Origin of the sequence: Microcoleus sp. T3_D1 (assembly GCF_036700405.1) — a bacterium.
Taxonomy (GTDB): domain Bacteria; phylum Cyanobacteriota; class Cyanobacteriia; order Cyanobacteriales; family Microcoleaceae; genus Microcoleus.
In genome coordinates, this window is sequence record NZ_JAUBOV010000046.1 from 1 (window position 1) to 57,671 (window position 57,671).

The 57,671-nt window shown below is 44.6% G+C and carries 44 protein-coding genes and 1 pseudogene (1 of these 45 running past the window's edge); 20 read left to right on the forward strand and 25 right to left on the reverse strand.

Annotated elements, in window-relative coordinates; all coding sequences use genetic code 11:
• Positions 1–57: 57 nt before the first annotated feature.
• The 5 genes from QT992_RS20355 to QT992_RS20375 form a co-directional block, all read right to left on the reverse strand.
• Positions 58–3,018 carry a DUF4347 domain-containing protein gene (locus QT992_RS20355; protein ID WP_333339810.1) on the reverse strand — a complete coding sequence of 987 codons (2,961 nt, stop codon included), beginning with the start codon at positions 3,016–3,018 and terminating at the stop codon, positions 58–60.
• A 566-nt stretch (positions 3,019–3,584) separates the two neighbouring features.
• A complete protein-coding gene (locus tag QT992_RS20360; protein WP_333319698.1) occupies positions 3,585–6,239 on the reverse strand; it encodes a C39 family peptidase in 2,655 nt (884 codons plus the stop codon).
• A 533-nt stretch (positions 6,240–6,772) separates the two neighbouring features.
• Positions 6,773–7,213, reverse strand: a complete 441-nt coding sequence (locus QT992_RS20365) for a peroxiredoxin (RefSeq protein WP_172192900.1) — start codon at positions 7,211–7,213, stop codon at positions 6,773–6,775.
• Positions 7,214–7,344: 131 nt separating this feature from the next.
• Positions 7,345–7,827 carry a hypothetical protein gene (locus QT992_RS20370; RefSeq protein ID WP_333319700.1) on the reverse strand — a complete coding sequence of 161 codons (483 nt, stop codon included), beginning with the start codon at positions 7,825–7,827 and terminating at the stop codon, positions 7,345–7,347.
• A complete protein-coding gene (locus tag QT992_RS20375) occupies positions 7,820–8,053 on the reverse strand; it encodes a hypothetical protein (protein ID WP_333289398.1) in 234 nt (77 codons plus the stop codon). The genes QT992_RS20370 and QT992_RS20375 overlap by 8 nt, the downstream gene beginning before the upstream one ends.
• A gap of 149 nt (positions 8,054–8,202) precedes the next feature.
• Here QT992_RS20375 and QT992_RS20380 point away from each other — a divergent pair, with 149 nt between their 5' ends.
• The gene (locus QT992_RS20380; protein ID WP_333319702.1) at positions 8,203–8,469 is read left to right on the forward strand and encodes a hypothetical protein; all 267 of its coding nucleotides are present in this window, start codon (positions 8,203–8,205) and stop codon (positions 8,467–8,469) included.
• A 384-nt stretch (positions 8,470–8,853) separates the two neighbouring features.
• On the forward strand, positions 8,854–9,171 hold the full coding sequence (locus QT992_RS20385) for a DUF433 domain-containing protein (protein WP_333319704.1): 318 nt from the start codon (positions 8,854–8,856) through the stop codon (positions 9,169–9,171).
• Between the two features lie 10 nt (positions 9,172–9,181).
• Here QT992_RS20385 and QT992_RS20390 read toward each other — a convergent pair whose 3' ends face one another.
• Positions 9,182–10,537 carry an NB-ARC domain-containing protein gene (locus QT992_RS20390; protein ID WP_333319706.1) on the reverse strand — a complete coding sequence of 452 codons (1,356 nt, stop codon included), beginning with the start codon at positions 10,535–10,537 and terminating at the stop codon, positions 9,182–9,184.
• Positions 10,538–10,739: 202 nt separating this feature from the next.
• Here QT992_RS20390 and QT992_RS20395 point away from each other — a divergent pair, with 202 nt between their 5' ends.
• The 6 genes from QT992_RS20395 (at position 10,740) to QT992_RS20420 (ending at position 15,934) form a co-directional block, all read left to right on the forward strand.
• Positions 10,740–11,078 carry a hypothetical protein gene (locus QT992_RS20395; RefSeq protein ID WP_333319707.1) on the forward strand — a complete coding sequence of 113 codons (339 nt, stop codon included), beginning with the start codon at positions 10,740–10,742 and terminating at the stop codon, positions 11,076–11,078.
• A gap of 90 nt (positions 11,079–11,168) precedes the next feature.
• Positions 11,169–11,840 (forward strand): VWA domain-containing protein, encoded by a 672-nt coding sequence (locus QT992_RS20400; RefSeq protein WP_333319709.1) that lies wholly within the window; start codon positions 11,169–11,171, stop codon positions 11,838–11,840.
• Between the two features lie 105 nt (positions 11,841–11,945).
• Positions 11,946–13,742: a protein phosphatase 2C domain-containing protein gene (locus QT992_RS20405; RefSeq protein ID WP_333319711.1), complete on the forward strand. Its 1,797-nt coding sequence runs from the start codon at positions 11,946–11,948 to the stop codon at positions 13,740–13,742.
• Between the two features lie 6 nt (positions 13,743–13,748).
• Positions 13,749–14,744 (forward strand): protein kinase domain-containing protein, encoded by a 996-nt coding sequence (locus tag QT992_RS20410; RefSeq protein ID WP_333319712.1) that lies wholly within the window; start codon positions 13,749–13,751, stop codon positions 14,742–14,744.
• Between the two features lie 15 nt (positions 14,745–14,759).
• The gene (locus tag QT992_RS20415; RefSeq protein ID WP_333319714.1) at positions 14,760–15,338 is read left to right on the forward strand and encodes a hypothetical protein; all 579 of its coding nucleotides are present in this window, start codon (positions 14,760–14,762) and stop codon (positions 15,336–15,338) included.
• Positions 15,339–15,523: 185 nt separating this feature from the next.
• Complete coding sequence (locus QT992_RS20420) at positions 15,524–15,934, forward strand: Npun_F0494 family protein (protein ID WP_333339804.1); 411 nt, start codon at positions 15,524–15,526, stop codon at positions 15,932–15,934.
• Here the strand turns inward: QT992_RS20420 and QT992_RS20425 are convergent.
• Positions 15,931–16,161, reverse strand: a complete 231-nt coding sequence (locus QT992_RS20425; RefSeq protein WP_333319718.1) for a hypothetical protein — start codon at positions 16,159–16,161, stop codon at positions 15,931–15,933. The two genes, QT992_RS20420 and QT992_RS20425, sit on opposite strands and share 4 nt — an antisense overlap.
• 152 nt (positions 16,162–16,313) lie before the next feature.
• On the opposite strand from QT992_RS20425, the gene QT992_RS20430 reads away from it, so the two are divergent.
• Both QT992_RS20430 and ileS read left to right on the forward strand, forming a co-directional pair.
• The gene (locus QT992_RS20430; protein ID WP_333339801.1) at positions 16,314–16,478 is read left to right on the forward strand and encodes a hypothetical protein; all 165 of its coding nucleotides are present in this window, start codon (positions 16,314–16,316) and stop codon (positions 16,476–16,478) included.
• A gap of 263 nt (positions 16,479–16,741) precedes the next feature.
• Positions 16,742–20,332, forward strand: coding sequence for an isoleucine--tRNA ligase (gene ileS / locus QT992_RS20435; RefSeq protein WP_333339799.1), 3,591 nt, complete (start codon positions 16,742–16,744; stop codon positions 20,330–20,332).
• Positions 20,333–20,415: 83 nt separating this feature from the next.
• On the opposite strand, the gene QT992_RS20440 is transcribed toward ileS, so the two are convergent.
• The 9 genes from QT992_RS20440 to QT992_RS20480 form a co-directional block, all read right to left on the reverse strand.
• On the reverse strand, positions 20,416–20,712 hold the full coding sequence (locus QT992_RS20440; protein ID WP_333339797.1) for a hypothetical protein: 297 nt from the start codon (positions 20,710–20,712) through the stop codon (positions 20,416–20,418).
• A gap of 18 nt (positions 20,713–20,730) precedes the next feature.
• Positions 20,731–21,066 (reverse strand): XisI protein, encoded by a 336-nt coding sequence (locus tag QT992_RS20445; RefSeq protein ID WP_333289440.1) that lies wholly within the window; start codon positions 21,064–21,066, stop codon positions 20,731–20,733.
• Positions 21,067–21,143: 77 nt separating this feature from the next.
• Positions 21,144–21,470: a XisH family protein gene (locus QT992_RS20450; RefSeq protein WP_445305369.1), complete on the reverse strand. Its 327-nt coding sequence runs from the start codon at positions 21,468–21,470 to the stop codon at positions 21,144–21,146.
• A 31-nt stretch (positions 21,471–21,501) separates the two neighbouring features.
• Positions 21,502–21,837 carry a XisI protein gene (locus tag QT992_RS20455; RefSeq protein ID WP_333261782.1) on the reverse strand — a complete coding sequence of 112 codons (336 nt, stop codon included), beginning with the start codon at positions 21,835–21,837 and terminating at the stop codon, positions 21,502–21,504.
• A complete protein-coding gene (locus tag QT992_RS20460) occupies positions 21,825–22,244 on the reverse strand; it encodes a XisH family protein (protein ID WP_333339794.1) in 420 nt (139 codons plus the stop codon). Before QT992_RS20460 ends, QT992_RS20455 begins: the two co-directional genes overlap by 13 nt.
• A 94-nt stretch (positions 22,245–22,338) precedes the next feature.
• On the reverse strand, positions 22,339–22,851 hold the full coding sequence (locus QT992_RS20465) for a dihydrofolate reductase family protein (RefSeq protein ID WP_333339791.1): 513 nt from the start codon (positions 22,849–22,851) through the stop codon (positions 22,339–22,341).
• A 166-nt stretch (positions 22,852–23,017) separates the two neighbouring features.
• Positions 23,018–26,080: a leucine-rich repeat domain-containing protein gene (locus QT992_RS20470; protein ID WP_333377618.1), complete on the reverse strand. Its 3,063-nt coding sequence runs from the start codon at positions 26,078–26,080 to the stop codon at positions 23,018–23,020.
• A gap of 420 nt (positions 26,081–26,500) precedes the next feature.
• A complete protein-coding gene (locus tag QT992_RS20475) occupies positions 26,501–26,863 on the reverse strand; it encodes a DUF5615 family PIN-like protein (RefSeq protein WP_333339786.1) in 363 nt (120 codons plus the stop codon).
• A 3-nt stretch (positions 26,864–26,866) separates the two neighbouring features.
• Complete coding sequence (locus QT992_RS20480; protein WP_333339783.1) at positions 26,867–27,205, reverse strand: DUF433 domain-containing protein; 339 nt, start codon at positions 27,203–27,205, stop codon at positions 26,867–26,869.
• Positions 27,206–27,476: 271 nt separating this feature from the next.
• Here QT992_RS20480 and QT992_RS20485 point away from each other — a divergent pair, with 271 nt between their 5' ends.
• Positions 27,477–28,361, forward strand: a complete 885-nt coding sequence (locus tag QT992_RS20485) for an aspartoacylase (protein WP_333339780.1) — start codon at positions 27,477–27,479, stop codon at positions 28,359–28,361.
• Between the two features lie 87 nt (positions 28,362–28,448).
• Here the strand turns inward: QT992_RS20485 and QT992_RS20490 are convergent, their stop codons facing one another.
• Positions 28,449–29,174: a phosphatase PAP2 family protein gene (locus QT992_RS20490; RefSeq protein WP_333339777.1), complete on the reverse strand. Its 726-nt coding sequence runs from the start codon at positions 29,172–29,174 to the stop codon at positions 28,449–28,451.
• Between the two features lie 148 nt (positions 29,175–29,322).
• On the opposite strand from QT992_RS20490, the gene QT992_RS20495 reads away from it, so the two are divergent.
• Positions 29,323–30,402: a M23 family metallopeptidase gene (locus tag QT992_RS20495; RefSeq protein WP_333319735.1), complete on the forward strand. Its 1,080-nt coding sequence runs from the start codon at positions 29,323–29,325 to the stop codon at positions 30,400–30,402.
• 160 nt (positions 30,403–30,562) lie between these two features.
• Here the strand turns inward: QT992_RS20495 and QT992_RS20500 are convergent, their stop codons facing one another.
• Entirely contained in the window at positions 30,563–31,126 is a 564-nt protein-coding gene (locus QT992_RS20500; RefSeq protein ID WP_333319737.1) for a Uma2 family endonuclease, read from the reverse strand.
• A gap of 41 nt (positions 31,127–31,167) precedes the next feature.
• The gene (locus QT992_RS20505; RefSeq protein WP_333057703.1) at positions 31,168–31,407 is read right to left on the reverse strand and encodes a hypothetical protein; all 240 of its coding nucleotides are present in this window, start codon (positions 31,405–31,407) and stop codon (positions 31,168–31,170) included.
• Positions 31,408–31,600: 193 nt separating this feature from the next.
• Between QT992_RS20505 and QT992_RS20510 the strand changes: the two genes are divergently transcribed.
• Complete coding sequence (locus QT992_RS20510; protein ID WP_333319739.1) at positions 31,601–33,742, forward strand: flavin-dependent dehydrogenase; 2,142 nt, start codon at positions 31,601–31,603, stop codon at positions 33,740–33,742.
• 243 nt (positions 33,743–33,985) lie between these two features.
• Here the strand turns inward: QT992_RS20510 and QT992_RS20515 are convergent, their stop codons facing one another.
• The 3 genes from QT992_RS20515 to QT992_RS20525 all read right to left on the reverse strand — a co-directional run bounded on the left by QT992_RS20515 (position 33,986) and on the right by QT992_RS20525 (position 36,576).
• Positions 33,986–35,320, reverse strand: coding sequence for a hypothetical protein (locus QT992_RS20515; RefSeq protein WP_333319741.1), 1,335 nt, complete (start codon positions 35,318–35,320; stop codon positions 33,986–33,988).
• A 274-nt stretch (positions 35,321–35,594) separates the two neighbouring features.
• On the reverse strand, positions 35,595–36,257 hold the full coding sequence (locus tag QT992_RS20520) for a (2Fe-2S) ferredoxin domain-containing protein (RefSeq protein ID WP_333339772.1): 663 nt from the start codon (positions 36,255–36,257) through the stop codon (positions 35,595–35,597).
• Positions 36,258–36,330: 73 nt separating this feature from the next.
• On the reverse strand, positions 36,331–36,576 hold the full coding sequence (locus QT992_RS20525; protein ID WP_333156175.1) for an Asr1405/Asl0597 family protein: 246 nt from the start codon (positions 36,574–36,576) through the stop codon (positions 36,331–36,333).
• Between the two features lie 361 nt (positions 36,577–36,937).
• On the opposite strand from QT992_RS20525, the gene QT992_RS20530 reads away from it, so the two are divergent.
• Entirely contained in the window at positions 36,938–37,480 is a 543-nt protein-coding gene (locus tag QT992_RS20530) for a Dps family protein (RefSeq protein WP_333104406.1), read from the forward strand.
• A gap of 197 nt (positions 37,481–37,677) precedes the next feature.
• Here the strand turns inward: QT992_RS20530 and chlP are convergent, their stop codons facing one another.
• Positions 37,678–38,898: a geranylgeranyl reductase gene (gene chlP, locus QT992_RS20535; protein ID WP_333377621.1), complete on the reverse strand. Its 1,221-nt coding sequence runs from the start codon at positions 38,896–38,898 to the stop codon at positions 37,678–37,680.
• A gap of 551 nt (positions 38,899–39,449) precedes the next feature.
• Between chlP and QT992_RS20540 the strand changes: the two genes are divergently transcribed.
• Positions 39,450–39,842: a hypothetical protein gene (locus tag QT992_RS20540; protein WP_333203957.1), complete on the forward strand. Its 393-nt coding sequence runs from the start codon at positions 39,450–39,452 to the stop codon at positions 39,840–39,842.
• A 79-nt stretch (positions 39,843–39,921) separates the two neighbouring features.
• Here QT992_RS20540 and QT992_RS20545 read toward each other — a convergent pair.
• Positions 39,922–40,622: pseudogene (locus QT992_RS20545) on the reverse strand (IS1 family transposase); the annotation flags it as partial.
• A gap of 203 nt (positions 40,623–40,825) precedes the next feature.
• On the opposite strand from QT992_RS20545, the gene QT992_RS20550 reads away from it, so the two are divergent.
• From QT992_RS20550 to QT992_RS20570, 5 genes are all read left to right on the forward strand, one after another.
• Complete coding sequence (locus tag QT992_RS20550) at positions 40,826–46,222, forward strand: AAA family ATPase (RefSeq protein ID WP_333321986.1); 5,397 nt, start codon at positions 40,826–40,828, stop codon at positions 46,220–46,222.
• Between the two features lie 222 nt (positions 46,223–46,444).
• On the forward strand, positions 46,445–52,186 hold the full coding sequence (locus QT992_RS20555; RefSeq protein WP_333341822.1) for an AAA family ATPase: 5,742 nt from the start codon (positions 46,445–46,447) through the stop codon (positions 52,184–52,186).
• A 461-nt stretch (positions 52,187–52,647) separates the two neighbouring features.
• Complete coding sequence (locus tag QT992_RS20560; RefSeq protein ID WP_333341824.1) at positions 52,648–53,280, forward strand: alpha-ketoglutarate-dependent dioxygenase AlkB; 633 nt, start codon at positions 52,648–52,650, stop codon at positions 53,278–53,280.
• Positions 53,281–53,886: 606 nt separating this feature from the next.
• Positions 53,887–54,780, forward strand: a complete 894-nt coding sequence (locus QT992_RS20565) for an isoaspartyl peptidase/L-asparaginase family protein (RefSeq protein WP_333316250.1) — start codon at positions 53,887–53,889, stop codon at positions 54,778–54,780.
• A 202-nt stretch (positions 54,781–54,982) separates the two neighbouring features.
• Positions 54,983–56,251, forward strand: a complete 1,269-nt coding sequence (locus QT992_RS20570; protein ID WP_333341826.1) for a carbamoylphosphate synthase large subunit — start codon at positions 54,983–54,985, stop codon at positions 56,249–56,251.
• Positions 56,252–56,431: 180 nt separating this feature from the next.
• On the opposite strand, the gene QT992_RS20575 is transcribed toward QT992_RS20570, so the two are convergent.
• A protein-coding gene (locus QT992_RS20575; RefSeq protein ID WP_333341827.1) for an ATP-binding protein crosses the window boundary here: on the reverse strand, positions 56,432–57,671 show its 3' portion. The gene runs 884 nt beyond the window's last position; only the last 1,240 of its 2,124 coding nucleotides appear in the window; its start codon lies beyond the right edge, outside the window — the gene reads right to left on this strand; the stop codon is at positions 56,432–56,434.

Here is a 57,671-nt window from a genome sequence, read left to right on the forward strand (position 1 = left end):
TTTCGTTGAATCCCTCTGTCAAATGTCAAGCCAATCTTCTTGACAATGACATCGAAATTAAGATGCGATTACCCTGCCGTTGGTAGCTGTTCCTGCTATTGCATATTTGACGCTACTTGCCCCGCTAATGTCCTCGCTGCGAGTCACAGTGAAAGTTAGAGGTTTTTTGCCGCTATTGCCTTCGTCAATGCTGGCAGTATTGGTGGCAATGGCATAAGCAACAGCACCTCGATCGGCAATAGTTAGCGTTGTTGTTTTTGTGGGGCCGGCAATGCCACCAGTAATTGTGCCAAAGTTTAAAATTGCGGTTTCGGGGTTTTCAGAGATACTGTCAGGCTTGATTGTAAATTCAATATTCTTGGTGAGTGCGTCACCTGTTGAACCTGCGGGGAATGTAATCGAGGTAGGGGAAAAGGTGTAGTCTAAATTTTGGGTGGCTGTGCTAGTGGGGTCGAGGAGAATTGGGACAACTATATCGTTTGAGGGAGTGCCACCGCTGATCTTGACGGGAATATTAACTACTGTGTCGGTTGTTCCTTCCACGCTGCTGTAAGTGGCCGCACCGAAATTAACTGTATTCGATGTCGGCGTTGGTGTCGGTGTTGGTGGTTCTGGTGTTGGCGGTGTTGGTGGTGCTGGTGGCGGTGTTGGTGGTGCCGGTGGTGCCGGTGGTGCTGGTGGCGGTGTCGGTGCAGTGTGGTTAATAATAGTTGTGGTAGCGGTATCAGCCGTAATTATTGGTGTTACCCCTGGGACGCTTGTGGGATTTGACAGGGTGACGGTAATAGTTTCATCGGGTTCAACCGTAGTGTCGCCTAACACATCCAGAGTGATGGTTTTTGATGTTTCACCTGTCACAAAATTAATCGTGCCAGTAGCAGTTTTTGCCCCAGAAGTGCCGCCGATATTGTTATAATCGCTGCCGTTGGTAGCTGTTCCTGCGATCGCATATTTGACGCTACTTGCCCCGTTAGTGACGTTGCTGCGAGTCACAGTGAAAGTTAGAGGTTTTTTGCCGCTATTACCTTCGTCAATGCTGGCAGTATCGGTGGCAATGGCATAAGCAACAGAAACCTGGTCTGAAATAGTTAGAGTTGTTTTTTTTGTGGAGCCCGCAATCCCACCAGTAATTGTACCCAAGTTGAAAATTGCGGTTTCCGGGTTTTCAGGGAGATTGTCAGGTTTGATAGTAACTGCAATATTTTTGGTGAGTGCAGCACCTGTTGAACCAGCAGGGAAGGTAATCGAAGTAGGGGAAAAGGTGTAGTCTGAATTTTGGGTGGCTGTGCTAGTGGGGTCGAGGAGAATTGGCACAACTACATCGTTTAAGGGAGTGCCACCGGTGATGATGACGGGAATATCAACTACTGTGTCTGTTGTTCCTTCCACGCCCTTGTAAGTGGCCGCACCGAAATTAACTGTATTCGATGTATTCAGCAGAACCGAGACATTGTTAGAAGTGCCGTTCGTAGTAGCTAAATCCAACTTGGTGTCAGCATTAAAATCTGCCGCAGCTATACGATTTCCCCCCAAAGTCTCCAGGTTAGTAAAGTTGCTGAGATTAGCAAAATTACCCGTACCATCTCCTAACAAGACTGAAACCTTGTTCCCGCCGGTAGGCATGGCTAAATCGAGTTTGCCGTCGCCGTTCAAGTCGCCTGCAACCAGAGAAAAGACACGACTTGCGACAGCAAAGTTGGTAGCATTACTAAAATTACCCGTACCATCTCCCAAGAAGACTGAGACATTCTCAGAAATGTCGTTACTTGCGGCGAGATCGAGTTTGCCATCGCCATTAAAGTCCCCTGTGACGACAAAGTGATTCTGTCTCCCAACAAGATTACCCGCGCTAAGGTTAACGGGGGAGTTAAAGTTGCCATTACCATCTCCTAAGAAAACGGAGATGTTGTCAGTCACTTCATTGTTCGACGTGACTAAATCGAGTTTGCCGTCGCCGTTAAAGTCGGCTGTGGCAACAGTAAACTTTGGTTTGTTTGTATTAAGTGGAACGGGAGGACCAAAGCTACCAGTACCAGATCCGAAAAGTATTGAAATTGTTGAATCGTTGCTGCCAAACCTCGGGGCTGTGGCTAAATCTAACTTGCCATCTCCGTTGAAGTCGCCGGCTGCGATCGAGCTATGATGAATATTTAAAGCGAATTTGGTAGGATCACCAAAACTGCCAGTACCTGTGCCCAGCCGGATGGAAACGTAACCGGGGTTAGCAGCAGCAGGTATATTCCCTACAGCTAAATCGAGTTTACCGTCTACATTAAAGTCGCGCACTACAATGGACTTGACAATATCCTTTGGGTCAAACAAGGTGGTAGCAGTAACAAAGCTGCCCGTAGTACCCGTCCCCAACAATATGGAAATATTGTTGGAGTCCTGGTTGACCACGGCTAAGTCTAGGAAACCGTCGCCGTTCAAGTCGCCCGTATCCATGTCAATAGGAATCTTGCCGACATTATAGTTCCTAGCTTCACTTAAGGTGGAGAGGACGTGGCTGTATGCTGCTAGAACTTCAGGCCGAAATGCTAAAGAGGCTGCTATTTTCCCGGTTGTCACTTCTAGTTCCCAGTCGCCGCCTTTTGCTGCACTGCCGGTGAGGTTTTTGGAGGCGGCAACGTTGGTATTTGTGAGTTGGGCGATGCGCTGGATGAAGGTGAAGGATGTCAATGCGACATTGCAACCGTAAATCAGAATGTCCGCACCCCGATTTAAAGCGCTTCGCCACTGCTGAAATTGCTTGGAATAAGTTTCCAGATTGTCAGAACACAATCTGGTTTTGCCCAGTTGCAAGCTGCCGGGAGCTCCGTGAGAAATGATGTGAATGCTATCTATATTGCTGCGATCGCCCAAAACTTCGGTAATTTGGTCGATCGCATCCCTGTCCCCATCCAAAACCACTACTTCCGTACCCGGTGTTACTCCGGCAATCAAACTTTGATAATCTTCAACTTGAGAATCGATAAAGGCGATCGCACTTCTTGAAACTTGACAATTAAAATTTGGCATCCCACCACCTATTTCTGGTTTAAAAAAGACTGAAAATTTGTTGTATCAACCATAAGGCTTGATTGCATAAAACTCTGTAAAGATTTGATAAAGATGTATTGATAAATAGTCTCTCGATCGACCTTGGGAGTGCCAAGAGTGCCTCCCCCCCGCCCACGAGGGCAACCGCGGGGGGATTGCCCCTACAAAGAATGGGGGGATATGCAAATCGGGTCGATCGCACTTTCTACCGTATTTTTATTAAATCAGGTGGCTATTTGAGAACTTGAGTGAGTTCTCATCGACTTCTCATTGACTTTTGATTAGACCTCTCCCATAATTAGGTTTTTGTGCAGATGGGACAAGGCGTAACGCAATGAAAATAGTTAAAATTATTAAGTAATCTTGCGGGCGATCGAGACTGCGATACAAACGATATATCTAATAGAGGTAGGGACACGGCATTGCCGTGTCCCTACGGGGATATTGATAGTACCTATAAACCTGCAATCTGCTGTAAATTGACACAAATGCACTGCCAACCCTAGCCGGATCGACTGTCGCAATCTCGATCGCACCTAAAAAGCTTAGCGCGAGATAAAATGCGCCCAAACATTCCCATCTGGCCCAGCAACTTGATTGACGTAACTGTAGGGATACATCAACTTTCTCCCCTCAGTATCGCTGTAACCAGTGAGTGCATCTCCCCAAGGATCTTGCACGATATAACCCTGAGAATTGTAGCCAATTACAGTAAGAATGTGACCGGCCGCAGTAAAATCTCCCGCTAAAACTACTGGCCGTCGATTCAGCAATTCCGATCGCACCTGGGCCCACGTGCGAGTTGTACTAAAACTCGTCTTAAACCCGTAGGCCTGAATCAGCGCCGAAAGCACGCTGTGATCGGTTTGAGAACCCTGGCCGGCATAGTCGAAACACCACTGCAACAACTCATCCTCCAACTGTCCGCCCCACTGAGAACGAACGCCGTAGTAATAAAATACCATCGCGATCGAAGTTACGTTGCAAGTAGACCAGTCAAAACGCGGATTGTCCCGCTGCGAAAAATACGGCACGTTCAATTCCACATTGTTCGGAACCGGATCGAAAATTTTATCTCCCCGCTTGAACTGAACAAAACTAGGAAAAACATAACCTGTATTGCCCAAATTCGGCAGTTCTTCACTCAGGGAAACTTTCAGGTGAGATCCTTCCGCACCGTAGCTGTTCACGCCGTAAACTCGACCTAAAGGCAGCGTAGTTTTCTCGGTACTGCTCAGGTTAGCAGAATCTACCGGCCGTTTTTTAAAGACAGTTGCTTGCAGGATTGTCATCGTCAAAGCATCGGGGTCAAAGGGAACCTCTTTGCCGTCTTTTTTAATTTTAACGTCCTGCCAATAAATAAATCCGATATTGCCGAAGCCGGGAATTGATTCGGCGAGAGTTACTCGAAAATGCCCCAAAATGCAGGCATAACCAGTAATGGCATAGGTAGTGCCTAAAAGTAGGTCAGCAATTTGATCGGCAGGCAGTTTCGATGAATCTTCGGGTTTAGCTTTAATCTGAGTTGTTTGAGTTACCAAAAGTTGAGCGCTGACGTTGCTATTCGGTACGTCAGCCAGGTCAAATCTTAGGATTTGAGAACCTTTGGCCAACTGAACATCGGGTTCATAAAAATAGCCAAAAGTGCCGATCGGTGAAATTGCTGAATCCACAATCACCTTGAGATGCCCGTCAATAAATCCGTATTTGCTAACGGCCAAAGTCTGGCCTGCTTTGACAAAAACTTTTTGCTGATTGTTGAGCCGGGAAGAATCAAGGGGAGCTACCTTAAACAAAGTGTCAGAAAGTATCTTTAAGGTCAAACCTCGTCCGACAGTTAGCGGATCGGAAGTTACGGCAATGTAAATTATTTGGCTGCCAGTAACGTTGCCTTTGCTGTCAGTTGCCCGCAACCTGAGCCACCGAGCTCCGGCTACGCTAAATCCTTTAGACAAATTAACTTGCCAAGTGCTGGCCTCTTGGTTTAGCGTGACGGTTAGGGGAAATGTATCCTCAGCTATCACCTCAATTTTTGCTGTTTTTTCTCGGTCAAAAGTACCCCGAAGGACGATCGGCTGATTTACCAAAACTTCTGACGGCCCTTGATAAGTTAAATTCACAGCGGGATTGAAAGATTTGCCACCGCGGCTGAATTGCACAAAATCGGGATAAATGAAACCCGTATTGCCAAATTGCGGCAAATTCTCGGTCAGCGAGACTTTAATGTGGCTTTGTTCGATCGAGAATCCGGCAATTCCGTAAATCATTCCCGCCGGCAAGGTAATTTTTTCTTGAGGTGGCAGGCTAGCGGCATTTACCGGGCGCTTTTTAAACACAGTCGTTTTGATGATTGTCATCGTAACGGCATTTCTATCATACTCAATTCCCCTCCCGTCTCGCAAAATTTGGACGTGCTGCCAGTACAGAAATCCCGAAGTTCCTAAGTTAGGAACTGCCCGCTCAAAAGCGACTCGAAAATGGTTTTCCACGCAAGCGTAGCCAAGAATATTGAAAGTTTCTCCTGCGTTAAATTGTAATTTCTGAGTCGATCCTAAAGTGGCAGAATCTGCGGGGGTTAACTTTAACCATGTCTTTTTGATAATCCACAGTAACTGCATTCCACGCGGCGGGGTCGGCAACTCGGCGCGATCGAATATGAGAATTTTTGCGCCTTTGGTTATAAGTACGTGTTTTTCGTAGAAAAAGCCAGAGGTTCCCACCGGAGTAATTGGATTATTTAGTTGAACATTCAGATGCCCATCTTCTAACTCGTAGTCCCTAATTTGATAAATTTTACCTGCTGGTATTTCCGCTTTTTGCAGGTTGTTAAGATTGCTTGCCGGCAGTGTTCCGACTTTGAATGCGGTATCTCTGAGAGTAATTAACGTCAAAAATTGAGCGGGCGACCCAGAAGCAGGATTAACTTTGATGTTAATTGTTTGTTGACCGATAACTTGGCCGGTCTTATCACTTGCCCTCACCTGCAGTGTCCGAGTTCCTGCGCTAGGGAATCCTTTATCTAAACTGATGTTCCAAATGCCTCTAGAGAGATTTCTCCCGACATTCAGGGCATTTGAGCCTTCTGTTGCTGAAATCGCTGCCACTAGATTTGTGTCAAAAGTGCCAAGTAAGACAGCGGCCCTATTGACCTCAATTTCTCGCGGGCCTAAGTAACTCAAAATAATTTTGCTGCTTGTCATTATATATCCCCCTATCTACTTAATTATTCAGCTAAAGCAAGGATAACTTCTGATTTTATCAAACACAATGACTCGAACCAGGACAAAATGGCCCCTAGATTCAGCCTACGGGCGGTTAATGCCTTTTACAGTATAAGTTTTTAATTATTGGCGGGAGTTGCCCCACAAATCTAACTTTAGACGTACAATAAGCACCTTAACCAATATATGCCTGGTTAAGGGGATTTGTGGTGCAAGTCTTAAGGGAAGGAATTTAGTTCGAGTAGTTTGCTTACCCCTGTACCCTTGACCCCTCAGTGGCTGAGTCAATCGATTTTAGATTTTAGATTTTAGATTTTAGATTTTAGAATTGAAGCATTGACCCCACGGATGAATCCGGGGGCTTGTATCCTGGATGCTTGATTGTCAGGACTTACGAAAAAAACCCGGTTCCTAGGAGAATATTGCTTATAGCAACGAGGCATCTAGGAAGAAACCGGGTTTTTAGCCGTTTGGTGCGTGCAGGAGTGTTAGTGCGATCGGCTAAAATTCGACTAAACTATGGTGACGAGAATATCTTGAGCGTGAGTGTCAACTTTCATGGTTTCCCCTTCATAAACTTGAATGATTTTGCCAGTACCGTCGATGACGAAAGTAACGCGCTTGGCATAATCGCCTTTCTCGACATCATAAGCTTTGGTAATCGTGCCATCAACATCTGCTAATAGCTGGAAAGGCAAACCGTATTTCTCTGTGAACTTTTGGTGCGATTCTTCGTTGTCGCGGCTGACACCGAGAACTACTATATCTTTGCCCTTGTATTCTTCATGGGCTGCTTTGAAGCTTTGGGCTTGTCTGGTGCAGCCGGGGGTGTCATCTTTGGGGTAGAAATACAAGATTACGGTTTTACCTGCGAATTGGGACAGGGAGACGGTGTTGCCGTTGGTGTCTTTGGCGGTAAACTGAGGGGCAGCGCACCCAACTGGTAAAGTCATAGTTTTGTTTTTCTTGGGATTTATAAATGTATTTTAATTGATTTTGGGCGGGCTAGAAGACCAACCCCTACTCCCCACAAGAAAATTTATTCTTTGTGGAACAGGCCACAAAGCCTGTTCATGATATTTAATTAAACTTCAGTAGGTTGTTTTTGGGACTCTAGCCAGCGATCGTAAGCTGTTCGATCGCCTGCGAATGAATCAAGGGTGACGGGCGATCGCTCGTATTGCTGGAGTGGAGCATTTTCTATTGGTTTGTAGGCGCAATAGCAAATACAAATTGAGTCAAATTCTGCACCATAGGGAGCTGGAATTTCAGGAGTGTATTCGTGAACTTTCACAACTTCCCAGCCGCTGTCTCTGAAATGAGTTGATGCACTGGGAAACATTGGGGCGATCGCACTTTCGACAATAACGCTTTCAGTTAAACGATAGCCCGGTGCTGGGGATGGCTTGCCGCTAGAGTCATAATGCTCGGCTATTGTCCAAATCAATGACTTAACCGATCCAGCATTAGCTACTCGGTAAAAGCTTTCTCCTACTTTTGTTTCGGTGAGCGATCGGTATTTTTCCAGTTCACCTTTGTCGGCTCGGAAAATAATGTATTTACGCATCTTGTTTTCTCTCCTTCAGGTAATCACCTTGACTCAAGTCCATTGGCGAGGGCGGAAACTCGCAATTTCCCTCAAAAATGCAATCTACGCTCAAAATAGAATTGCCAGTCTCTTCTATATTTTTCAGCGGCCAACCGTATTTTTCTTCCATATTAATGCAAGCCTCTTCGCTTGTGGCTGCATGGCGCGTCTCGTTTTTTTCGTCATCATACCGAGGTTGTGACATAATTAATATGCTCCCTTGTTGGCTATTTCAACATTTGGAGTAGTCGTCATGTCCGGGTGTTACCGCAATCGGACATGACGCTTGTCCTTACTTTATAGTATACAGCCGGCGATATGTATAAGAGCCATGTTTAATTTACCCAACATAATATGATTTATTTCTACACTGTTATTCTCATAAAAAGTGCTGAGCGTTGGGTCTCTCTGTGTTTAGAAAATGGATTGGTGGGACAAGGCCATACTCCCGAACAATCTATTGATAAACTTAAACAAGCTATTGAGTCATTTTCCGAAGTATATGAATCAGAGTCTGATGTTTATCTCAGCCCTCTTTCTATTAATGAGTTACACGAGTTTCTAACTTTAGAAGATGCCGAAGCCTCAGACACTTATGAACTAAGAAAAGTTTATGCCTAAAAACCTTCCATCTTTAAAACCTAAAGCATTAATTAAGATTTTAGAATAAAACGGATGTCAGTTTTACCGAGAGGGGAAAGGATCTCATCGTTTGTATATGCGTGAAATTGAAAACCGAAAAAGGATTGTTCCGATTGATATGGGTGCTGGGGAAATGTCACCAGCTTATGTGTTGCGGATTTTTAGACAATTTGGGTTTACCGATCCAGAAATTGAGGGGATGATTAGTTAAGTCCGCATTAATATGCTGTCTGGTTGGCGGTTTCAACATTGGGAGTAGTCATCTTTGCCACTCAGAAAAGCGATCGCCTAAAATGGCTTTTACAGCCCAACTCGTCTAACCTGTCCTAAAATATAAGAGACATCCTATATTAATTCCCTACCATGTCGATCGCCGTTATTAAAGAACATATCGAAATCACCCCAGGAATCTGTGGGGGAAAACCCCGTATCGCCGGACATCGCATCCGAGTTCAGGATATAGTTGTTTGGCACGAACAAATGGGAATGTCACCAGACGAAATTCTGTATCACTATCCAAGTATTTCTTTATCTGACATCTATGCAGCTTTAGCCTATTATCACGATCGTCGAGATGAAATTCGCTCTGCAATCGAAGCAGATGCAGAATTTGCTCGCCAATTGAAAGCTCAAACCCCATCGCTATTGCAACAAAAATTAAAAAATAGTCAACATGGCTAGGCGATGGCAATTAATTTTGACAACAAATTATAACATATTCTCGAACAACAAGAGATAAATCAAACAATACTTTCTCTCCTTCTATTCTGTTGAGTAAATAACGTTGACGCAATGATTCCAACCCATTCATCAAGTCCATTGATGACAGAGATAAACTTTGTCTTAAATCTTCCCTTGACACAGGTACATCAAATTTGCTTAATTGTAAAATAATCTCTCGTTCTGTGGATGATAGCCGTTTGAATAATTCAGTCAACCGAGATTTTATATCCTTAGTGACAACTAAACTATCTTCTTTTAAAAAATCAGCAACTTTCCCCCCAAATATATTTTTAATTAAATTTGCAATATCTTTTAAATAAACGGGATTACCTCCGTATAAATCACTCAACTCTGTCCAGGCTTCATCATCTTTTAATCCCCATCTTTTTACGATTTCTGTATTGTCTAATCCTTGTAACTCTAAGCACTTGATAGGATATAACTCCTCATCCGGGCTAACCATTTCTTGACATTGTTCCTGACTAATCAAGATGAAGCTACTTTGATGTTCTATATTTGCGATCGTTGTCAATAAATCTTGGTAATTTTTAGATTCCGTTTTGAACTCTCCTGCCAATTCTCCCTTAATAAATAATTCTTGGAAATCATCAAGGACGATTAAACATCTTTGTTGACGCAAAAGATTGAAAAACTGAGTTAACTTATTATTAGTTTGAATAGAATCGCGATCGACACCTGTGATAATTTCATTAATAATGCCCTCTAAAGATTGAGATAGTTTGAGGTTTTTCCAGATTACTACATCAAAATGTTGTAAATTTAGGTCAACAAACTGTTTGACTAGGGTAGTTTTGCCAATTCCACTTAATCCTAAAACTGAGACTAGATGAACATTTTGGTCGATTAACCAGCGGGAGAGGGTTTGAAGTTCGGTTGTGCGATCGTAAAAGTTGGTAATTTTTGGGGCTAGGCTTAAATCGTGATAATTTGATGTTGGTTTACTCTTAGGTTGATTTGGTTGATTATCTTTATGAGACTGGTATAGCGTTTGGGAACAAAAATTAAACTCATGATGATTTCCCACACCGATCACTTGTGATGATTTAATATATATCCTTTCTATGGTCGAACGAAAATTGTATTTATTAACATCTTCGCCTAACTGTTTAGATAAAATTTGCCATAGCTGACGCCCAATATTTCTAACACGACTTTCACTACGCTTACAATCATCAGCAATTTCATCATACGTTTTTCCCTGGTAAACCCCTGTAATTACAGCCTTTTGAACATCATCCAAGTGTTTTCCCGTTTTGGTGAATACCAACCTATCGGCACATTGTAAAACCTCTGTAACATCCATAAAATGTATCCACAGTAAATTTGGGTAATCCTAGTATATTGTAAGACATTGTATTAAATTTTGTGAATTTTGATTTAATTATTGGAAAATATACAATATAAAATAAGACATTTTAAGCTTTTGTTCGCTTAAATAATTATGTATACTGAAATTTACAATCTTGTTTTGAGCAAAGCACTTCAATATGTCAATGCCCCAAAAAATGACTGATGCTAATCTGAGATCGATTCCATCCGGTCTCTCTGGCATTTACGCAATATACCATGATTTTGATGGAGAAATTGATACTGCTTATGTAGGAAGGGCCAAAGGGACACCCGGAAGTTGTATTAAGACAAGACTGCAAAAACATTTTAGTGGTAAAGATAAGCAGCGCATTGGAACTGTGATATCGAGCCACCCAGATGACTTTTTCTTTTCTTATGAAGTGATTGAAAGTTATGAAAAATTGAAAAGAATTGAAAAATCCGAAATTTTCAAGATCCTACCAGCGGGAAACGTCCAACGCAATTTCAAAATTGAAGATTTAGGTATAGAGTGAGCGAATTAGAAATTTCAAAAAAATTCATCTTGCTCAGACAAAGTTCAACATAAGTTAATTACAAGTTAATTACAAGAGAGGTAAAAGTTTATGAGTGATGGTCAAAGTGTTAAGTATGCAGTGGACTTGGTGATGTGTATTGATGGCACTGGTTCAATGGGTCATTTAATTGAAGAAGTGAAGTCAGCCGCTCTCAAGTTTTACGAGCAGCTAGAAGCTAAGATGAAAGAAAAGAGTAAAAAAATAGATCAACTCAGAGCTAGGGTAATTGTATTTCGGGATTATTGGGCCGATCCCGCCGATAAAGTGATGCAATGTTCAGAATTTTTTGACTTGCGATCGCAGTCCTCCGATTTTGCTAATTTTGTCTCTCCAATTAAAGCTGACGGTGGTGGGGATGAACCGGAAAATGGCTTAGAAGCGGTTGGGTTAGCACTTAAGTCAAACTGGGAAAAAGGAGACTTTAGCAAGCAGCGATATGTGGTCGTTGTTTACACCGATGCTAGCGCTCATAGTTTAGACAAAAGCCCTAAACCCAGTCACTATCCTAATGATATACCAAAAAGCTTTGATGATTTGACGGATTACTGGCACGATATACCAACATCAGCCAAGCGTTTATTACTGTTTGCACCTGATGCTGAACCCTGGACAATGATGAGTAGCTGGGAAAATACGATTCATTATGTTTCGGAAGCAGGTAATGGATTAGAAGAACTAGAAATAGATCAAATTTTAGAAGCGATATCGGGGAGCATATAAGCAGGTTTGTTAATGAGCTATCTAAGTTAACTTAATTACAAAAATATGTATTAAGTTAACTTTTTAAATGACCTACAATCTTCAAAAAAACCATCAATTATGGCTATGACTAAATTTAATTTAGTAGTAAATATAGAAGTTGCTGAAGACAAAGGCGAAGATGCCAACCTAGCTGAAGATTTTGGACAAACTTTCTTGATGGGCGTGTTTGACGGATTAGGAGGTCGATCGGCTGGTTACGGTGGTAAAACAGGGGGACGTATTGCCTCAGAAGAATCATGTCAAATCAGCAAAACATTCTTCAAACAATGGCACGGTGAAATAAAGCCAGAAAATGTCATTCAATTGCAACAGCAAATTTGCCGATCGCTGAAAATTAAAGCAGATATCGAGATGCAGCCGAGAACTTCCTCTCGGCTAAAAGGTTCTTTAGTGGAACATAAACTTTGTACAACGATCGCCCTGGCTAGCATTCCCAAGCAAAAAGGACAAGAAAGAATTTTTGAAGCTAACTTGGCTTGGATGGGAGATTCACGAATTTATTTTCTCAGTCCAACTAAAGGTTTACAACAACTGACCAAAGATGACTTAGTAACTCCCAAAGATGCCTTAGAAATGCTGAGACAAGATCCACCCATGTCTCAATATTTAACCGCCGATATAAATCCGACATGGCAAATTCATTTTCAGCATTATGATATTAAAGAACCTGGCTGTTTTTTAGCTTGTACTGATGGCTGTTTTCAGTATTTTTCGGCTCCTTGGGAATTTGAAAAGTTGTTGCTAGAGAGGCTCTATAAGTCAGAAGGGGATACAATGGATAAAAATACTTGGCAAGAATTAATTAAACAAAGATACACAGAGATTAAGCAAGATGATGTTTCTTTAATTCTCTATCCAGTAGGATTTCATGGGATAAAGCACTTAAAGAGTTCTTATCAAGAACGTTGGCAGTATCTCCAAGAAAACTTTATGGCTCCTACGGCTAATGCTCGCTATGAGGATGTACAAACTCTGTGGGAAAAGTATAGAATTGATTATGAATATTATTTTCAATTTATTCAATATCTTCAGCCAATAGCTACTCCTAAACTACCCGTATCAGAAGATTATTCCTCCAGTTCAGTCGCTTCAGTCACTTCTAGTTCTAGTACAAATCCATTTAAAGAAATTAGCCAAACATCTAGAGAAAAAGCAGCAGCAAAGGCTGAAGAAATTCAAAGTTTATTGAACCAGGCTTACTCTTATTATGAAAATAATCGCTTAAAAGAAGCTGAAAATTTGTGCATTCAAGTTTTGAATATTGAGGTTCATCACAGTAAAGCTAAATATCTTTTAGGATGGATTTACACTAAATTAGCTTTGACCGAAAGCAATTATAACAGAGGAGAGTTATTCAAAAAAGCGGCTTCCAACTTTGAGGAACTTGTTTTAAACAAGTCGGCGGTGGAAAAACTTATAGCTGTCGAAAAAATTGTGGAATTATACCAAATTTTAGGTTGTATTTACTATTATTTAAATAGCCCAAATAAGTCAGTTGATTGTTATCAAAATTTTTTTAAGAGTGAGGGTTCAGACAAATTAGACAACTGGCAGGAGCACTTGAACTTTTTTGTGATGTCTCTGAGGAACTCCACAGGCAATAAATGCGACTCTGCTAATTCAGCTATACAATTTTGTCACCGTCTAGTTCATAATAATAAACTCTTACCTTATGGTAAAAATACTGTAATTTACTACTTTATGGCACAGCTACAAGAAATAGAAGGAGAATTAAATGCAGCCTTGAATAGTCTTCAAAGAGTCTTGGAAAATTCTTTGCAACTGGATCATAAAATGCACCAAGAAGCGCAACAAATGTATAATAAAATTATGACTAAGTTGAACGGCAGGAGATATTAATAACATATGTCTTACAAAAAAGGTGATGTTATTGCGGAAAAATATGTAGTAACCCGTGATTTTGATAGTGCTAACGGTGGTCAATGTCAATGGGGTTTTGCTATGTACAATAGCAACGAATATTTTGTCAAAAAATTCCTCAGTCCAGTTTATCCAGGCAAAGATGCACCAGGAAGCGAAAAAGGAAAACAAAAGCGGCGCGATCAGTGTGAAGAATTTGCTAGAAAACAGCTAGCTATTCAAACAGCACTATCTGCTTGTGGTGCAGGGGGATCAGTAGTAGTGATGGTAGACTTTTTTAAGTACGGTGATGATTATGGCGAACATTTTTTCAAAGTCTGCCAAAAAGTCGATACCAGTTCCTTATCAAAGGAAATACATACACTAAAGCCCAAAGAGCGTTTATTTGTCATGCTAACAGCAGCAGGCGCACTGAAAATTTTACACTCAAATGGGATTGTCCATCTTGACTTAAAACCAGATAATGTCCTGATTCAAAAATGGGAAGGGAGGCAAGTTGCTAAAATTATTGATTTTGATAGCAGCATTCTTGAAGGAGAATCGATCGCAGCGGAATTTTTAGTCGGCGATCCGGTATATTATTCCCCAGAATTTGCCAAACATATTGCCACAGCAGGAAAGACACCCGCACCCACTAAAAAATCCGATATTTTTTCCCTGGGTTTAATTTTCACTCAATATTGGACAGGTACTCGTCCGATGTTATCAGAAAAGTATACTTATGCTCACGAAGCTATTCTGGATCGAAAAAAACTGGAATTACCATCGATTAAAAATACAACTAAATTGCGCGGTACTCTCATTGAAGATCCGCTCGATACAGAAGTGCGTAAATTAATAGCAGAGATGTTAGCTTTAAATTATGAAGAAAGACCTGATATTAATCAAGTTCATCAAAAAATTAAATATTTTTATAATAATGGCGCTCCACCTAAAGATGGTAGAAATAAGCTAATTATCAATCTGAAGTCGAAATTATAAACAAATCACTTTTTTATGAAAAAAACCTATCAGTGTAAAGGTTGTGGGAATGAAGTTGTTTCACTGATGAAGCCTTCAGAGTGTCAGGTTTGTACGGGACGAGAATGGACGAGATTAGCTACAAGTAAACCGATTGATTCAGGAGATGAAACTATGGCTATTGATAAAGATTTATTTTCTTCCTTTAAATTCCGCTCGACGATCGAGGGGTACTGCCGAGATATTGGCTGGAATATTTCTAGGATTGATAATGAAATAGCTGTAATTAAGTTTGATATGGAGTCGGGAACTACTCAAACTTTATTGATTGTCAAGTATGATTCTACTCTTGAATTTTCTTGTCCTAGTGGTTTAAAATTTGACGAGATAGATGATGTTCCCCATAATCTATCTACGTTTCTTCTTGGAAAAAATGCTGAATATAAACTGGGTTTTTGGGCTTTGCAAAAACTCGGAGGCAAACAAACGTTTTCAATTATTCATAACGCAGAGATGAGTTTGATAGATGTTAATTATTTCGGTCGAGTAATAATTCGATTGATACAAGAATGTGATGATTTTGAAAGAAAAATTGAAGAGTTACTCAATAATTAATATGCGTTAGCGTAGTTATCCGTTAGGAATCGCTTTTTTGGATGTGGGTGTTGGAGGTTGAACGATCGCTCCTCCCCAACACCCATCACTTCAACGGCTCAATTGTAGCTATATTTTTCAGAACTCTACTCTCCTGACTCTAAATAGGTGATGATAAAAGTAGTACCTATTCAAAAGTTCTGGCAATGACTTTTATCCCATCCGAAGCGTTTAAATCTATTAGTTATCCCAGCCGCACAGTCAAAAGAGCCGATCGCGCCGTCCGCTGTTCCCCTTTTCAATTACACTTCTTCCAGACAATCCGCGATAACAGTGTTTTCCTAACTGCGATCGCCTCAAATTCCGGTGTCGAAAGCGGCTACACCCGATCGCCCGTATCCGAACTCGTAGCCGAAAACTCCCTACTCTGGCTGATCCAAGTCGGCGTACTGCGGCGGGAAGTAGACGGACAAGGCATTACCGACAGTTTTCGCCTCACACCCCTGGGCCGCCAACTCGTGGAAAAATGGGAACAGGAAGGACAGGGAGTGCCGGCCGCGTCATTGTGCGAGCGTATGGGGAATGCCGTTAGCCGCGGGTTGGGAGTATTTCTTTAAGCGTTTATTGCTTCTCCGACAGTCTGACAGTCTGACTGTCTGACAGTCCGACAGTCTGACAGTCCGACATTCCGACAGTCCGACATTCCGACAGTCCGACATTCCGACATTCCGACATTCCGACAGTCCGACATTCCGACAGTCCGACAGTCCGACAGTCCGACATTCCGACAGTCCGACATTCCGACATTCCGACAGTCCGACAGGGAATGAATTCCCTGTCTCATAGCGAAAGTCGGTTAAAACCGACTGCAAGTCTCAATTCAATTCGATGTTGAGTTTCGCATAAAAGCGACTGCAAGTCTCAATTTAACTCGATGTTGAGTTTTGCATTTCACGTTAATCAACCTCCTCAGTCCTCTTGCAGAGGACTTGCGCTATGAGACAGGGATTTCAATCCCTGTCGGACTCGCCGTCAAACGAGTTAGACCGCGATCGCACCTTAGCAGTTTTTGAAGAACCGGGCGATCGCATCCCCGTTCCAACCTTTGCCGAATCCTTTAATCTCACCGTCGGTGAACTGTTCAGTTGGCTGACTGAGTAGCGCCACTTCGGTTTATGAATGATTTAACCGCAGAGGGCGCAGAGGGCGCAGAGGAAGAGAAGAGAGAGAGCTCTACGGATTTGGTTCGATCTAATGTGCGGTCGATCGCTTATACTAAAATATCTGGTTGTCAGCTCTTCAATGACGAGAGATGACTAAAGTTGTCACTACAAACTTCATTATGATTATTTAACCGGACTTGATATCATCTCTCAAATAACCGCTAACTACTAACAACTAACTACATAAAAAGTTTGTCAAAAATGGAAGCTAAATCTTACAAAGACACGGTAAACCTGCCCAAAACCAAGTTTGATATGCGCGCCAACGCCGTCAAGCGCGAACCAGAATTGCAACAATTTTGGGCGGATCAAGAAATCTACGATCGCCTCTCGGAAAATAACCCAGGCGATTTGTTCATCCTCCACGACGGGCCACCCTACGCCAACGGACAACTCCACATCGGCCACGCCCTCAACAAAATCCTCAAAGACTTTATCAACCGCTACCAAATGCTGCGCGGCAAAAAAGTCCGCTACGTTCCCGGTTGGGATTGTCACGGATTGCCGATCGAACTTAAAGTATTGCAGAATATGAAATCGGAGGAGCGGCTAAATCTTACGCCGATCGAACTCCGCCACAAAGCCTCCGCCTTCGCGCAGCAAACAATGGAACAGCAGCGCGAATCCTTCCAGCGCTACGGCGTTTGGGGCGACTGGGAACACCCGTATTTAACCATGAAACCCGAATACGAAGCCGCCCAAATCGGCGTTTTCGGTCAAATGGTGCTCAAAGGCTACATCTACCGCGGCTTTAAACCGGTTCACTGGAGTCCGAGCTCGAAAACAGCCCTCGCCGAAGCCGAATTGGAATATCCCGAAGGTCACACGTCGCGCAGCATCTACGTCGGCTTCCATGTGAGAAAATTGTCAAAATCTTTGCAGTCGAAGATCAAGCGCTATATGCCAAGCCTCTGGGCGGCGATTTGGACGACTACCCCCTGGACAATTCCGGCAAACTTGGCGATCGCCGTTAATCCAGAACTGACTTATGCGGTGGTGGAACCGCCGGCAAATTCCCACATCGCCCAACAATTTATGTTAGTAGCTGTCGATGCGGTCGATCGGCTGTCGGCAACTTTTAACACTGAATTAAAAATACTGGCCACCTTCAAAGGCAAAGAATTAGAAGGCTGCATCTACAAACACCCGCTGTTCGATCGTGAAAGTCCAATTGTTGCCGGCGGTGACTACATTACCGCTGATTCGGGGACGGGATTGGTGCACACTGCACCGGGGCACGGACAAGAAGACTTTATCGTCGGAAAACGCTGTGGGTTGCCAGTTTTAACGCCCGTAGATGAGAACGGAAATTTCACCGCAGAAGCAGGACAGTTCGCAGGTTTAAATGTCCTCGGAAATGGCAATGCCGCAGTGATTGATGCCCTTGCCGAAGCAAATTGTTTGATTAAAGAGGAAAGTTACGCACACTCTTATCCTTACGATTGGCGCACGAAAAAGCCGACTATTTTTCGGGCGACGGAACAGTGGTTTGCCTCGGTTGAAGGGTTCCGAGATGAAGCCCTAAAAGCGATCGCCGGTGTGAATTGGTTTCCCGCCCAAGGGGAAAATCGGATTACTGCAATGGTGGGCGATCGATCGGATTGGTGTATTTCTCGCCAGCGGACTTGGGGCGTTCCCATTCCCGTATTCTACGACGAAGAAACCAACGAACCGCTGTTAAATGAAGAAACGATCGCCCACGTGCAAGCCCTTTTTGCCGAACGCGGTTCCGATGCTTGGTGGGAATTGTCGATCGATGAATTGCTGCCGGAATCTTACCGCAATAACGGCCGCACTTACCGCAAGGGTACCGACACGATGGATGTGTGGTTTGACTCCGGTTCTTCCTGGGCCGCAGTTGCCCAAGGTCGATCGGAATTAAACTATCCTGCTGATATCTATTTGGAAGGTTCAGACCAACATCGCGGCTGGTTTCAATCCAGCTTGCTTACCAGTGTAGCAACTAACGGCGTTGCTCCTTACAAAACTGTTTTGACTCACGGTTTTGTGCTCGATGAAAAAGGCCGCAAGATGAGCAAATCTGAAGGGAATGTCGTCGATCCGGCGTCAGTAATTAAGGAATATGGAGCCGATGTTTTGCGGTTGTGGGTGTCTTCGGTAGACTACTCGGCAGACGTGCCGTTGGGCAAAAATATTCTCAAACAGCAGTCGGATGTTTACCGCAAAATTCGCAATACAGCTAAGTTTTTGCTGGGCAATTTGCACGACTTCGATCCGGCAAAAGATGCCGTTGCTTACGAGGAATTGCCGGAACTCGATCGCTATATGCTGCACAGAATGGGCGAAGTTTTTGCGGAAGTCCAAGATGCTTTTGAAAGCTTCCAATTTTCCCGATTTTTCCAAACAGTGCAGAATTTCTGCACGGTGGATTTGTCGAATTTTTACTTGGATATTGCCAAAGACAGACTTTACATCAGCGCGACAGATACCCTTCGCCGCCGCAGTTGTCAGACGGTGATTGCAATTGCTGTGGAGAATTTAGCAAGGGCGATCGCACCTGTTTTGTGTCACATGGCTGAGGATATTTGGCAGTACCTTCCCTATCCGACTCCTTACAAGTCAGTATTTGAAGCCGGCTGGGTGCAAATTGATGCTTCATGGCACAATCCAGAATTGGCTACTCGCTGGCAGTATTTGCGGCAAGTGCGCGGCGAAGTTAACAAGGTTTTGGAAAAAGCCCGGATTGAAAAGGCGATCGGTTCTTCTTTGGAAGCTAAGGTTTTATTGTACGTTCCCGATGTGGAAAAAAGAGAGCAATTGCAAGTTTTGAATCCCAGCAGCGAAGGATTGGTGGATTATGTGCGATCGCAAAATTCCGTCATAGAGTTAGCGGCCCAGGAGAAAGCAAAAGCAGCACAAGATAAACAGGAAGAACAAGCGGCAAAAGTTGCCAAAGTCTTGACAGAAAACAAAATTTATGTTGAGCCGAAAACGATCGCACAAAAGAGCGATCGACCTTCTCAGATAGTAGAGTATTCTGTCCCTGAACTGTCGGCTTCAGATTCTGGGCAAATCTTAGATCGAGCCGCCGAGTTTGTGGCTAATTTGCCTGAATATGCGGGCAACTTTTTTACAGAATACCAACAAGTTTGGGTAACACTTGGGCTGTTAGCCTCTGTGTTAGTAACGGGCCGAGTAACGCTGGCGATTTTGGATACGATGAATCAGATTCCGATGTTGGGAGGCCTCTTTGAAGTCATCGGCATCTTATTTACAATCTGGTTTGCTTTCCGTCACTTGCTGTTTGCGGCCAACCGTCAAGAAATTGCACTACAAATTGATTTGCTGACAGCAGATGTGCTGGGCCAGACAACCGCGATCGTGCTTGCAGAAACAAAGGCGATCGTCCTCGCACCGCCAGTAGAGACAGCGCTTGTGCTTGTAGAAACACAGGCGATCGCACAAACAGCCCCAGCCGAAAAAGTGTTTGTAGAAACACCCCAAATCCCGCAAGCAGAATTAGTTGCGATCGAGCCCAAACCAGAAATTCCTGCTGAAATACCTGCAGGGCACGATTCTACAATGACCGGCAACGGTGTAGACGAACTGCGCTATTTGTTCATTACTTCGCAAGTCGAACTGGTTGAATCGAATGCAATCCTGCAGGAATTGCCGTACAGTTATCAGTCTCCAGAGTTGGCGATTGGTGTAGTGAAAGCAGACGGGGAAAAGTGCGATCGTTGCTGGAATTACTCGACTCACGTCAGCGAGTCGATCGAACATCCGCTAATTTGCGAACGCTGCGTTTCAGCAGTAGACGGCAAATTCTAACGTAGGCTGCGCTTCGGGAAAAATTCTTGAGTTTGTGGTAGCCACATTCATCCCGAAGCGCACCCTACAATAACTTCATTTACTTATTTCTGATTAAAAAAACGGCAGACGATTTCACCAGGGTTGTTTTGTCCAAACGGCAAAACAGTTCCATCTTTCTTAACCGTAGTGCGATCGCGGCAATTGTAGATTTCCAGAGGCTGTTTAACTCCATCAACATTCAGAATAACCCTGTATTCCCAATAGTTTTTCGCACTGCGTTTGATATCGACAATGCAAATCTCGCTTCCTTGATAATTGCGGCATACAGAGGCCTCAGCAGGAAGGGCGACCCCGAAAAAAAATATTAATAACAACAAGCAGCAAACACATTTCATCATCTGCGATCGCCTTTTCCTTTACGCTACTCCGAACCCAGTATGCGGACGCTTGTAAGGCGGATGCAACCCCAACACAATATCCTCCTCAGACACTCCCATCTCGACAAATTCCCGTGCAATATCCACTTCTGTCATATTGCGCTGAATCCAAATTTTGCCATCCTTGATATCCAAATGAATGAAACAGTTGTAGATCCGCTTGAGTCCCTCCCAGCCAACATCGAGTAACTGATAGTGGTCGTGTTCCCAATCAAAAACAAGCTGGCATTCAACGTCGGGATTAGGCTTTTCTAGCGTTGCTTGTTGAGTTAGCAATTTTCGGATACACTGGCGGTAATGCTCTACTCTTTCCATTCCACAATTACCTCTCTTTGCGGATCGTAAACAACGAGTTTAAGTTGATACACCTTGACCGCTTCTTGTATAAATGGCTATTCAAAAAACGAGTCAAAAGTCTCAAATGGTACGGCTAGATACAGTGTTCTTTCTGGTTCTTTGATTTGTAAAGCAAGCCGATAATTTAAAAATTGACCCAAGGCGAGATGAAAGTCAGTAATTGCAGAGTTGTTGAGAAAGCTTTTAATTTCAACAGCAATTTTTTGCCCTAATTTCTCGGCCGCCAAAACCTTCTCTGCTGCTAAATCAATCTCAAACTTAACACCCTGAATTTTAACGATCAGCGGTTCTGCGGTGATTTCCCACTCCTCCTTCTGAAGCGCTTTTTTTACAGCATCGTGAAATAAATCTCTAGCAGCCATTTATGTACAATACAGCTTTTATATCTCTTATCTATTCTACTGCATAACCCGTATACTGCCGCATAAATGGCGGCTGAAATCCCCAAACAATATCCTCTTTGGGAACTCCGGCTATTACTAAATCTTCAGCAATATCATCTTCAGTGGCATTCCATTGAAGCCAAATTTTCCCGCCCTTGATATCAATGTGAATGCTACAGTGATGCACCCTAGTCTGCTTGTCCCATCCCACATAAAAGATTTGGTAATGATCTCGTTCTGTATCAAGAATTGTCTCGACTTCAATGTCTCCGTGAGCAGGTTTGCGCTTGCCGTACTCCAGTAACATTTGCTGCACAATTTGCCGATATTTGATTAATTTTTCCATTCTACAATTACCTCAACTGCTGTATCATAAACAATCATTTTTACCTGATTTTCTTCGATCCTTGCTTTGGGGAAATCTAGTTGAAAGAATTCTTCATAAGTTATTAACGGCACCGCCAAGTACAAAATGCGCTCTGGTGCTTTTTCTTTGAGTGCGGCTCGATAATTAATGAACTGCCCCAATGCTCTGTGAAATTCCGAGATTGCCGACGATTTTGCCAAAAAACTTTTGACCTCGACGGCAATTTTTTCGCCTTGCCTTTCTGCTGCAATCAGCCTTTCTGCTCCCAGATCGATCGACATATCTACACCGCCCACACTAATCGGAAACGGATCGTGGGTAATATGCCAGCCTTCTTTTTGCAAAGCTGTTTTGACAACTTCATGAAAAACATCTCTGGCAGACATAATATATCCATAACTAACTTACTTATTCCTATCTTACCTTTTTTGATAATCAACTGACAGTATTGTGCAAGCGACTTAGCAATTGGGCGCGCCCTCAAGTCGCGACATCATAAGATAGCTGAACCATACCAGAACTGTATGTCTGACATCCAGTTAACTGCAAAGCTGTAGTATTTATGGGATTAACAAATAAAGGAATTCCCTCGCCCAAAATAATCGGGTGCACCGAGAGAATCACTTCGTTGACAAAGTTTTGATTCAGGAAATCGCGAATCAGCAGAGAACCTCCCACCAACCAAATATTCTTGCCGTCAAGCAAGCGCAATTCATTGACAAAACTCTCTAAATATGTTACCACTTCGACATCAGAAGTGGCTTGAAAATCTAGATTTTTCGTAAAAACATAACTCTTTTTTTCCTGGTACGGATACTCGCCAAAAGTTAGAACTTGTTCGTAAGTTTTCCGACCCATGAGAACCGTATCGATGCTATCTAAGAATTTATTATAACCGTAATTTTGGTCGGTAAACAGCCAGTCAATATCGCCATTCGATCGCGCGATATAACCGTCAAGACTAGATGCAATGAATAGTACAATTTTCCGCATGGCAACACCGAGGTTTTTGGACTGATTGGGGCGACGATCGCCCCAGTCACCTTAATTTTAAATGATTTAAGCTTTGGCACATTTAAACTGTGAACTAAAATTTGATAAAGTTCTTGTGGGGTGGGCGTCTCGCCCGCACAAAAATACGATTTAGATGCAGAACAGCTTAGCGTCCAGACGGTAGCTTGAGTTCGATACCCACCTTTTGACCGAGATCGATCGCCGTATTAGCAAAATCAGTCATGCCTGCGATCGGAATTGCGATCGCTGTACCCGCTGCTACAAGAGCTGTTAAGCTTTTCTTTAATCTGGTTTTATTCCATTGGTTCTCCGGTTTCTTGATTTCGGTTTCGACATCTTCAATATCGATAATTATCTCATCGCGGATGTCTTCGGGAAACTGATCTGCGGTTTGACGCATCGATGAAATTAGTTGCAGAAGTTCGGCGGTATTGGCGTTATTGATTTGAATGCCGCCAGAGGCTGTTTGTTGGGCGCTGTCTTTTACTTCGTTAGCGATAGCGACGCTGCCGATTTGTGCGCCCGGGAAGTTGTTGTTTTGGGGAGAATTTTGAGTCATTTTTGCTTCGGCTTTAGTAATAATGGGTCTACTAACTGCTAGTTTAGTGATATCTACAAGGTCTTCATAATATTTTCCCATTTCTCGATCGCCCATTTGGTTTCTGCGACGAAGTTCGATCGACTCATACCCATCCAGCAACTGCCGCAAATCGAGTTTGAGTTTAAGTTTACCGACGCGCACTGTATTTTCGCCCATCTCCTCCAGCCCTAGCAATTCCTCGTAATCCAGCGGTTCAGCATCGGGATAACCGGGAACCGGCACCCATTGACTGATTTCCAGATTGGCAAAAGAATTGTGGATTTTGGTAAACGTATCGCGAATCATGCTGAGGAAAGAACGCCGCGTCGATTCCCGCCCGCTAACGGCAATAAAGATTTTCTCATCTTCTGGGTCAGACTTAATTCGGGCGATATTGTACACCTCAGCGCCTTCCGTGTACTCCAGCATTACCCCCGTGCGCCAGTGGGTGCAGTTGTGGATTTTCTCGTGCATGAGGACGATGAAACGCGAGAGGATGCTGTCGGGGAGGATGCGGTAGTGATATTGAAATTCCAGGGTTTCGCCTTCGAGTTCAGTGTTTTCCGGTTCTTCTTTCGGCAAAATGCCGGGGATGAGGAAAGTCCGCGCGCGACAATGGCTGACGGGGAAGCAGAGTTCAAATTCCTCCATCAACTCGGTGAGGCAGTGGTAGCGGTGGCGGGGATATTTATTTGAGTCGAGGATGCGGCTGAGGTCGGCGTAGGAGAGAATGCCTTTGGTTTTGACTTTGAGTGCGTCGTCGCTGAGGAGGGCATAGATGCCTTCAGTCACCCAGTGGGGATTGAGGATGTTGGTGGATTGCAGGATGGGGTGTTCGCGGAAGTTGAGGACAATGCCCAGGTTGTGCAGCAGTTCGAGTAATTGGGTTTTGTCGGTTTCTTCCCAGATATTTTCTTTGCCGCAGATGCTGGCGTATTCGCTGATGCTGATGAAGTCTTTGTCGAGGTTTTCCAGGCGCTGCTTGACTTGGAACCAGCTTAACGGCAAAAGATCGTAGACTTCCTTGAGTTCGGAGATTTCGGTGTGAATGGCGCTGCGGAGTTCGTCGATGCCGGTTCCGCTTTCGCAAGAGGTTTCGATAATCGCTTTGATGTTGGGATATTTGTCGCGCAAGGCTTTGCGGTTGAGATCCAGGGGTTGTTCGTCGCACTTGTTGCCGACGAGGATGACGGGGGATGCGTCGCCGAAGCTTTCGATCAGTTTCAGCCAGTATTCGAGGCGGTTTTCGTCTTCGCTGGTGCGGCAGTTGCACACGAGGAGGTAGAGGCTGCGTTTGGTAAGGAAAAATTGGTGGGTGGCGTGGTAGATTTCTTGTCCGCCGAAGTCCCAGACGTTGAGTTTGACGGGTTTGGTGTTGACTGTAATTTGCCAGTTTGTGATATTGAGTCCGTCGGTTTGGGGCTCGTTGGGGTTGTATTGGTTGTGGGTGAGGCGGTTGATCAGTGAGGTTTTGCCGACGCTACCTTGGCCGACGAGGAGGACTTTGGCTTCGTTGAGGGGGCGGACTTCGCCACTGCGGAGTTGGCGCAGGTAGTTGAAAATGGCGGCGGGAGTACCGGGGGCTTCTTTGTCGCCGAGAACTTCTGGAGAAATGGGCAGGGGATTGCGGCGGAGGTCGAGTCTTTCAAGTTTTGGCAGTGTTTCCAAGCATTCGGGAATCTTTTCAATCTGATTGTTATTGAGGTGAAGTTCTGTCAGATTAGACAGTTGGGCGATCGCCTCTGGGATGACGGGAATCTGGTTGTCACCGAGGACAAGCGCTGTCAGATTCGACAGTTGCCCGATCGCCTCTGGGATGGAGGTAATCTGATTGTTATCGAGGTAAAGCCCTGTCAGATTCGACAGTTGCCCGATCGCCTCTGGGATGGAGGTAATCTGATTGTCACCGAGGACAAGCGCTGTCAGATTCGACAGTTGCCCGATCGCCTCTGGGATGGAGGTAATCTGATTGTCACCGAGGACAAGCGCTGTCAGATTCGACAGTTGCCCGATCGCCTCTGGGATGGAGGTAATCTGATTGTTATCGAGGAGAAGCGCTGTCAGATTCGACAGTTGCCCGATCGCCTCTGGGATGGAGGTAATCTGATTGTTCCAGAGGACAAGTTCTGTCAGATTCGACAGTTGGGCGAGATCCTCTGGGATGGAGGTAATCTGATTCTTCCCGAGGTAAAGCTTTGTCAGATTCGACAGTTGGGCGAGATCCTCTGGGATGGAGGTAATCTGATTGGTATGCAGGTAAAGCTTTGTCAGATTCGACAGTTGGGCGAGATCCTCTGGGATGGAGGTAATCTGATTGCTACTGAGGTTCAGGTCTCTCAGATTGGACAGTTGCCCGATCGCTTCTGGGATGGAGGTAATCTGATTTTCAACAAGCGAAAGTGTTTTTAAGTTAGTTAATTGAAGAACAGCATCAGGAAACTCAGTTAACTTATTCCCAATCCATTCTCGTTTCTCATAATCCAACTTCCCCAACACCAACGTCTCAAGCTGCGTACACTTGCCAATCTCCGCCGGCAATTCCTCCAACCCCAAACCCGCCAAATCGAGTTCCGTCAATTTTTCCTCGGCTGCTTGGTCAATTCGCCGCACTGCTTCCTCTCGCGTCATACCCTTTGTCTCCCGGTAGGATTCATTTTATTGTGACAGGAATTTTCGCTTGGTGGGGGGGAATTATGACACGGCAGTGACCAAGGTATGACAACTTAAGCTGTCAGTCCACCGGGCCTTCTCGCCCACCCGACAGTCCGCCAGGGAATGAATTCCCTGTCTAATAGCGAAAGTCCTCTCAAAGAGGACTAATGAGTTCTTCAGTCGTCTTCAGACGACTTTCGCTTTGAGGCAGGGGTTTCAACCCCTGCCGGACTGCTGGACTATTGGTTGTACCTGGTTGTTGACACCAAGGATCATTGCCATGTCCAACTTTGCCTACGCATCACAACCCGTAAAAACCAGGTTTTTTCCCTTTTCTACGGCTGTCACCAAATATTGTCGCAAAAATCCGGTTTCTGGCCTACGCATCAGTCCTGTTTATGTTAATGGGAGATGGACGATCTGATCTTGGTATTCATCATCAAACGAACCATCCACAATCACAATCAATTCCTCAATATTTTGCCCAATACTTAAATCCTGATTCAAAACGAAAATCCCTGGAATATGACCACCTTGAGCCAGATGATCTACCAAATGTACCGGCATTGACTTGCGATTGTTTGTCACCCAAATAAAGTTATGCTCCTCACACCACACCAAAATCTCCGGATCGAGAGTGCTTTTTGGGGGTGTACCAATTTCGCCCACTGCCCAAACTACTAAATCAGGGCGTTTTCGTCGAACTTGTGTAGCATAAATGGGTGTAACATTCTCGTCCCTTAAATATTTGAGCGCCATTTCTCAAGCACCCTGGATAACAGATTTTCTTTCCCGTTCAGCTTTCAATTTTCGCAACCTTTCTGTCGCCGGATGGGGATTTGCTACTTGGATCTTTCGCTGCTGATGCGACCATTCCAACCAATCTTGCAAATATCTACTTACTGATTCTTGATTCTGTAAATAATACAAAATAGTCGTATAAACTTCTGCCAAAGTTAGAGATGGATATAGTTGCTGAATTTCTTCTGGGGTGCGTTCCCGATAAAGATACTCATACAGTACCGTCTCAATCCCGATGCGATGTCCTTTAATGCGAATATCATCGGGTGCTAAGAAATCAAAATACTCATTCAGTCCCATATCTAAAATCCCTCTTGTAGCTATCTACTATTCTACTATTCGGTTTGATCGGAAACAATAATGCGATCGATTTCTTCCCGGTGGCGATCGTATTTTTTTTGTTTAGTGACGAGAAATACCCAGACAAACCGGGTTTCTCAGTTTTGCGTGTGATACCTACTTACTTAAACTTTAGCTAATCTAAATATAAACTCATAATCAACCTCAATCTCATGTTTTTTACCAAGAGATAACAAATGGTGCTACGCTGGGGATAGGAAGTTATTTGTCTATGAACCAAATTAAACGTGTTGCCATAGTGGGAGGAACCCACGGAAACGAACTCACAGGAATTTACCTGGTGAAGAAATTCGATCGCGCGCCAGAGTTAATTGGGCGATCGACTTTTGAAACAATCGCCCTGCTAGCCAATCCCAAAGCTTGCGAAATCGGGACACGCTACATCGATATCGACCTCAACCGCTGCTTTAGAAAGCAAGATTTAGAAAATCCCCATCTCTCCAGCTATGAAGCGCAGCGGGCGAAAGAAATTTACCGCATTTTTAGCTCAAAAAACACTCATCTGCCCAACGTAATTATCGATTTGCACAGCACCACATCCAACATGGGGCTAACATTTATTCTCGCCAGCCATCATCCATTTAACCTGCAACTAGCAGCTTATTTAACCTCTGTGTATCCCCACCTCAAGGTACTCGCTTCTACAACCCAGAATCATGATAGTCCTGTGCTGCGATCGCTTTCGGAATTAGGCGGTACGCTGGAAGTTGGTGCTGTGCCGCAAGGGATATTAGATGCGTCTTTATTTCAGCAAACTGAGCAAGTTGTCGGCACGATATTAGACTGCGTAGAATCCTACAATCAAGGCACAATGCCTGCTGCAAAGAATCCCCTGACTATTTATCACACCATTGGGGCGATCGACTATCCCAGAAACGAGAACAGAGAAATTCAGGCAATGATTCATCCTCATCTGCAATTCAGAGATTATCAAGCCCTGAATCCCGGCGATCCGATGTTTTTGACCTTTGATGGTGAGTCGGTATTGTATGAAGGTAAATCAACCGTTTATCCAATTTTCATTAACGAGGCAGCTTACTACGAAAAAGGAATTGCCATGTGTTTTACCCAAAAGCAAATAGTTGTTAGTTATTAGTCATTAGTCATTAGTCATTAGTCATTAGTCATTAGTCATTAGTCATTAGTCATTAGTCATTAGTCATTAGTCATTAGTTATTAGTCATTAGTCATTAGTTATTTCGGGAGAGGGTTCTGGTGACAAAAACTCCTCTTTAGAAGCCGTAGTAAAAGAACGCAATTCCTTCCATATTTCCAAAGTGATAATACAGGTAATCAGCCACACCAAACCAGCCGTATAACCAGCCATAACATCGGTAGGCCAGTGAACTCCTAGGTAAAGTCGGCTCAAACCAATAGCAGCAATTAATACAACTGTCAAGCTGTAAATCGACCAGCGCTGCTTGGGAAAGCGTGCACCCAAAAAATATCCTAGCAAACCGTAAATAACCATTGAAATCATCGCGTGGCCGCTAGGAAAACTGTAAAATGTTACATTAACAACCCGCTCCCAAAGTTGAGGTCGATCGCGGGCAAAAAGTTTTTTTAACAGTAAATTTAAACCGATCGCTCCCCCACCCGCGAGCGCAATAGTTGCAGATTCCGATCGGTGATTGCGCGCTAGCAAAACAATACCCAACGTCAGACAAATCACTAGCAGCAACTTCGGCTCGCCCAAAAAGGTAAAGCCCAGCATTACTCCATCGCGCAGCGGAGTGTGAAGGCTCCTGAGATATAGTAAAATAGATGTATCGAAAGCGTAACTTTGTTTTCCCAACACGTCTTCGGCAATGGTGGCAAATCCCCACATCCCCAAAGCAGCAACAGCAAGCCCGGCCAGCCGAATTATCGAAATGAGCGATCGAATTTTAGAACCCATTCTTGAACTCATTAAAATTTTAAAATTTCCAACTCAAAATAATACAACAAATATAGGAAACGAAAACGCCTTACCCATCGTCTAGATTCTTGATCCCCTCTATTCTGAATCATTAATTGATTTTTCACTACCCACCTCAGCTTTTACATCCAACGGGCGAATGACTATACTATCAAAAAAATACATTTCGGCAATTTTGTTGACATTGGGGTTGACAAGTCTGTCTAGCTGTGCTAATAACAGCGGAGTAAGTGCGCCGATCGCCGAAGCCAACACCATCGCCCAGCGTCTCGTCTCTACCGCAGTCGCCCAAAAGCCCAACAACCCGCAATTCGGCCAGCCGATCGACTGTACCCTAGGCAAAGACTGTTTTGTAATGCTGTATTTCGATCGAGAACCCGGCCCCACCGCCGTCGATTTTGGCTGCGGGCGCCAAACCTACGACGGCCACAACGGCACAGACTTTGCCATTCCCGACGCCAAAGCAATGGCAAAAGGAGTTCCAGTGATTGCCTCCGCTGCAGGCAAAGTTTTGCGAGCACGAGATGGTGTGGTCGATCGGCGTTTACAAAACGAGACAGACAAAGCCAGCATCGCAGGCACAGAATGCGGCAACGGCATGGTAATCGACCACGGCGGTGGTTGGGAAGCCCAATACTGCCACCTCCGCAAAGGCAGCGTTGCCGTCAAACCGGGTACGCAGGTAGAAAAAGGCACTGTTTTGGGCATGGTGGGAAACTCTGGGAATACATCTTTCCCTCACGTACACGTAACTTTTCGCTATCAAGGCAAACCCGTAGATCCGTTTGTCGGCCCCGACGCGAAGGTAGGCTGCAACATCGCCCGCAACCCAATTTGGGACAAGCCTCTCGACTATATTTCCACGGGTTTAATTCGGGCCGGTTTTGCCAATAAGCCGCCCGATATGAACGCTGTCTGGGAAGGACAATTTTCAGAGACTCAACTCCCTGCAAACAGTCCAGCTTTGTTGTTTTGGGTGCAAAGTTACGGAGTGCTCAAGGGCGATCGCGAACAATACAAATTATTTGCACCCAACGGCACAACCATCGCCGATCAAACCAATGAAATTAAAGCCCCCAGCCGCACTTGGTTGGGTTATGTCGGCAAAAGAAACAGTACAAATTCTCCTCTGATTCCCGGAGTTTGGCGGGCCGAATACCGGTTGATGCGGGGCGATCGAGTTTTGGCCCAAGTCAAGCGAGAAGTAGAGTTGCGTTAGTCCGTTGACTGTTGACTGTTGACTTTTGGCAGTATTTAATCCGTGTATCCGTGTCAAAAGCACTCTCTTCCTTCTTCCAACTTCGGTCTTCCTTCCCGGTGTTACATCCGTTACCTCCGTTACAGAATCCGTTGCCGAACTTCCTTCTTCCTTCCGAAGATTATTTCAGCAGCCAGCCAAATAATTCTCCGACACTCAACCGCAGTTCGTTAGCGAAGGACGGCACAGGTAGCAGCATTTCTGGTTCATCAAATACTGCTGTCTGTTGCTGGGGAACATAAACAAAAACGCATTGTTCGTCGGGATCGATCAGCCACCCCATTTGAGTTTCATGATTTAAGCAGTGCAGAATATTTTTAGTAACTTTAGTTTGACTTTGGTCAGGCGACAAAATCTCAATTGTCCAATCAGGAGCTATGGGAAAGACATTAGCAATTTCGCCGTTATCATCGGCGGGAATTCTGTTCCAGACAAATACTGAAACATCAGGCACTGTTGACCTTCCGCCAAAGGTACACCGGAGATCTGGAAATGCTCGTGCAACTTTTTTGGCTTTTAATATAGCGTTAATGAAAATAATTAGTTCGCATTGAGTCGCACTGTGTTTCCCTTGTGGCATTGGCTTCTGAATAATTTGATTATCAATGTATTCGCTGGCCGGTTTGGTTTCGGGTAGTTGGAGAAACTCTTCTAAAGTTAAGGATTTTAATCTTGTTTGTACCATTTTAAGTTCACCTCTAATGAAGTAGATCTTTTAGCAGCAGTCTAGTAATCAGGCAAATTGTTCCAAGCTTGAGCCACAATGTCGCTCAGCCATAGCCTCTGAGCAAAATCGAGCAGATTGTCGTCGGCTAGTACCTCAGCCTTCAATTCATCCAAAGACTGAGATCGCGATCGAGCTATTTGAATCACACCCGCGATCGCCGACGCCACCAATTCTTCATTCAGCGGCTGCTGTCGCAAAGCAATCATTTCTTGAGGATTCGTAGGAATGGGATAATTCATAGAAGTGCATACCGAAAGGAGTAGATATTCAGCCACTGCGCCCCCACCGACAGCAAGAGCGATCGAAAACCTAAAAATCTGAGAACACTGTAAACTTATTTAAAACTAAATAAGTATTCGGGAGTATAGCCTACTTTGCTCCCTTGTCAACTCCCCCATCTTTATTAATTTATTCAGAATTGAGAGCCTAATCATGCAAGAAATTCTTTATCTAGAAGTCCCGACACCGGATACAGCAGCCGTCTGCACTTGGTTGCAGCACGAATTCGATCCCGGAATCGGAGAAAAAATTATTACTCCTGACGGTTTTCGCCTGCTTTCACCGGCCACAACAGCCGAGGTTCAGAAGTCTGGAACTCAAAAGGCCAATCCAAAACCCGCCTTGGCTGACACCAATTCAGGAAACCAAAATAGGCGATCGACAGAACTCTCCACCTTTGTTTGGTCACTGCAACGCACAACTTATTTAAAAGTCTTTCGTCTAGAAGACGCCCCCGCTGGAGAAAGAAAGTTCCTGGAAGCTCTGAATCTTGCTGTGAGAAACAAGTTTCCCGATCGCTACCGGGAACCCCCTGTCATAGACCTCTCCAAACAGTCAATTTTTGACGCTCTTGCCCCCTATTACCCCTTGACCGTCAAATACTTCCAAAAAATGCCTAATGGCGAATACGACCTCAAGCGCGTCTACTGGTGGGAACAGCGTTGGCGCGAAGGCACTCGCAATCCTCAAACGCCAAAACAAGTAGTGTTTTTGAAGGAAGAGGCAACAGGGAAGAAGGCAGAAGTAACAGGGAAGAAGGAAGAGGGTACAATTTCGGTGTCTGATTCTGGCGATACTTTTTACGACTTAATTTATATTGGCGGGGCCTTGGGAGTGATTCACGCCGCAGTCATGGCGAGATTGGGCTACCGGGTGCTGCTAGTTGAACGAATGCCTTTCGGGCGGATGAATCGCGAATGGAATATTTCGCGGGACGAAATTCAAAGCTTAATTGATTTGGGTTTATTTACTGCGGCAGAAATCGAAACTTTGATTGCCAGAGAATACAAAGATGGCTACAACAAGTTTTTTGATGCTAACAATCCGCCCGTGGCTCAAGCGCCAGTTCTGCACACACCGAAGGTACTCAATGTAGCTTTGGACGGAGAGAAATTGCTGAATTTAGCGGGAGTGAAGCTAACAGAAGCTGGCGGGGAAATCTGGGACGAAACTGAGTTTATCAGAGCCGATGTTGAAGCGGAAAAAGTAGTAGTTCAGGGCCGCCACTTGCCGACTAAAGCCGATCGCACTGCATTAGGACGGCTGCTGGTGGATGCAATGGGTTCTGCTTCTCCCATCGCTTGGCAATTGAACGAAGGGCGAACTTTTGACAGCGTTTGTCCGACAGTGGGAGCAGTCATCGACGGAGGATTTGAGCCGGGAATATGGGATTCCGAGTACGGGGATGTACTCCACACTCACGGGGACATTTCCCGCGGACGCCAGCTCATTTGGGAGTTGTTTCCCGGCGCCGGCACAGAACTGACAGTTTATCTATTTCACTACCACCAAGTACATCCAGAGAACCCCGGTTCTTTGCTGGAAATGTACGAGGATTTTTTCGCAATTTTACCGGAATACCGTCGCTGCGATGTCGATAAATTGGTGTGGAAAAAACCGACCTTTGGTTATATTCCGGGGCATTTTAGCAGCAACAGCAGCGAGCGATCCGTGGCGATCGATCGCCTAGTCTCGATCGGCGACGCAGCATCCTTGCAATCTCCCCTCGTTTTCACCGGCTTCGGCTCTCTTGTCCGCAATCTTTTCCGCTTAACAGACCTGTTGGATACAGCATTAAAGCACAATTTGTTGACGGCAAATCACTTAAACCAAATTCGCGCCTACCAGAGCAATATTTCAGTAACTTGGCTATTTTCTAAAGGCATGATGGTTCCTACGGGCAGCAGTTTGCCACCCCAAAGAATTAATTCAATGCTCAATACCTTTTTCGGTATTTTGGCAGCACAAAAACTCGCCGTCGCCGAAACTTTTATTAAAGACAGAACCGACTGGCTAACTTTCAATCGACTGGCGCTCGAAGCAGCCGGAAAAAACCCTTCTCTCCTCTTGTGGATTTTAGATTTTGTCACCTTGGGGGATATTTGGCGCTGGCTGGGAAGTTACTTGAATTTTACTCTGCTGGCTTTGGCCAGTTTGTTGTTCGGATGGCTTCCCAGCTTCGCCCGCAGGGTACAACCTTGGTTGGAGCCCCGGTATCCGGCTGTTTGGCTGTGGCTGTTGGCTACCAGCTATGCTCTCACCTATGGCATGGGAAAGGGGAGAAAAGAGTGTTGAGTTTTGACTTTTAACTCAAAACTAGCAACTCTCATATCCAATCCGTTAGCATCGGAATAGTAAATTCGAGTTCACTGTTCACTGTTGACTGTTCACTGTTCACTGTTCACTGTTGAGTGTTGACTGTTCACTGTTGACTGTTGACTGTTGAGTGTTGACTGTTCACTGTTGACTGTTCACTGTTGACTGTCAACCGTCAACCGTCAACATCCTTCCGGTGTAACCCGAAATGATATCAGTTCGCTATCGAAAACTCGGCAATTCAATTTCAGCTAACGATCGACGTTTTTTAGAAGCCCGCAGCGGACTGGCAATCAAGCTCAGCCAGTCTGGTTGGGCGACTGCTGTAGGTTTTGCCACACTCGATCGCACTTCTTGAATGCCAAAGGTTTCCACAGAGTTCAAAATTTGAAAAGCCCTAGCCAATTCTTGAGCCTCCACTTTGGTAGCAGTTTCGGCGGGTTCAGACTCAGCCATCGGCAGTTCAGGTTCCGCAACCGGTTCTGCCGAGTCAGTTGCCGGCTCATCAGGCTGGTTGGTTTCGCTCTTGTGCAATTGAATGCCGGACACTTCGGCTAATTTGTTGAGTTCTAGAGGGGCTGGGGATTCAGGCTCGATCGCCTCGGTAGCAGCGGCTACCTCTAGAAGCCCTTCTGGTTCCGACCAAGGTTGGACAGGGGAAGCGTTGAAGGCTGGCGGCACCGGCATCTGAGAGCTTTTGACCGCCGTGAGCAAAGATTCTAATTGTGCGCTGGCGGTTTCCAGATTATTGTCAGGCTGCTCGATCCTCGGCGACTTTACCTGCGGCCTGTCCAAACTTCTTTCCAAGGCAGCTTTGAATTGCAGAGTGTGGCGCTGCTGGCGCTGCAAGCGGGCTCGCAATTCCCTGCAAATATTTTCTGTCGCTACTAACTGGTGTAACTGTTCGTTGTAGCGCTGCACAGTAGACGCACATTCTCGCTCAACAGTCGCTAGCCTGACTTGGCTGGTTGCCAACTGACTTCTTAAACTTTCGACTAAAATTTCTTGACTTTGGAGGGTTTGATGGGAAACTTCCACTTTGCCAAACAGCCGCGTCAATTGTTCTTGAGTATTTTCGAGTTCTGCAGTCCGCTGTTCTAGCAAAGTTTCGCGATTCTGCAAGGTTTTTTGGGACTCTTCCAGAGCTGTTTCTAGCTGCGCGATGCGCTGTAAAAGGTCGCGGTTGCATTCGTGCAGCGCTTGCATAAGGGTGACTGGGGTCGATCCTTTGCCCTTGGCCTGTTCGGCATTCCCAAGCAGATTTTTTAGATTCTCTGACATCGGGGGCGAGCCCGCCTCAGTCGGCTGTGTCGGAGATTGCGAATTTTTTGTTTCCGGTGTTGTGGGAATTGCATCTACGCTGATGGCGTTGGGAAAATCTACTGTTTGCCAGTCTTCTTCTGGCTGTTGGGGAACCGTTGCGGGAGTGTCTGTCGCATCGGGGGCTATCGGCTCAAAACCCCCAGTAGCAGCAAAATCTGACTGAAATGGTTCGGTATCGGATGGAACAGCAGGGTGCGGTTGGTGCTGATGGGCTCGAAGATCAGCTTCTGACATGGCTTTTTATCCCAATACTCACAGGGTCTCAGATACAGTCTATCCTTAGAGATTCTACAGAAGGAAGCCCCTCAGTGATAGTTTTTGGCATTTTTCCGTTTTTTTGCGACAATAACCTCTGCATTGAGTGGCGCGATCGAACTACAACCCGAACTAAAATTAAGGCGTAAGATGCGCCTGCGATCGCCCTACAGATGTGAGTTTTTCGCCCAGAGCTCTATTTAAATAATTTTTCCCGATCTCTAACGCACTGTTTCGGTATCCGGGCGATCGCCTAAGCTTTAACAACTGCACAATGTTTGTCAATGATTGCTGGAACTTCTGCCGGTGCAATGCGGCTGTAGCGAGTTTTGTCCGGCATCACAACTATATTTGGGCCTGCTTTACACTGTTTGAGACATCCGGTTCCCTGTACTGTCACTTTGTCTTCTAAACCGCGCGCATTCAAAGCATTTTCTAAAGCTTTACAGACTCCTCCAGCGCCCCGCTTCAGGCAGTCTGATTTTTGACATACTAATATTTTGGTTTGGGTTTTTGCCGTAGCTTTTACAGTTTGAGCTGCTGTGGGAGATGTGACTTCGGTTTTAGCGATCGCGCGATCGTCCGATGTCAATACTGCAACAGGCAGATTGGTGGAGTCAAGGTGTTCGTGCGATCGAGCATTTTGGCCTTGAGCCAGCTTGAGGCTGCGAGCTTTAAGTTTTATTTTACCGTTTTTCAAGTTGAGTTCTCTCTCACCTACAACTTGAACTTTCAACCCCGGCGTCAAAACAGGTAACAGAAATGACCGCAATTCCTTGCAAAGTTTAACAAGATATTCTATTCCCCGATCGTTGCTAATTCGCAAATATTTAAGTTTGCAGCCATCTTCAACAATCATGCCGAGGATTTCTCCTTCTAAACTGAATTCGGAAACTTGCTTGCCAGATTTATACATTGTTATGACTCCTTTAAATCCGTTACATCCGTTACATCTTCTACATTGCTCGTTGCCGAACTTCCTTCTTCCTTTACCCAATTTGCCAGCAGCATTCCAGCCACTGCACCAGTTCGCATCGAGGGGCACTGACTTGCCTCAACACGCTCATTAACTGAGCCGCTTGTTTAACAGTGTTGACTTTTGCCCGCAAAGGTTGGTCTACCGCACACCAGCAGGGAATTTCTAGCTCTTGCAAGCGTTTGTAAACTTGCCACCTATCTAGCCAACTCACTTGCACAATGTCACAAACTTCTAATTCTGGATCTGCTGGATTCATTTTTTAACAACAGTAATAATTTGCATTTATTTTTACCCTGACTGGTAGCGGGTAGAAGTTAAAAGCCAGATTTGAGCAGAACCTCCAGGATTATCAAAAGCCCTTCCTGAAAAATTCTGCCTTTTGCCTTCTGCCTTCTGCCTTCTGCCTTCTGAAGGTTCGCCCCATTTTCAGGAAGCGTTCAGAACGAGAATCTTTTTAAGCATAACCCAACTGCTAATAATTCTCAATAGGTTTACAAAAAAATTTTCCTACTCTACAAAATCTTCTACTATTGAGGCAGACTCTGCTTGACTGGTAAATTTACGGTGCTAGACTGACTTTATTGGCAACAAAACTGCCTATTGAGAGGAGAACACACATGGCCCAGACTCAGAGTGCATTAAGACCGTTTGGCCACATAGCCGAAAACCCAGTTCTACTGGAACATTCCGTCACAGCACCGATTTGTGAAGGAATGAACGCGCTGCTGGCCAGTTTCCAGGCTCTATACCTGCAATATCAAAAACATCATTTTGTGGTGGAAGGGGCAGAATTTTACTCCTTGCACAAATTCTTTGAAGAAAGCTACGGAGAAGCTCAAGATAGCGTCCACGAGTTGGGCGAACGGTTAAACGGGTTGGGCGGCATACCCGCAGCTACCTTTAGCAAGTTAGCCGAGTTGTGCTGTTTTGAGCCGGAAGCCGACGGCGTATATTCCTGCCGCCAAATGCTAGAACACGATTTAATTGCGGAGCAAGCTATCCTTGGTTTGCTGCGCCGTCAAGCAGGACAAGCAGAAAGTTTGGGCGATCGAGCTACCCGCTACCTCTACGAAAAAATCCTGCTAAAAACAGAAGAGCGGGCTTATCACATTTCCCACTTCCTCGCCCCCGATACTTTAGTGCAGTTGAACTTGAATTAATCATCGGTTTGCTGTTACTCGGCGGTTGAAACCGCTACTACACACACAAAGTCTGCCTCCGCAGACTAAGAGTATATCTAAAAAAGCGCGATCGGCTTTTTAACCAATCGCGCTTTTTTATACAATGTGCGATAAAATTTGAGTTCCCCGACTTCTCCAAAAAGTCGGGGAGCTGGGGGAAGTTCTCCAGCCGGCAATTAAGGCGCTAAAGCATTGCCGCGCAACAAGCTACCAATGGTTTTCGCAGTAATCTTCATCTGTATGAAAGGATTGGCTGGTACTACTGTCTTATACAAGTAGCTATCGAATGTGAGTTTCTGCACATCGCGATCGGCACACATTTCCACAAAAGCTTCGCGGGTAGCGTCGGAACGGTAAAACACGCGCTGCAAAATGTCGAGAACTTTGTAAGTAATGCCGTAGGCTTTATCCCACCGCTTCAGGTAAAGCTTGATTTCCTCTTCAGTCGGAATGCGCGCGCCTTTATTGGAAATCTCCACAATAGTTTCGGCGCACATCCGGCCAGACTTGGCGGCAAAATAGATACCTTCGCCGGAAGACTTGGTAACGTAACCTGCGGCGTCGCCTACGAGAGCAACTCGACCGACAACCCGGCGGGGACGCGGATGTTCCGGGATAGGGTGAGCTTCCACTTTAATAATCTCACCGCCCATCAATTTTTTGGCAGCGCGGGCGCGGATGCCTGCTTGCAGCTTTTTGATGCTGGCTTGATTGACTTTCATCGTGCCGGTGCCGACGGCTACGTGGTCGTATTTGGGGAACACCCAAGCGTAGAAGTCGGTAGATACGTCATCGCCGACGTACATTTCGGCTAAGTCGTGGTAGTAAGCCATTTTATCTTCCGGCAGGCGGATGCGTTCTTGGAAGGCGATCGCATAATTGTAGTCGCCAGCGTCGATCGCCTTTGCTACGCGGGAGTTAGCACCGTCAGCCCCAATTACCAAATCCACCTTCAGAGTTTTCTGAATTCCCATTGCGCTGCCGTCGGAGTGGTCGGCATAATGCAAGGTGTAGGGGTCGGTGTTGTTTGAAGGAATGTCTAATGTGTGAACGGTGCCGTTAATCAGCTTTGCACCCAACGAAGCGGCGCGATCGCGCAGGAAGCCGTCGAGCACTTCGCGGCGGCACATACCGATGTATTCGTGTGCGTTTTCAATATTGATGTCCACCTCCACGTTGGAGGGGGAGATCATTTTCATTTTTCTGACTTGGCGGTCAATAATACTTTGCGGCAAGTCAAATTCGCTGACCATGCACAGGGGAATCGCCCCACCGCAGGGTTTGGCGTTGTCTAATTTACGCTCGAATAGGTATGTTTCGATGCCTGCTTTTACCAGTGTTTCGGCGGCGGAAGAACCCGCAGGGCCTGAACCTACTACTGCAACCCTTAGTGTCAAAGCTTTTCTCTCCAGTTTTTTTCTATAGGCATTACTCAGGTGTGATGGTATCACGGACTTGGGATGCTGTGGCGTGAAGCAGGGGAGATTTCAATGAAATGAAACAGAGCTTAACAGTTCGATACGAAAATCGGGTTTCGGGCAGTAGGTGCGATCGAATATCTTAAATTTTTTAGTGTAGATGAAGGTGGATGGACGGTGATGTGCGATCGAACATTTTGCACCCTCCGTCAAACCACTGTAGGGGCGGGTTCGCCAACCATCAGTGCCTAAAACTAATAATCTCGTAAACCCGCCCCGACCTCGCCGATCGCGGTTAATCAACCGGACTTGATATGATGTTCGATCGGGATACTCGGTGAGAACTGAGATGTTGCACCAATGTCAATTGGGGGTTTTTAGTGGGGTGGGGCGGGTTTATTTTAATTGTTGGTGAGAGTTAGAGATGGTTGGTGAACCCGCCCCTACTTTACCCGAATGGTGCAACATTTTACTTAGAACCAGTCCAATAAGTTACATTAAAGTTACTTGCAGTTATATCTAAAATTCTTATGCTAGGTAATTTTCAACAAAGCAACCTGCGGATTGAGCTTGAAGCTTCCGAAACAGCGATTAGAGACAGCTTGTTGCGTCCGAGTCAATTGCAGCAGTGGCTGTGGCCGCAGCAGTTGTCTAGCGGTTTGCCGGAAGAATTTGCTCAAGGTTTGACCTTTACAAGTTGGCTGGGCCCCGTGGCAGTTCAGCATCACGTTGATATTGTTGAGCACAATTGTCTGCGGCTGTTATTGAGTCAGGGAATTGACGGATTTCACGAGTGGTATTGGGGCGATGGTTGGGTGCAGTCTCGGTTGGAGGGAGTGTCGCTGCTGCCGCTGAATTTGGGGCAAACGGCTAGTTTACTCCGGCTGCGGGAGTTTGTAGCCGGGAAGGGTAAGGGGAAGTAGATAAATGACTCTCCAAAGTCATGAGAACAAAGTCTGGTACTCCTGCATAGCAACGAAAAATCCTCAACATTTTTAGGGGTAAATAAGCGTTGTAATCATGGATAAAATACCAGAAGGCACCCACATGATTGGAGATATTTAGAGATAGATGAAAACAAAGTCTTTCTTATCAAACGAGATATCCTTTGCTGAAAGGTGTTATTGAATCTTTCGATATCCGAAGTTTTGCCAGTATCTTTCCCCAGAGATTTGTGTCGCTGGGGAAGATTTTTTTTGAACCTCCCAAAAAATCTGTATAATACACGGCACATTGTCTGTCAACTGCTGGGAGGGAATCGCAAAAACCTTTAGCACACATTTCAACTCGACTTCCTATATACACCCCTAGAATTTCTTTGGTTAAGGCATCAATTGCCAGCTCTTTCCACTGCGTGTTAGCCTTATTGCCTACAAACGACTACATTTCATCACGTTGGATCGTTAGCTTGCCTTGATTTTTTGACTTTACTTGAACTTTCCGGGGGGCTGATGCTAATTGTTGAAAAACACATAGTATTGGAACCAGCGGGGGGACACCCTCGTGAATTTGACAATCGCCACTCAAGATATTTTTTCTAATAAAAGCTGATCTCTCAATTTTTTTGTTTCTTCTGAAATTCTTGGATGTCTGGGGTTTTAAACAAACTGCCTGTGACAATATATACATTTAAAGTTTTGCTTAGCGCTGGGGGTGGGAAAATTTTTAACGATGTTTGGATAACAGAAACGGTGACAATTCATGGAGTTGAGAATTAACAAGGCTTAGGTACGTCGCATGATAACTCCTTACCCTTACTCTGCCAGACCACCTGAAAGCCACTTCGCTGCCGAAAAATTAAGATTGTGTTATAAAAACATAATTTGTTCCTTTCTAAAGCGCTATTCTCGACACAACGAACCCGGTGCGTTTTGAGTTAGCTTTAATTTTTACAAGAAAAATAAATATGCTCTCCATTCCAGGCATTGCCGTCCAGAAGCTGCTTTACGAAAGTGCCAACTCTCTGGTGTACCGGGCGATTCGGGAAGCGGATTACCAACCGCTCATCCTCAAACTGCTCAAAGAAAGCTACCCCACACCTCAAGAATTGCTACGCTACCGCACCGAATACCGCATCACGCGAGAGCTGAAAGAGGCGGGAGTCGTGCAAGTTTATGACTTGCAAAAATACCAAAACAGCCTCGTGATTTTTGTGGAGGACTTTGGCGGGGAATCCTTGAAAATATGGATGCAGCAGCGAAAGTTTAGCCTCAAGGAATTTCTGCAAATTGCGATCGCTGCCACTGAAACTTTAGGGCAAATTCACAGCGCCAATATTATCCACAAGGATATTAACCCTTCTAATATAGTATTCAATCCAGCGACTGGACAGCTCAAAATTATCGACTTTGGCATTTCCACTCAGCTAACGCGAGAAATGCCAACCCTGAAAAACCCCAACATTTTAGAAGGAACCCTCGCTTACATCTCGCCAGAACAAACTGGTAGGATGAATCGCTCTATCGATTACCGCACTGACTTTTACTCCCTCGGCGTCACCTTCTACGAATTGCTGACAGGAAAACTGCCTTTTGAGACAGAAGACGCTTTAGAGCTAGTTCACTGCCACATTGCCAGACAACCAGTTCCCGCGCACCAAATCAAGCCAGAAATTCCCCTAATTGTCTCGCAAATTGTCAGCAAATTGATGGCAAAAAATGCGGAAAATCGCTATCAAACTGCATTGGGTCTCAAGCAGGATTTAGAAATCTGTCTGGTTCAATTACAAGAAACCGATAGCATAGAAGAATTTGACTTGGGCACGCTGGATCTTACAGACCATTTCCTGATTCCCGAAAAGTTATACGGCAGAGAAACTGAAGTTGATAATCTATTAGCTGCCTTTGAAAGAGTTCGTAATGCTAGTGCCGAACTGATGCTAGTAGCTGGCTTTTCTGGGATTGGTAAAACCGCAGTAGTGAATGAAGTCCATAAGCCGATCGCCCGACAGGGTGGCTATTTTATCAAAGGCAAATACGACCAATTTCAACGCAATATTCCCTTTAGTGCATTTGTGCAAGCATTTCGGGAATTGATGGGACAATTATTATCAGAAAGTGACGCTCAGTTACACAGATGGAAAACCATGATTCTCACCGCAGTAGGCGAGAGTGGTCAAGTCTTGATTGACGTAATTCCTGAATTAGAACACATCATTGGCCCTCAAAGTCCTGCACTAGAATTGTCGGGGAGTGCCGCCCAAAATCGCTTCAATCTGCTGATGCAGAAATTTGTGCAAGTATTTACCCAAGCAGAACATCCCTTAGTGATGTTTCTGGACGATTTGCAGTGGGCAGATTCAGCATCGCTGAAATTGCTACAAGTGTTAATGCAGGATACAGGGCATCTGTTAGTATTGGGTGCTTATCGGGATAATGAGGTATCACCGGCTCATCCGTTTATGTTGACTGTGGATGAGATTGTGAAGTCTGGGGCAGTGGTGAATACGATTACCCTGCAACCGTTGAGTTTAGCATATCTAAATCAGTTGGTAGCAGATACGCTGATTTGCGATTTATCTTTTGCTCAACCTTTGACAGAATTAGTTTATCAAAAAACTCAAGGAAATCCCTTTTTCTCGACTCAATTCCTCAAAGCCTTGTATGAAGATGGTCAAATTATTTTTAACCCCCCTCAATCCCCCACCCCCCTTTCATCCCCCCTTACCAAGGGGGGACAGAGGGGGGTACAAGGGGGGTGGCAGTGCGATATTAATCAAGTTAAATTTGCCGACGCCTCGGATGTGGTGGAGTTTATGGCGGCGCAATTGCAGAAGTTGCCGAAAGAAACTCAGGATGTTCTCAAGTTGGCGGCTTGCATTGGGGCGCAGTTTGATTTAGAGACAGTGGCAATAGTCAGCGAAGAATTACCAGAACAAACGGAATTAGCGCTGTGGAAAGCCTTGCAAGAAGGACTCATTTTAGTGATTTCCGAAGGCTATAACTTCATTAAAGCCGATGCTCAATCCCCCAATCAGTCTGTTGCTAATCCCACTTATAAGTTCCTGCACGATCGCGTCCAGCAAGCGGCTTATTCATTGATTCCTGACGACCAAAAACAAGCCACTCATCTCAAAATAGGACAGTTACTGCTACAAAGTTCTTCTGAGATAGAAACAGAAGAAAAACTCTTTGATATTGTGGGGCATTTAAATCCAGGAATTGAGTTAATCAATCAATTAAGTGAACGCTCAGCCTTAGCCCAACTAAACTTAGAAGCTGGACGTAAGGCTAGAAATTCTACCGCATACGCTGCGGCAAATATCTATCTACAAAAGGGAATTGAGCTACTGACAGTCAACTGCTGGCAAACTCAATATGAATTGACACTAAATCTATATGTTGCTGCTGCTGAAATTGCCTATTTGAATGGGGATTTTGATGGTATGGAACAGATGGCCGCACTGGTTTTGCAAGAAGCTCAGACGATTTTAGATCGAGTTAAAATTTACGAAATTCAAATAGCCGCTCAGACAGCCCAGAGCAAGGTTTTAGAAACGATCGCAGTAGCAAGAGAGGCACTCTTACAATTGGGGATTGAACTCCCTGCCGAACCTGACGAAGCCTCGATTGGCAAAGCGCTACAAGCCCTTGCGGGCCTCCTCGGTGGCAGAAAGATTGAGGAATTGGTTGACCTACCTGTGATGACAAATCCACAGACTCAGGCAGCTATGCAACTGTCTGGTATGTTGTTTCCACCCATTTTCCAGGGAATGCCCGGTTTGCTGCCCCTGCTGAGCTCGACGATGGTGAGTTTATCGCTCTCCTTTGGAAATGCGCCCGCATCGACGGTGGGTTATGCGATGCACGGGATGGTGTTGTGTGCCTTTTTACAAGAGGTGGAAACGGGCTATAGCTTTGGGCAATTGGCACTTTCATTGCTGGATAGGTTGAATGTACCCGAATTCAAGTCCACAGTTCTACTTTTGTTTGGTGGTTGGATTCAGCATCGCCAAGAATCTCTTTTGGCAACGATACCGACGCTGAAAGATGGCTATAGGTTAGGCATGGAAACGGGCGACTTCGTAGACGCTGGCTACAACATATATATTTGCTTTTATACGCATTTATTCGCTGGTGTAGAACTAGACACTTGGGAACCAGAAATAGCAAGTTATAGGGCGGTAATGGCGCAGTTGAAACAATATTCTGCGCGGATTTATTTGGATATGATTCAGCAGACGGTGCAAAACTTGAGGGAAACCAGTATTCGACCGGATTTGTTAATAGGCTCTGCCTACGATGAAACGGTGATGATTCCCAAGCACTATCAGGATAATGAATTCACGGCGATCGCCTGTGCCTGCATCTTCAAACTGCTGCTTGCTTACTGCTATGGCAATTACACGGCTGCCCTAGACCATATTTCCCAAGTCAAACAGTATTTGATGGGAGTATCTGGATCGGCTTTTGTTCCAATTTTTCATTTTTATGCCGCCCTGACGCACCTGGCACTTTTTCGGGCACAGCCAGAAACCCAGCAAACTGAAATTATTGCCTTAGTGGAAACCCATCAAAGCACGCTGCAACAGTGGGCGCAAAATGCTCCGATGAATTATCTGCATAAATGGTATTTAGTGGAAGCAGAACGGCAACGGGTGTTGGGCCATAAAGCCGAGGGGATTGAAATGTACGATCGCGCTATTTCTGGAGCCAAAGAAAACAAATATGTTAATGACGAAGCCCTAGCCAACGAACTAGCAGCCAAATTCTATGAGGAATGGGGCAAAACAAAAGTTGCTCAAGCCTACCTATTTGAGGCGTATTATTGTTATGTTGAATGGGGAGCCACTGCTAAGGTAACGGATTTGGAAACGCGATATCCCCACTTATTCGCGGTAACTCAACCGGGAAGGAACAACACTAAAACTACCGTAGCAATGACAACGACTGGTTCGGGGAATCACCTAGATATCGCCGCAGTCATGAAGGCTTCTCAGGCGATTTCTGGAGAAATTATGCTAGATAAGCTACTGTCTAGCTTGATGAAAATTTTGATGGAAAATGCAGGGGCGCAACGAGGCTATCTAATTTTGTTAAGCCAAGGACAACTGTTCATTGAAGCTGAAGGGACAATCGATGACGAACTCGTCACCGTGTTGCAGTCAATCCCCGTTGAAACTTGTCAAGAACTTTCTACCGCGATTGTCAATTATGTGAGTCGCACTCAAGAAAGCGTGGTACTAGATGATGCTGCCAGATCGGGACAATTTACCAACGACGCCCACATCCGAAAGCATCAGCCCAAATCAATTTTATGTGTGCCGCTCATTAACCAATCTCAAATCATTAGTATTGTTTACTTAGAAAATAATCTGACAGCGGGAGCTTTTACCCCTGAAAGAGTGGAAATATTAAAAGTTTTATCTGGACAAGCGGCGATCTCAATTCAAAATTCTAAGCTTTATACAGAAGTACGCGAAAATGAAAGCAGGCTGGCTCAACTCAACAAAGCTTACGAGCGCTTCATCCCCCATCAATTCCTCCAGTTTTTAGGAAAATCAAGCATTATTGATGTGGAATTGGGCGACCAAGTGCAGTTAGAAATGTCGGTGTTGTTTTCCGACATTCGCGACTTCACGACGCTTTCGGAAACTATGACGCCGGAGGAGAATTTCAAATTTATCAATTCTTATCTTTCTCGCATGGAACCCGTTATTAATGAAAATAAGGGGTTTATCGACAAATATATTGGCGATGCGATTATGGCGCTATTTAGCGGTGAGGCGGATAATGCGGTGAAAGCGGGAATTGCTATGCTGCACCGTCTCGTTGAATACAATCAAATTCGCGCTAATTCGGGCTATTCACCTATTCAGATTGGGATTGGGATTAATACGGGTTCTTTGATGCTGGGAACTGTGGGAGGACCAAATCGCATGGACGGGACGGTAATCAGCGATGGGGTGAATTTAGCTTCTCGCGTAGAAAGTTTGACGAAAAATTATGGGGTGTCGTTATTAATTACCCAGCCAACTTATGCGCGCCTAAAAAATCCAACCCAGTATGCAATCCGCACTCTCGATACGGTCAAAGTCAAGGGAAAATCCGAAGCTGTGACGATTTATGAGGTGTTTGATGCAGATCCACCAGAAATTAAACAGGCCAAGTTAGTTACGCTGGAATTGTTTGCAGAAGCTAGGACACTTTACTCAGGAGGGAAGTTATTTGAAGCGGCGCGGCTTTTTGAAGAGTGTTGGCGTCAGAATCAGGGCGATCGCGTTGCTAAAATGTACTGGGAACGCTGTGAGTCTGCATTGTTGACTCGCACAAAAATCAAAGACAGGCTACACAATTTACATTAAGTGGTTGCTATTCCTGAAAATCACAGCAAAAGTGCGATCGACTGTTGAGACACTCTACAAACTAGGCGATCGCGATCGGGGCTACCACAAAGTATTTGCAGGCTGTTACCCAAAAACTCAACATTTGTTAACAAACCCCATTTTGTCCTTTCTAACGCGCTATTCTATACAGAAAGTTGGTGCGTTTTGAGTTAGCTTTAATTTTTAGCAAAAAAAACCAATATGCTCTCGATTCCAGGCGTTGCCGTCCAGACACTTCTCTATGAAAGCGCCAACTCTCTGGTTTACCGGGCCATTCGGGAAGCAGATAAAGAGCCAATTATCCTCAAACTTCTCAAAGAAAGCTACCCCACACCTCAAGAATTGGTGCGCTACCGCACCGAATACCGCATCACCCAAGAGTTGAAAGAGGCGGGAGTCGTGCGGGTTTATGACTTGCAAAAATACCAAAACAGCCTCGTGATGTTTGTGGAGGACTTTGGCGGAGAATCCTTGACAATTTGGATGCAGCAGCGAAAGTTTACTCTGGAGGAATTTTTTAAAATTGCGATCGCCACAACTGAAATTTTAGGGCAAATTCACAGCGCCAACATCATCCACAAAGATATTAACCCCTCAAATATTGTTTACAACCCGGAAACGGGAGAGTTAAAAATTATCGACTTTGGTATTTCTACTCAGTTAACGCGAGAAACGCCAACCCTGAAAAACCCCGGCATTCTGGAAGGAACCCTTGCTTATATCTCGCCAGAACAAACTGGTAGGATGAATCGCTCTATCGATTACCGCACTGACTTTTACTCCCTCGGCGTCACCTTCTACGAATTGCTGACAGGAAAATTGCCTTTTGAGACAAAAGATGCTTTAGAGCTAGTTCACTGCCATATTGCCAGACAACCAGTTCCTCCGCACGAAATCGAGCCCGAAATTCCCCTAATTGTGTCTCAAATTGTCAGTAAACTGATGGCGAAGAATGCAGAAAACCGCTATCAAAGTTCCTTGGGAATCAAGCATGATTTAGAAACTTGTCTTTTTCAATTACAAGCAACAGGTAATATTGAGACGTTTACCTTGGAAACGCGGGATATTACCGACCGTTTCCTGATTCCCGAAAAGTTATACGGCAGGGAAACTGAAGTTTTTAATCTATTATCAGCCTTTGAACGAGTCAGTACAGGTAGCGCCGAAATGATGCTAGTAGCTGGCTTATCGGGCATTGGTAAAACAGCAGTCGTGAACGAAGTCCATAAGCCGATAGCCCGACAGCGTGGCTATTTTATCAAAGGCAAATACGACCAATTTCAACGCAATATTCCTTTCTCAGCATTTGTGCAAGCATTCCGGGAATTGATGGGGCAATTATTATCAGAAAGTGACGCTCACTTACAAACATGGAAAACCAAGATTCTCACCGCATTAGGCGAGAGTGGGCAAGTTTTGATTGACGTAATTCCTGAATTAGAACACATCATTGGCGCTCAAAGTCCTGCACTAGAACTGTCGGGGACTGCCGCCCAAAATCGCTTTAATTTGCTGATGCAAAAGTTTGTGCAAGTATTTACCCAAGCAGAACATCCCTTAGTGATGTTTCTGGACGATTTGCAGTGGGCAGATTCAGCATCGCTGAAATTGCTACAAGTGTTAATGGAGGATAGGGGGCATCTGTTAGTGTTAGGTGCTTATCGGGATAATGAGGTGTCACCGGCTCATCCGTTTATGTTGACGGTGGATGAGATTGTGAAGTCTGGGGCAGTGGTGAATACTATTACGCTGGAACCGTTGAGCCAAAGAGATATCAATCAGTTGGTAGCAGATACGCTGATTTGTAATTTATCTTTGGCCGGGCCCTTGACAGAATTGGTTTATCAAAAAACCAAAGGTAATCCCTTTTTCTCTACTCAATTCCTCAAGGCCTTGTATGAAGATGGTCAAATTATCTTTGACTGGGATGTAGGGCATTGGCAGTGCGATATTGCTCAAGCTAGACTTACCCACGCCTCGGATGTGGTGGAGTTTATGGCGGTGCAATTGCAGAAGTTGCCGGCCATTACTCAGGAGGTTCTCAAACTTGCCGCCTGCATTGGGGCGCAGTTTGATTTAGATACATTGGCAATAGTCAACGAAGAATTACGAGAACAAACAGCATCCGCACTATGGAAAGCCTTGCAAGAAGGACTCATTTTACCCATTACAGAAGGCTATAAATGCTTCATTCCCACAGACGATCAATCCAATACTGAGTCTATTACCAATCCAACTTATCGCTTCCTGCACGATCGCGTCCAGCAAGCGGCTTACTCATTGATTCCCGAAAACCAAAAACAAGCTACTCATCTCAAAATAGGACAGTTACTGCTACCCAAATATTCGGACATAGAAATAGAAGAAAAACTTTTTGATATAGTGGGGCATTTGAATCAAGGAATTGAGTTAATCAATCAATTAAGCGAACGAGAAGCCTTAGCCAAACTCAACTTAGAAGCTGGACGTAAGGCTAGAAATTCTACCGCCTACGCAGCCGCAAATATCTATCTGCAAACAGGGATTGAGCTACTGAGGGCTAACTGCTGGGAAAGTCAGTATAAATTGACGCTGAATCTTTATGTTGCTGCTACCGAAGCTGCCTATTTGAATGCTGATTTTGAGGGTATGGAACAGATGGCTGCACAGGTATTGCAAAAAGCTCAGACAATTTTAGATAAAGTTAAAATTTACGAAATTTTAATCGCCGCCCAGACAGCACAAGGCAAGATGTTGGAGGCGATCGCAGTTGGCAGAAAGGCACTAGAACAATTAGGAGTTGAACTCCCTACCGAAGCTGACGAAGCCTTGATTGGCAAAGCGCTACAAACCCTTGCCAGCCAACTCCAGGGAAGAAGGGTAGAAGAATTGATTAACCTGCCTGTGATGACCGATCTTCATACTCAGGCAACTATGCAACTGTTAGGAATGTTGATTGCACCCATTTACCAGGGACTGCCAGAATTACTACCACTGCTTAGCTCAACAATGGTGAGTTTATCGTTCTCTTTTGGGAATGCACCGGCATCAAGCGAGGGGTATGGAATTCACGGTACAGTGTTGTGTAGTTTTTTGAAACAAGTAAAAACTGGCTATGCCTTTGGCAAATTAGCACTCTCATTGCTTGAACACTTTAATATGCGGGAATTCAAGCCCGTCATTTTACTTCTGTTTGGGGCTATGATTCAGCATCATCAGGAAGCTATGAGAGCAGCGATATCAACGCTGAAAGAGGGCTATACGGCTAGCATGGAAACTGGCGACTTTCTATACGCTGGCAACAACATAGGCTTTTACTTTCATACCAACTTTTTCAGTGGGGTAGAACTGGATACCTGGGAACCCGAAATAGCAGCTTACAGTGCTGTCATGGCGCAGGTAAAGCAATATTCTGCTCAGGTTTATTTAGATATGAAGCAGCAGATGGTGTTGAACTTGAGGGAAGACGGGATTCTGTCGGATTGCTTAATCGGCTCTGCCTACGATGAAACGGTGATGATTCCTAAACACCATGAGGTTAATGAATTCACGGCGATCGCTACTGCCTATATCTACAAACTGCAGCTTGCTTACTGCTATGGTAATTACACGGCTGCCCTAGCTCACATTGCTCAAGCCAAACAGTATTTAATGGCAGTATCGGGATTAGTTCTTGTTCCCATTTTCCATTTCTATGCAGCTCTGACGCACTTGGGACTTTTCCCCACACAGCCAGTAATTGAGCAAACTGAACTTCTTGGCTTAGTGGAAATGGATCAAACCACGCTCGAAGAGTGGGCGCAAAATGCTCCGATGAATTATCTGCATAAATGGTATTTAGTTGAAGCAGAAAGGCAACGGGTTTTGGGTAATAAAGCTGAGGCGATTGAAATGTACGATCGCGCCATTGCTGGAGCTAAACAAAATCAATTTCTCAACGATGAAGCCCTAGCTAATGAACTCGCAGCAAAATTTTATTTAAACTGGGATAAAGAAAAATTTGCCCAACTCTACATGATTGAGGCGTATTATTGTTATATCCAATGGGGAGCCACTGCTAAGGTAAAAGATTTAGAAACGCGATATCCCCAGTTATTGATACCAATTCAACCAGGAAATAAAAAAACTAAAAATACCGCAACAGTGACGGCCACTGGTTGGGCTAATAACTTAGATATCACCACAGTAATGAAAGCTTCTCATGCGATTTCCGGCGAAATATTGCTACATAAGTTACTGTCTAGTTTGATGAAAATTTTGATGGAAAATGCAGGGGCGCAAAGAGGATACCTGATTTTGTCAACTCAGGGAAAACTGTTAATTGAAGCTGAAGGGACAATAAATTCTGAAAAAGTTACCGTGTTGCAGTCAATCTCAGTTGAAAATTGTCAGGAACTTTCCTCCGCAATTGTCAATTATGTGGCTCGCACTCAAGAAAGCGTGGTACTAGATGATGCTGTCCGAGAGAGACAATTTACCAACGACCCCTACATCCAAAAGCATCAGCCCAAATCAATTTTATGTGTGCCGCTGATTAATCAATCTCAAATCATTAGTATTGTTTACCTAGAAAACAATCTGACAGCGGGAGCTTTTACCCCTGAAAGAGTGGAACTCTTAAAAGTGTTATCTGGACAGGCGGCGATCTCGATCCAAAATTCTAAGCTTTATACAGAAGTTCGCGAAAGTGAGAACAGACTCGCTCAATTTTTAGAAGCAATTCCAGTGGGGGTGTCAGTGCTGGATGCTTCTGGCAAACCTTATTATAGTAATCGCGTTGCTATTCAATTATTAGGTAAAGGAGTTATTCCTCAAGTTACCAGCGAACAAATCTCCGAGGTTTATCAAGTGTATAAAGCTGGTACAGATCGGGAATATTCCTCTGCTGAATTGCCAATTGTGCGAGCGTTGAGGGGCGAAAGTGCCACCGCTGAGGATATGGAAATCCACCAAGGCAACAAGATTATTCCGATCGAGGCTTGGGGTACTCCCATCTATGATGAAAAGGACAACATTGCTTATGCAATTGTAGCCTTTCAAGATATCACGGAGCGTAAAAAAGCCGAAACAGAGCGAATCAGATTTACCGCTGAACTGTTTCTACTCAACCAAGCTTACGAGCGCTTCGTTCCCAATCAGTTCCTCCAGTTTTTACAAAAATCAAGCATTATTGATGTGGAATTGGGCGACCAAGTGCAGTTAGAAATGTCGGTGTTGTTCTCCGACATTCGCGACTTCACCACGCTTTCGGAAACTATGACGCCGAAGGAGAATTTCCGATTTATTAATTCCTATCTTTCTCGCATGGAACCCGTTATTAATGAAAATAACGGGTTTATTGATAAATATATTGGCGATGCGATTATGGCGCTGTTTAGCGGCGAGGCGAATAATGCGGTGAAAGCCGGAATTGCTATGCTGCAGAGCCTCGTTGAATATAATCAAAATCGCGCTAATTTTGGCTGTGCGCCGATTCAGATTGGGATTGGAATTAATACTGGAACTTTGATGCTGGGAACGGTGGGAGGACAAAATCGTATGGAGGGCACAGTAATTTCCGATGCGGTGAATTTAGCTTCTCGCGTGGAAAGTTTGACGAAAAATTATGGGGTGTCGCTGTTAATCACCCAGGAAACTTACTCGCGTTTACAAAATCCCTCCCAGTACGCAATCCGCACCCTCGATACGGTAAAAGTTAAGGGAAAATCTGAATTAGTAACAGTTTATGAGGTGTTTGATGCTGACGGGCCAGAAATCAAAGCGGGCAAGTTAGCTACGCTGGAATTGTTTGCAGAAGCGAGGGCAAATTACTTGGAAGGGAAGTTTGCTGAAGCGGGGTGGCTGTTTGCCGAGTGTTGGCGTCAGAATCCGGGCGATGCCGTCGCTAAAATTTACTGGGAACGCTGTCAGTCTACTTTAGGGACTCGCACAAAAATCAAAGACAGGTCACACGATTTAGATTAATCATAAAAGTCCAAAGCTCGATCGCTACATTGTTGGAGGCGGAGATCATTTTCATTTGACGGGGTGACAACCCCATCAACATCGGGGCGCTAGAATCTATGTTACATTCCTGCCATAGGTGAGAATATTCTCCTCGCAGGTATTCTAGTGCGTCATTAATTACCTCATCCTTTTTAGCTTTATCTCCTGGAATTTGGTCATAAGCTTCATCAAGAACAGATTTAATTATTTGAAAGCAATTCATAGTACATAGCTAATTGACACCAGTCTCATCTTTAATCACGATTCAGGATTTGGTTGGTGAATACATAAAAATTTATGTAGGTTACAAAAAATAATTATCCTTGTCTTGTTAAAATGTTAAAATTAGCTTTACCTGATTAATGGTAAAGCTGGGCCGTGCTTGTGTCAACAACTGTATATTTATAAATTTCAGTAACAGGTAATCAGCGAGCAGATTTATGTATACTCAACTTTCATTGTGGGAAGAGCCAAAAGCAGAAAGCCAGAAGCATGGTCAGCAATTATCTCTGCCTGATGCCGAAATAATCATGTACCGCGACTTCTTCAATAACAATGAGAGCAACCAGATATTTGCCCAATTGTACGGCACTATTAATTGGAAGCAAGAGGTGGCCCTGCTTTTTGGCAAGCAAGTCGCTATACCGCGACTTAGCGCATGGTACGGAGATGCAGGTAAATCTTACACTTACTCCAAAATAAAAATGGAGCCTAATCTATGGACACCTACACTCATAACAATCAAATCTAAAATAGAAGCAATAGCAGGTACATTGTTTAACAGCGTCTTGCTTAATCTATATCGCGACGGCAAAGATAGTGTAGCTTGGCACAGTGATGATGAATCAGAACTTGGTGAAAACCCAGCGATCGCTTCTGTAAGTTTTGGGGCTACTCGTCGTTTTATGCTCAGGCACAAATACCAAAAAGAAATGAAATTAGAAATTCAATTAACTCCTGGAAGCTTCCTGCTGATGAAAGGAGTAACCCAGCATTTTTGGCAACACCAAATCCCGAAAGCAGCAAAAGTTACTGAACCAAGAATCAACCTTACTTTCAGGAAAGTAAGCTAACTGAATTAATGGTAATTTGCCTATGCGTTTATCTGCTTTTACTTGCGGTTTTAATGAAAAGAGATTGCAACTTTTGTTAACAGTAAAAATAGCGATTTTCGCCCAGCAATAACAGTACCGCCGAATTAGCGATCGCACGGGAGTGCCGCTGCTACTGCTGAATTTGGGTCAAACGGCTAGTTTGTTGCCGCTGCGAGGGTTTTTGGCGGGTAAGCAGAAAGGCTCAGAGTGGTGTGAAGCGCGATCGCACTTATTTTCTCTCCAAGTCTCATTCTTCAGGCTTACCCATTTTGCCTGTTAATGTGTAGTGCATCGTCTTAAATTTTACCCCCTCTTTACTCCCTAAATATTTCAACTTTCTTAACTAACTCGCAGCCCAATTGCCTCACACTATTGACATAACTTTGGTCAGATGTCTATTAATAATTCGTACAGAGCTAAGTCTGAAGGAACACAAACCTCGACACAAATAATTATCTCTGAAGATAGAAGAACCCCCAATTAAACACCGCTAATCTATAAAACTATGAGGGAGAAAAAACTACTTAAAACTTGATTAATGTAAGATTTTTTTAAGTAGATTTTAAGATAAAAAAAAGGCAACTTATGGTATTGAGTATTATTGTTCACGGTGGAGCAAAAACCATCACAGAAGAGAAGGTTGCAGCCAACAATGCAGGCTGTACCGCAGCAGCAGAAGCTGGTTGGGCAGTGCTCAAAAGCGGGGGTTCCGCAGCAGAAGCTGTTGAGGCAGCTATCCGGGTTTTGGAAACTGACCAAACATTTAACGCAGGTTTTGGAGCGGTTCTCAACAATCAGGGAGAAGTAGAGCTAGACGCAGCGATGATGGAAGGCGGTTCATTAGCTTGGGGAGCGCTCGCAAATGTTCAAGGCGTGCGCCATCCCATCTCTGTGGCGCGAAAGATTATGGATAAAAAACCCATGTTCTTAGTAGCGGATCATGCAGAAAAGTTTGCTGCAGAAAGTGGAGCCGAGATGTGTACAAAAGAAGACTTAATCGCTGATGAGCAACAGGAAGAGTGGGAGGAGGAAAAAGAAGTTATTGACCGCCCCAATACCGTTGGTTGTGTAGCTTTGGACAGTAGTGGCACCTTAGTTGCCGGTACCTCAACAGGGGGCACTATGAATAAGCCGGCCGGTCGCGTCGGCGACAGCGCCATTATCGGCTCAGGCTTGTTTGCTGACAGTAAACAGGGCGGTTGCTCGACCACAGGCGATGGCGAGTCGATTATACCAGTAGTTCTGGCTAAGACGGCGATCGACTTTCTAGCCTCCGGCAAGCACCCCGATGAAGCAGCGAAGATGGCAATTGAGACTCTGGCATCTAAGGTGGCAGGAGAAGCTGGGTGCATCCTCATAGACCCTCAAGGGCGGGTTGGCTGGGCGCATAATTCAACGGACATGGCTTGTGCTTATAGAACATCAGAAATGGACAAGGTGGCTGCGTTCACTAAGAAAAAACAACTCGTCCATCATTGAAATTATTGAGGCTGCATTCTCTCTAGTTGGAGAGAGTTAAAATTCCGCAACTAATATCTTGTTTCCTAGGTATTAAGTAGCTGGACATCAATAAACAGTTTTTCAATTTGTAGGGCGGGCATTGCCCACCCTACTTTTAATTATGTCGAGTTACTTATTTGCCCGGAAAACAGTTCAATTCAAACTCGACTTGGAGGTTTCTATGAACTCAACATACGACTTTCCTTACTTTCAGGGTAATTCTCTTTCCGATTTGTTTGCTCCCGACATCACAGATGGACATTATGCGTTCATCCTAAATTATCCTGCAACTGCCAGTTGGGCTGCTTACCCCAACAGGAAAAAATACTTTATTCAAGACGGCAGCAGTGAAGCCACCAAAACTTCTTTCGACAAGATTGGCCAGAAGGAACCTTGGAAAAATCTGGCTGTGTTAGGCGATGCCATCCCAGGAATTGTGATTAATTCGCCGCCAAACTCGCTGATTGACTATTGGCGGGATCATTTGGGCTTCAGCAACAGCAGTATGGAGATGATAGACTGCTCAACTTATCTGGAGGATCTCAGCGTAAGCGATCGCTTTGACAAACTCCTGACTCTATTTCCCTTCGACAATCTCAAACCCGAAAAACACGCCGTCCATCCCGACATCCACTACCACTTGCTCAGCAAAGCAACCCTAGCAGAATTAGGCGTGCAATGTCCGAAATACGAAACCTACCATCTGCACGAAGTCAATCTCGAAAGCATTCAGTTACCAGAGCAATTCCCCTACTTAATTAAAACATCCCACGGACTTTCTGGAGAAGGCACTTATATTATCAAAAGCGCCAGCGATCTGAACTACTGCTTGCAGGAAGTGAGGAAATATCTCGATATTAAGTTGGTGGATACGATTATTGTCTCGGAATTCGTCAAGAATGAAGTGCAGAACTATTGCGTGCAGTTCTATGTAAGCAAAACGGGAAATATCACGCTTATCGGCACTACCGGCCAACTTGTCACTCCAGAGGGCAGCTATTTAGGGGGACTAATTCACTACCGCGAAACCGACATGAGTAGGTTTTTTGAGATGATTGCCGCTATTGGTAAATATGCTCACCAACAGGGTTATTTCGGCGTAATTGGCTTCGACGTGCTGGAAGACTCTGAGGGAGAGTTGTATGCTATTGATGCCAATTTCCGAGTTAATGGCTCGACTCCGCTTTGCTTACAGCGCCATACCTTACTGGGGCTGGGAAAGGAGGTGGCTAAATATTCCAGTGACTGGCGAATGGATGGGACTTTGGAATCGATTCTTGTCACCCTGAAACCCGAACTCGATCGCAAGGACTTTATAATCTTGTCGGCTTTAGAGAAGGTTAAATACGGAAAAATCTACACGGAAATTTACGGGATAGTTGCTGGTGAGGATATGAAGGATATGCAGGACATCGAGCAGAATTTGCACAGTAAGGGATTGCAGCAATAGGGTTAATATCTACTCTACCGATTGCAGCGGTTGTGCGGTTTTCCCCCTCATCTCGCGCCCAGGGTTCGGTGATATCGGCAAACGGGCCATCAAAAATCAAAATTGAAGATTCCACAGCTTTGAAGTGACCCGATTCATGGGGTTCGGCAAGATAATGCCACAGTTCGCGAATATCCTCAACTAAATAACACTTTGATTTAGGGGAATTTCGATCCAAAACTCTGTTGCTTGTCCGGGTTCTGATGTACACCAAAGTTTCCCTTTATGCTTTTTGCTCACAATTTGATAACTAATAGACATCCCCATTCCCGTACCTTTTCCTACGGGCTTGGTTGTAAAAAATGGGTCAAATAGCCGTTTTTGGACTTCCTCTGTGATGCCACACCCATTATCAGCAATACAAATTCTGACCAATTCTGAGTTATACAGACTCGTACTAATCCGAATTGTCTTTTTCTCCACCCGATCTCGCTCATCTAAAGCATCCAGAGCATTTGTCAGAATATTCATAAATACCTGGTTAAGTTGTCCTGCATAACATTCGATCGGCGGCAGATTACCGTACTCTTTGATCACTTCAATCTCTGGATGTGTGTGTCGGGGCTTGAGACGATTTTGCAGAATCATCAGGGTGCTTTCAATGCCTTCATGGATATCGACTGCTTTGAAATCTGCTTCGTCCAATCGAGAAAAATTCCGTAGAGATTTAACAATATCGCGGATACGTTCAGAACCTACTTTCATAGACTTGAGCAGTTTTGATAAGTCTTCGCTCAAAAATTCGATTTCAATATCTTCAGACTTGGCTTGAATCTCCGATACCGGCTGGGGATAATACTTTTGATAAAGCTGTAGTAGATCTAGTAAATCTTGGGTATATTGGCTAAGATGAGATAAATTACCGTGAATAAAATTCGCCGGATTATTCACTTCATGGGCAATCCCGGCTACCAGTTGCCCCAGAGATGACATTTTCTCACTTTGGATGAGTTGGGCTTGAGTTTCCCGTAGTTCTTGAGTGCGTTCTTCTACTTTTTGTTCAAGGGTGTGGTAAGAGTTCTTTAATTCGTGACTCATTTGATTAAAAGATACTGATAAAGTTACCAATTCCTCTACGAGAGTGTCGGGAACATTTTGCTCTAAATTTCCACTGGCGATCGCCTGACTGGCTTGACTCAATCGCCGAATAGGTTTAGCTATCCATTGTGAAGTGATAATTGCTAATCCTGTTGCGATTACCAGTGATAACAGACAAAGGATAATCGTCGTATTTCTATTATAATTTATTTGCTCCATAAAATCAGATTCAGGCACGACGACTACAATTAGCCAATCTATACCTCTACCATCATTCAGCGGTAGCAACTGAACAAACTGCCGTTCACTGTTGAGGGTAAATTCTAACTGTTCTGATTTATTA

What these genes read in the sequence shown, in the direction of transcription:
- QT992_RS20355 (WP_333339810.1), bottom strand. Translation starts at nt 3,018, where the DNA reads ATGCCAAATTTTAATTGTCAAGTTTCAAGAAGTGCGATCGCCTTTATC.
- QT992_RS20360 (WP_333319698.1), bottom strand. Translation starts at nt 6,239, where the DNA reads ATGACAAGCAGCAAAATTATTTTGAGTTACTTAGGCCCGCGAGAAATT.
- QT992_RS20365 (WP_172192900.1), bottom strand. Translation starts at nt 7,213, where the DNA reads ATGACTTTACCAGTTGGGTGCGCTGCCCCTCAGTTTACCGCCAAAGAC.
- QT992_RS20370 (WP_333319700.1), bottom strand. Translation starts at nt 7,827, where the DNA reads ATGCGTAAATACATTATTTTCCGAGCCGACAAAGGTGAACTGGAAAAA.
- QT992_RS20375 (WP_333289398.1), bottom strand. Translation starts at nt 8,053, where the DNA reads ATGTCACAACCTCGGTATGATGACGAAAAAAACGAGACGCGCCATGCA.
- QT992_RS20380 (WP_333319702.1), top strand. Translation starts at nt 8,203, where the DNA reads ATGATTTATTTCTACACTGTTATTCTCATAAAAAGTGCTGAGCGTTGG.
- QT992_RS20385 (WP_333319704.1), top strand. Translation starts at nt 8,854, where the DNA reads ATGTCGATCGCCGTTATTAAAGAACATATCGAAATCACCCCAGGAATC.
- QT992_RS20390 (WP_333319706.1), bottom strand. Translation starts at nt 10,537, where the DNA reads ATGGATGTTACAGAGGTTTTACAATGTGCCGATAGGTTGGTATTCACC.
- QT992_RS20395 (WP_333319707.1), top strand. Translation starts at nt 10,740, where the DNA reads ATGACTGATGCTAATCTGAGATCGATTCCATCCGGTCTCTCTGGCATT.
- QT992_RS20400 (WP_333319709.1), top strand. Translation starts at nt 11,169, where the DNA reads ATGAGTGATGGTCAAAGTGTTAAGTATGCAGTGGACTTGGTGATGTGT.
- QT992_RS20405 (WP_333319711.1), top strand. Translation starts at nt 11,946, where the DNA reads ATGACTAAATTTAATTTAGTAGTAAATATAGAAGTTGCTGAAGACAAA.
- QT992_RS20410 (WP_333319712.1), top strand. Translation starts at nt 13,749, where the DNA reads ATGTCTTACAAAAAAGGTGATGTTATTGCGGAAAAATATGTAGTAACC.
- QT992_RS20415 (WP_333319714.1), top strand. Translation starts at nt 14,760, where the DNA reads ATGAAAAAAACCTATCAGTGTAAAGGTTGTGGGAATGAAGTTGTTTCA.
- QT992_RS20420 (WP_333339804.1), top strand. Translation starts at nt 15,524, where the DNA reads ATGACTTTTATCCCATCCGAAGCGTTTAAATCTATTAGTTATCCCAGC.
- QT992_RS20425 (WP_333319718.1), bottom strand. Translation starts at nt 16,161, where the DNA reads ATGAGACAGGGAATTCATTCCCTGTCGGACTGTCGGAATGTCGGAATG.
- QT992_RS20430 (WP_333339801.1), top strand. Translation starts at nt 16,314, where the DNA reads ATGAGACAGGGATTTCAATCCCTGTCGGACTCGCCGTCAAACGAGTTA.
- ileS (WP_333339799.1), top strand. Translation starts at nt 16,742, where the DNA reads ATGGAAGCTAAATCTTACAAAGACACGGTAAACCTGCCCAAAACCAAG.
- QT992_RS20440 (WP_333339797.1), bottom strand. Translation starts at nt 20,712, where the DNA reads ATGATGAAATGTGTTTGCTGCTTGTTGTTATTAATATTTTTTTTCGGG.
- QT992_RS20445 (WP_333289440.1), bottom strand. Translation starts at nt 21,066, where the DNA reads ATGGAAAGAGTAGAGCATTACCGCCAGTGTATCCGAAAATTGCTAACT.
- QT992_RS20450 (WP_445305369.1), bottom strand. Translation starts at nt 21,470, where the DNA reads ATGGCTGCTAGAGATTTATTTCACGATGCTGTAAAAAAAGCGCTTCAG.
- QT992_RS20455 (WP_333261782.1), bottom strand. Translation starts at nt 21,837, where the DNA reads ATGGAAAAATTAATCAAATATCGGCAAATTGTGCAGCAAATGTTACTG.
- QT992_RS20460 (WP_333339794.1), bottom strand. Translation starts at nt 22,244, where the DNA reads ATGTCTGCCAGAGATGTTTTTCATGAAGTTGTCAAAACAGCTTTGCAA.
- QT992_RS20465 (WP_333339791.1), bottom strand. Translation starts at nt 22,851, where the DNA reads ATGCGGAAAATTGTACTATTCATTGCATCTAGTCTTGACGGTTATATC.
- QT992_RS20470 (WP_333377618.1), bottom strand. Translation starts at nt 26,080, where the DNA reads ATGACGCGAGAGGAAGCAGTGCGGCGAATTGACCAAGCAGCCGAGGAA.
- QT992_RS20475 (WP_333339786.1), bottom strand. Translation starts at nt 26,863, where the DNA reads ATGGCGCTCAAATATTTAAGGGACGAGAATGTTACACCCATTTATGCT.
- QT992_RS20480 (WP_333339783.1), bottom strand. Translation starts at nt 27,205, where the DNA reads ATGGGACTGAATGAGTATTTTGATTTCTTAGCACCCGATGATATTCGC.
- QT992_RS20485 (WP_333339780.1), top strand. Translation starts at nt 27,477, where the DNA reads ATGAACCAAATTAAACGTGTTGCCATAGTGGGAGGAACCCACGGAAAC.
- QT992_RS20490 (WP_333339777.1), bottom strand. Translation starts at nt 29,174, where the DNA reads ATGAGTTCAAGAATGGGTTCTAAAATTCGATCGCTCATTTCGATAATT.
- QT992_RS20495 (WP_333319735.1), top strand. Translation starts at nt 29,323, where the DNA reads ATGACTATACTATCAAAAAAATACATTTCGGCAATTTTGTTGACATTG.
- QT992_RS20500 (WP_333319737.1), bottom strand. Translation starts at nt 31,126, where the DNA reads ATGGTACAAACAAGATTAAAATCCTTAACTTTAGAAGAGTTTCTCCAA.
- QT992_RS20505 (WP_333057703.1), bottom strand. Translation starts at nt 31,407, where the DNA reads ATGAATTATCCCATTCCTACGAATCCTCAAGAAATGATTGCTTTGCGA.
- QT992_RS20510 (WP_333319739.1), top strand. Translation starts at nt 31,601, where the DNA reads ATGCAAGAAATTCTTTATCTAGAAGTCCCGACACCGGATACAGCAGCC.
- QT992_RS20515 (WP_333319741.1), bottom strand. Translation starts at nt 35,320, where the DNA reads ATGTCAGAAGCTGATCTTCGAGCCCATCAGCACCAACCGCACCCTGCT.
- QT992_RS20520 (WP_333339772.1), bottom strand. Translation starts at nt 36,257, where the DNA reads ATGTATAAATCTGGCAAGCAAGTTTCCGAATTCAGTTTAGAAGGAGAA.
- QT992_RS20525 (WP_333156175.1), bottom strand. Translation starts at nt 36,576, where the DNA reads ATGAATCCAGCAGATCCAGAATTAGAAGTTTGTGACATTGTGCAAGTG.
- QT992_RS20530 (WP_333104406.1), top strand. Translation starts at nt 36,938, where the DNA reads ATGGCCCAGACTCAGAGTGCATTAAGACCGTTTGGCCACATAGCCGAA.
- QT992_RS20540 (WP_333203957.1), top strand. Translation starts at nt 39,450, where the DNA reads ATGCTAGGTAATTTTCAACAAAGCAACCTGCGGATTGAGCTTGAAGCT.
- QT992_RS20550 (WP_333321986.1), top strand. Translation starts at nt 40,826, where the DNA reads ATGCTCTCCATTCCAGGCATTGCCGTCCAGAAGCTGCTTTACGAAAGT.
- QT992_RS20555 (WP_333341822.1), top strand. Translation starts at nt 46,445, where the DNA reads ATGCTCTCGATTCCAGGCGTTGCCGTCCAGACACTTCTCTATGAAAGC.
- QT992_RS20560 (WP_333341824.1), top strand. Translation starts at nt 52,648, where the DNA reads ATGTATACTCAACTTTCATTGTGGGAAGAGCCAAAAGCAGAAAGCCAG.
- QT992_RS20565 (WP_333316250.1), top strand. Translation starts at nt 53,887, where the DNA reads ATGGTATTGAGTATTATTGTTCACGGTGGAGCAAAAACCATCACAGAA.
- QT992_RS20570 (WP_333341826.1), top strand. Translation starts at nt 54,983, where the DNA reads ATGAACTCAACATACGACTTTCCTTACTTTCAGGGTAATTCTCTTTCC.